This window comes from Streptomyces actinomycinicus (genome assembly GCF_016741775.1).
Classification (GTDB): Bacteria; Actinomycetota; Actinomycetes; order Streptomycetales; family Streptomycetaceae; genus Streptomyces; species Streptomyces actinomycinicus.
The window spans coordinates 1-55,234 of the sequence record NZ_JAERRK010000011.1 but is presented as its reverse complement, the minus strand read 5'-3'; the positions used below and the strand labels follow the sequence as shown (position 1 = coordinate 55,234).

The 55,234-nt window shown below is 73.7% G+C and carries 54 protein-coding genes and 3 pseudogenes (1 of these 57 cut by a window edge); 22 read left to right on the top strand and 35 right to left on the bottom strand.

Features of this window, described 5'->3' with window-relative positions; all coding sequences use genetic code 11:
* Positions 1–490: the 3' portion of a hypothetical protein gene (locus tag JK359_RS21710; RefSeq protein ID WP_201838092.1), read on the top strand. The gene continues 50 nt to the left of window position 1, outside the view; 490 of the gene's 540 nt are visible here — the last part of the coding sequence; the start codon falls outside the window, past its left edge; the stop codon is at positions 488–490.
* A 153-nt stretch (positions 491–643) separates the two neighbouring features.
* Here JK359_RS21710 and JK359_RS21705 read toward each other — a convergent pair whose 3' ends face one another.
* From JK359_RS21705 to JK359_RS21690, 4 genes are all read right to left on the bottom strand, one after another.
* Positions 644–1,195 (bottom strand): PadR family transcriptional regulator, encoded by a 552-nt coding sequence (locus JK359_RS21705; RefSeq protein WP_201838090.1) that lies wholly within the window; start codon positions 1,193–1,195, stop codon positions 644–646.
* Positions 1,196–1,241: 46 nt separating this feature from the next.
* Entirely contained in the window at positions 1,242–3,257 is a 2,016-nt protein-coding gene (locus tag JK359_RS21700) for an NADPH-dependent 2,4-dienoyl-CoA reductase (protein ID WP_201838088.1), read from the bottom strand.
* Positions 3,258–3,636: 379 nt separating this feature from the next.
* Positions 3,637–4,008 carry a hypothetical protein gene (locus tag JK359_RS21695; RefSeq protein ID WP_201838086.1) on the bottom strand — a complete coding sequence of 124 codons (372 nt, stop codon included), beginning with the start codon at positions 4,006–4,008 and terminating at the stop codon, positions 3,637–3,639.
* 95 nt (positions 4,009–4,103) lie between these two features.
* On the bottom strand, positions 4,104–4,982 hold the full coding sequence (locus JK359_RS21690; protein WP_201838084.1) for a hypothetical protein: 879 nt from the start codon (positions 4,980–4,982) through the stop codon (positions 4,104–4,106).
* A gap of 359 nt (positions 4,983–5,341) precedes the next feature.
* Here JK359_RS21690 and JK359_RS21685 point away from each other — a divergent pair, with 359 nt between their 5' ends.
* Positions 5,342–7,420, top strand: a complete 2,079-nt coding sequence (locus JK359_RS21685; RefSeq protein WP_201838082.1) for a SpoIIE family protein phosphatase — start codon at positions 5,342–5,344, stop codon at positions 7,418–7,420.
* A 10-nt stretch (positions 7,421–7,430) separates the two neighbouring features.
* On the opposite strand, the gene JK359_RS21680 is transcribed toward JK359_RS21685, so the two are convergent.
* Positions 7,431–8,546, bottom strand: coding sequence for an ABC-2 transporter permease (locus JK359_RS21680; RefSeq protein ID WP_201838080.1), 1,116 nt, complete (start codon positions 8,544–8,546; stop codon positions 7,431–7,433).
* 125 nt (positions 8,547–8,671) lie between these two features.
* On the opposite strand from JK359_RS21680, the gene JK359_RS21675 reads away from it, so the two are divergent.
* Positions 8,672–9,067 (top strand): MarR family winged helix-turn-helix transcriptional regulator, encoded by a 396-nt coding sequence (locus JK359_RS21675; protein ID WP_236678248.1) that lies wholly within the window; start codon positions 8,672–8,674, stop codon positions 9,065–9,067.
* Between the two features lie 66 nt (positions 9,068–9,133).
* On the opposite strand, the gene JK359_RS21670 is transcribed toward JK359_RS21675, so the two are convergent.
* Positions 9,134–9,895 (bottom strand): GNAT family N-acetyltransferase, encoded by a 762-nt coding sequence (locus JK359_RS21670; RefSeq protein ID WP_201838077.1) that lies wholly within the window; start codon positions 9,893–9,895, stop codon positions 9,134–9,136.
* Positions 9,896–10,136: 241 nt separating this feature from the next.
* Here JK359_RS21670 and JK359_RS21665 point away from each other — a divergent pair, with 241 nt between their 5' ends.
* From JK359_RS21665 to JK359_RS21645, 6 genes and pseudogenes are all read left to right on the top strand, one after another.
* Positions 10,137–10,742, top strand: a complete 606-nt coding sequence (locus tag JK359_RS21665; protein ID WP_201838075.1) for a sulfite oxidase-like oxidoreductase — start codon at positions 10,137–10,139, stop codon at positions 10,740–10,742.
* Entirely contained in the window at positions 10,735–11,490 is a 756-nt protein-coding gene (locus tag JK359_RS21660) for a ferredoxin reductase (protein WP_201838073.1), read from the top strand. Before JK359_RS21665 ends, JK359_RS21660 begins: the two co-directional genes overlap by 8 nt.
* Before the next feature lie 237 nt (positions 11,491–11,727).
* Positions 11,728–12,312: an Rv1733c family protein gene (locus tag JK359_RS21655; protein ID WP_201838071.1), complete on the top strand. Its 585-nt coding sequence runs from the start codon at positions 11,728–11,730 to the stop codon at positions 12,310–12,312.
* Positions 12,313–12,529: 217 nt separating this feature from the next.
* Positions 12,530–13,498, top strand: a complete 969-nt coding sequence (locus tag JK359_RS21650) for an acetylxylan esterase (protein ID WP_201838069.1) — start codon at positions 12,530–12,532, stop codon at positions 13,496–13,498.
* 104 nt (positions 13,499–13,602) lie between these two features.
* Positions 13,603–13,779 (top strand): annotated as a pseudogene (locus JK359_RS39275) (EstA family serine hydrolase); the annotation flags it as partial.
* 151 nt (positions 13,780–13,930) lie between these two features.
* On the top strand, positions 13,931–14,674 hold the full coding sequence (locus JK359_RS21645; RefSeq protein WP_201838067.1) for a GntR family transcriptional regulator: 744 nt from the start codon (positions 13,931–13,933) through the stop codon (positions 14,672–14,674).
* On the opposite strand, the gene JK359_RS21640 is transcribed toward JK359_RS21645, so the two are convergent.
* The 3 genes from JK359_RS21640 to JK359_RS21630 form a co-directional block, all read right to left on the bottom strand.
* Positions 14,644–15,417 (bottom strand): class I SAM-dependent methyltransferase, encoded by a 774-nt coding sequence (locus JK359_RS21640; RefSeq protein ID WP_201838065.1) that lies wholly within the window; start codon positions 15,415–15,417, stop codon positions 14,644–14,646. The two genes, JK359_RS21645 and JK359_RS21640, sit on opposite strands and share 31 nt — an antisense overlap.
* A 22-nt stretch (positions 15,418–15,439) precedes the next feature.
* Positions 15,440–15,919, bottom strand: a complete 480-nt coding sequence (locus JK359_RS21635) for a hypothetical protein (RefSeq protein ID WP_307788223.1) — start codon at positions 15,917–15,919, stop codon at positions 15,440–15,442.
* Positions 15,920–16,029: 110 nt separating this feature from the next.
* On the bottom strand, positions 16,030–16,620 hold the full coding sequence (locus JK359_RS21630; RefSeq protein WP_201838063.1) for a PadR family transcriptional regulator: 591 nt from the start codon (positions 16,618–16,620) through the stop codon (positions 16,030–16,032).
* 73 nt (positions 16,621–16,693) lie between these two features.
* Between JK359_RS21630 and JK359_RS21625 the strand changes: the two genes are divergently transcribed.
* Positions 16,694–17,092, top strand: coding sequence for a nuclear transport factor 2 family protein (locus tag JK359_RS21625; protein ID WP_201838061.1), 399 nt, complete (start codon positions 16,694–16,696; stop codon positions 17,090–17,092).
* 30 nt (positions 17,093–17,122) lie between these two features.
* Here JK359_RS21625 and JK359_RS21620 read toward each other — a convergent pair whose 3' ends face one another.
* A complete protein-coding gene (locus JK359_RS21620; protein ID WP_236678233.1) occupies positions 17,123–18,007 on the bottom strand; it encodes a hypothetical protein in 885 nt (294 codons plus the stop codon).
* 511 nt (positions 18,008–18,518) lie between these two features.
* Here JK359_RS21620 and rho point away from each other — a divergent pair.
* Entirely contained in the window at positions 18,519–19,667 is a 1,149-nt protein-coding gene (rho, locus tag JK359_RS21615; RefSeq protein WP_201838059.1) for a transcription termination factor Rho, read from the top strand.
* Between the two features lie 68 nt (positions 19,668–19,735).
* Positions 19,736–20,602 (top strand): annotated as a pseudogene (locus JK359_RS39270) (D-alanyl-D-alanine carboxypeptidase family protein); the annotation flags it as partial.
* A gap of 59 nt (positions 20,603–20,661) precedes the next feature.
* Here JK359_RS39270 and JK359_RS40195 read toward each other — a convergent pair.
* The 12 genes from JK359_RS40195 to JK359_RS21555 all read right to left on the bottom strand — a co-directional run bounded on the left by JK359_RS40195 (position 20,662) and on the right by JK359_RS21555 (position 32,019).
* Positions 20,662–22,080 carry a glycosyltransferase 87 family protein gene (locus JK359_RS40195; RefSeq protein ID WP_201838057.1) on the bottom strand — a complete coding sequence of 473 codons (1,419 nt, stop codon included), beginning with the start codon at positions 22,078–22,080 and terminating at the stop codon, positions 20,662–20,664.
* Positions 22,077–23,477, bottom strand: a complete 1,401-nt coding sequence (mptB, locus tag JK359_RS21605; protein ID WP_201838055.1) for a polyprenol phosphomannose-dependent alpha 1,6 mannosyltransferase MptB — start codon at positions 23,475–23,477, stop codon at positions 22,077–22,079. Before mptB ends, JK359_RS40195 begins: the two co-directional genes overlap by 4 nt.
* A 215-nt stretch (positions 23,478–23,692) precedes the next feature.
* Positions 23,693–24,631, bottom strand: a complete 939-nt coding sequence (locus JK359_RS21600) for a glutaminase (protein ID WP_201838053.1) — start codon at positions 24,629–24,631, stop codon at positions 23,693–23,695.
* A gap of 50 nt (positions 24,632–24,681) precedes the next feature.
* Positions 24,682–26,091 carry an aspartate ammonia-lyase gene (aspA, locus tag JK359_RS21595; protein WP_201838051.1) on the bottom strand — a complete coding sequence of 470 codons (1,410 nt, stop codon included), beginning with the start codon at positions 26,089–26,091 and terminating at the stop codon, positions 24,682–24,684.
* A gap of 155 nt (positions 26,092–26,246) precedes the next feature.
* Positions 26,247–27,263 (bottom strand): asparaginase, encoded by a 1,017-nt coding sequence (locus tag JK359_RS21590; RefSeq protein WP_201838439.1) that lies wholly within the window; start codon positions 27,261–27,263, stop codon positions 26,247–26,249.
* Between the two features lie 163 nt (positions 27,264–27,426).
* Positions 27,427–28,104 carry a FadR/GntR family transcriptional regulator gene (locus tag JK359_RS21585; RefSeq protein ID WP_201838437.1) on the bottom strand — a complete coding sequence of 226 codons (678 nt, stop codon included), beginning with the start codon at positions 28,102–28,104 and terminating at the stop codon, positions 27,427–27,429.
* A 170-nt stretch (positions 28,105–28,274) separates the two neighbouring features.
* Positions 28,275–29,111, bottom strand: coding sequence for an undecaprenyl-diphosphate phosphatase (locus tag JK359_RS21580; RefSeq protein WP_201838049.1), 837 nt, complete (start codon positions 29,109–29,111; stop codon positions 28,275–28,277).
* 73 nt (positions 29,112–29,184) lie between these two features.
* Positions 29,185–29,559 (bottom strand): fluoride efflux transporter CrcB, encoded by a 375-nt coding sequence (gene crcB, locus JK359_RS21575; RefSeq protein ID WP_201838047.1) that lies wholly within the window; start codon positions 29,557–29,559, stop codon positions 29,185–29,187.
* Positions 29,556–29,936, bottom strand: coding sequence for a DUF190 domain-containing protein (locus tag JK359_RS21570; protein ID WP_201838045.1), 381 nt, complete (start codon positions 29,934–29,936; stop codon positions 29,556–29,558). Before JK359_RS21570 ends, crcB begins: the two co-directional genes overlap by 4 nt.
* A complete protein-coding gene (locus JK359_RS21565; protein WP_201838043.1) occupies positions 29,933–30,394 on the bottom strand; it encodes a fluoride efflux transporter FluC in 462 nt (153 codons plus the stop codon). The genes JK359_RS21570 and JK359_RS21565 overlap by 4 nt, the downstream gene beginning before the upstream one ends.
* A gap of 201 nt (positions 30,395–30,595) precedes the next feature.
* Positions 30,596–31,555 (bottom strand): SMP-30/gluconolactonase/LRE family protein, encoded by a 960-nt coding sequence (locus JK359_RS21560; protein ID WP_201838041.1) that lies wholly within the window; start codon positions 31,553–31,555, stop codon positions 30,596–30,598.
* 176 nt (positions 31,556–31,731) lie between these two features.
* A complete protein-coding gene (locus tag JK359_RS21555) occupies positions 31,732–32,019 on the bottom strand; it encodes a helix-turn-helix domain-containing protein (protein ID WP_201838039.1) in 288 nt (95 codons plus the stop codon).
* 358 nt (positions 32,020–32,377) lie between these two features.
* Between JK359_RS21555 and JK359_RS21550 the strand changes: the two genes are divergently transcribed.
* Together JK359_RS21550 and JK359_RS21545 are read left to right on the top strand one after the other, a co-directional pair.
* Positions 32,378–32,728, top strand: a complete 351-nt coding sequence (locus tag JK359_RS21550; protein ID WP_201838037.1) for a VOC family protein — start codon at positions 32,378–32,380, stop codon at positions 32,726–32,728.
* Positions 32,729–32,803: 75 nt separating this feature from the next.
* The gene (locus JK359_RS21545; RefSeq protein WP_201838035.1) at positions 32,804–33,202 is read left to right on the top strand and encodes a MarR family winged helix-turn-helix transcriptional regulator; all 399 of its coding nucleotides are present in this window, start codon (positions 32,804–32,806) and stop codon (positions 33,200–33,202) included.
* Here the strand turns inward: JK359_RS21545 and pqqB are convergent.
* The 7 genes from pqqB to JK359_RS21510 form a co-directional block, all read right to left on the bottom strand.
* Positions 33,199–34,095, bottom strand: a complete 897-nt coding sequence (pqqB, locus tag JK359_RS21540; protein WP_236678231.1) for a pyrroloquinoline quinone biosynthesis protein PqqB — start codon at positions 34,093–34,095, stop codon at positions 33,199–33,201. The two genes, JK359_RS21545 and pqqB, sit on opposite strands and share 4 nt — an antisense overlap.
* A gap of 63 nt (positions 34,096–34,158) precedes the next feature.
* A complete protein-coding gene (locus JK359_RS21535) occupies positions 34,159–35,271 on the bottom strand; it encodes a hypothetical protein (protein WP_201838031.1) in 1,113 nt (370 codons plus the stop codon).
* 133 nt (positions 35,272–35,404) lie between these two features.
* On the bottom strand, positions 35,405–35,803 hold the full coding sequence (locus JK359_RS21530) for an SseB family protein (protein WP_201838029.1): 399 nt from the start codon (positions 35,801–35,803) through the stop codon (positions 35,405–35,407).
* A 183-nt stretch (positions 35,804–35,986) separates the two neighbouring features.
* A complete protein-coding gene (locus JK359_RS21525) occupies positions 35,987–36,538 on the bottom strand; it encodes a cysteine hydrolase family protein (RefSeq protein ID WP_201838028.1) in 552 nt (183 codons plus the stop codon).
* Complete coding sequence (locus tag JK359_RS21520) at positions 36,535–38,196, bottom strand: purine-cytosine permease family protein (protein ID WP_236678230.1); 1,662 nt, start codon at positions 38,194–38,196, stop codon at positions 36,535–36,537. Before JK359_RS21520 ends, JK359_RS21525 begins: the two co-directional genes overlap by 4 nt.
* 103 nt (positions 38,197–38,299) lie before the next feature.
* Complete coding sequence (locus JK359_RS21515) at positions 38,300–38,620, bottom strand: DUF2795 domain-containing protein (RefSeq protein WP_307788218.1); 321 nt, start codon at positions 38,618–38,620, stop codon at positions 38,300–38,302.
* A gap of 152 nt (positions 38,621–38,772) precedes the next feature.
* Positions 38,773–39,981 carry an MFS transporter gene (locus JK359_RS21510; protein WP_201838022.1) on the bottom strand — a complete coding sequence of 403 codons (1,209 nt, stop codon included), beginning with the start codon at positions 39,979–39,981 and terminating at the stop codon, positions 38,773–38,775.
* A gap of 54 nt (positions 39,982–40,035) precedes the next feature.
* Here JK359_RS21510 and JK359_RS21505 point away from each other — a divergent pair, with 54 nt between their 5' ends.
* Complete coding sequence (locus JK359_RS21505; RefSeq protein WP_201838020.1) at positions 40,036–40,788, top strand: AraC family transcriptional regulator; 753 nt, start codon at positions 40,036–40,038, stop codon at positions 40,786–40,788.
* Between the two features lie 158 nt (positions 40,789–40,946).
* Here the strand turns inward: JK359_RS21505 and JK359_RS21500 are convergent, their stop codons facing one another.
* Both JK359_RS21500 and JK359_RS21495 read right to left on the bottom strand, forming a co-directional pair.
* Positions 40,947–42,839 (bottom strand): sigma-70 family RNA polymerase sigma factor, encoded by a 1,893-nt coding sequence (locus JK359_RS21500; protein WP_201838018.1) that lies wholly within the window; start codon positions 42,837–42,839, stop codon positions 40,947–40,949.
* Positions 42,840–43,036: 197 nt separating this feature from the next.
* Positions 43,037–43,756: a DUF4232 domain-containing protein gene (locus JK359_RS21495; RefSeq protein WP_201838016.1), complete on the bottom strand. Its 720-nt coding sequence runs from the start codon at positions 43,754–43,756 to the stop codon at positions 43,037–43,039.
* Positions 43,757–44,090: 334 nt separating this feature from the next.
* Between JK359_RS21495 and JK359_RS21490 the strand changes: the two genes are divergently transcribed.
* Positions 44,091–45,164, top strand: coding sequence for an NAD(+)/NADH kinase (locus JK359_RS21490; protein WP_201838014.1), 1,074 nt, complete (start codon positions 44,091–44,093; stop codon positions 45,162–45,164).
* 6 nt (positions 45,165–45,170) lie between these two features.
* Here JK359_RS21490 and JK359_RS21485 read toward each other — a convergent pair whose 3' ends face one another.
* Complete coding sequence (locus JK359_RS21485) at positions 45,171–45,788, bottom strand: chloramphenicol phosphotransferase CPT family protein (RefSeq protein WP_201838012.1); 618 nt, start codon at positions 45,786–45,788, stop codon at positions 45,171–45,173.
* A gap of 400 nt (positions 45,789–46,188) precedes the next feature.
* On the opposite strand from JK359_RS21485, the gene JK359_RS21480 reads away from it, so the two are divergent.
* Complete coding sequence (locus JK359_RS21480) at positions 46,189–46,689, top strand: peptidylprolyl isomerase (protein ID WP_201838010.1); 501 nt, start codon at positions 46,189–46,191, stop codon at positions 46,687–46,689.
* 118 nt (positions 46,690–46,807) lie between these two features.
* Here JK359_RS21480 and JK359_RS21475 read toward each other — a convergent pair whose 3' ends face one another.
* Positions 46,808–47,587, bottom strand: coding sequence for a thioesterase II family protein (locus JK359_RS21475; protein WP_201838008.1), 780 nt, complete (start codon positions 47,585–47,587; stop codon positions 46,808–46,810).
* Between the two features lie 202 nt (positions 47,588–47,789).
* Between JK359_RS21475 and JK359_RS21470 the strand changes: the two genes are divergently transcribed.
* The 4 genes from JK359_RS21470 to JK359_RS21455 all read left to right on the top strand — a co-directional run bounded on the left by JK359_RS21470 (position 47,790) and on the right by JK359_RS21455 (position 51,812).
* Complete coding sequence (locus tag JK359_RS21470; RefSeq protein WP_307788216.1) at positions 47,790–48,449, top strand: helix-turn-helix transcriptional regulator; 660 nt, start codon at positions 47,790–47,792, stop codon at positions 48,447–48,449.
* A 14-nt stretch (positions 48,450–48,463) separates the two neighbouring features.
* Complete coding sequence (locus JK359_RS21465) at positions 48,464–49,630, top strand: DSD1 family PLP-dependent enzyme (protein WP_201838006.1); 1,167 nt, start codon at positions 48,464–48,466, stop codon at positions 49,628–49,630.
* 56 nt (positions 49,631–49,686) lie between these two features.
* On the top strand, positions 49,687–50,655 hold the full coding sequence (locus JK359_RS21460; protein ID WP_201838004.1) for a threo-3-hydroxy-L-aspartate ammonia-lyase: 969 nt from the start codon (positions 49,687–49,689) through the stop codon (positions 50,653–50,655).
* 173 nt (positions 50,656–50,828) lie between these two features.
* Positions 50,829–51,812 (top strand): trypsin-like serine peptidase, encoded by a 984-nt coding sequence (locus tag JK359_RS21455; protein ID WP_201838002.1) that lies wholly within the window; start codon positions 50,829–50,831, stop codon positions 51,810–51,812.
* An 89-nt stretch (positions 51,813–51,901) separates the two neighbouring features.
* On the opposite strand, the gene JK359_RS21450 is transcribed toward JK359_RS21455, so the two are convergent.
* Positions 51,902–54,178 (bottom strand): FUSC family protein, encoded by a 2,277-nt coding sequence (locus JK359_RS21450; RefSeq protein WP_236678229.1) that lies wholly within the window; start codon positions 54,176–54,178, stop codon positions 51,902–51,904.
* A gap of 272 nt (positions 54,179–54,450) precedes the next feature.
* Between JK359_RS21450 and JK359_RS21445 the strand changes: the two genes are divergently transcribed.
* The gene (locus tag JK359_RS21445) at positions 54,451–55,035 is read left to right on the top strand and encodes a histidine phosphatase family protein (protein WP_201837999.1); all 585 of its coding nucleotides are present in this window, start codon (positions 54,451–54,453) and stop codon (positions 55,033–55,035) included.
* A 52-nt stretch (positions 55,036–55,087) separates the two neighbouring features.
* Here JK359_RS21445 and JK359_RS21440 read toward each other — a convergent pair.
* Positions 55,088–55,234: pseudogene (locus JK359_RS21440) on the bottom strand (CbtA family protein); the annotation flags it as partial.

Below are 55,234 nucleotides of genomic sequence, written 5' to 3'. Positions count from 1 at the left end.
CACTCTCCCGGCCGTGCTCGCCGGGCCGTCCGCGGCGGCCTCGGGCATCTCGGTCAGCACCACCGGCTCCACGGTCTCGGTGGTCACCAGCGCGTGCACCCAGATCAACGGCAGCTGGGGCACCGCGGCCCTGCTGACCAGCAGTCAGGCGAGTTTCGCCCAGGGCAGGCAGGTGAGCCTGTCCGGCACGTCCGTCAGCCAGTCCGCGGCCTGGTCGTCGGTGAGCCCGGGAACGTACACCGTGGTCGTGGTCTGCTCCAGCGGCAGCACCGCGGGCAGCCAGTCGGTGATCGTCTCCGCCGCCTCCGCGAAGCCGACGATCTCGGCCACGTCCAAGGCGGCGCCCTCGCGGGGCGTGATGGGCGGCCTCGGCGGCGCGGCACGTGACTACGGCGCGCTGACCCTGGGCGTCGGCGCGGCCCTGGTCGGCGCCGGTGTCGTCGCCACCGGCTGGGTGCTGCGCCGCCGCTCGAAGCCGTACCGGCTCTGAAGCGGACCCCGTACCGGCTGCGGAGCGCGCCCCGAACCGGCTCCGCAGCGCACACGTACCGGCCCCGGACCGCGCCCTGTACCGGCCTCCGGGGCACACCCCGGCCCTGTTCCGGGGCGTGCCCCGGCCCGTCGCGGGAGCGCGCCCGGGGCGTCAGTCCCGGCCCTCCGTGGGCAGTTCGGCGACCTCGGCGACGGCCCGGGCGAGCCACTGGGTCCAGAAGGTCTCCAGGTCGATGCCCGCCCGCAGGACCAGGTGCCGCAGCCGGTCCTGCGGGGCGCCCCGGTCCGGCGGGAAGTCGCGCCTCTCGATCTCCTGGTACTTCGCCAGCTGCCGCCGGTGCAGCTCCAGATGGCGGCGCAGATCGTCCTCCAGGCCGGCCGTGCCGACCACGGCCGCCGCACGAAGCCGCAGCAGCAGTACGTCCCGCTGCGGCTTGGGGTCCTGCGCGGCGGCGGTCCAGCGGGCCAGCTCGGCGCGGCCGGCGGGCAGCACCTCGTAGTTCTTCTTCTGCCCGCGGGCCGACTGCTCCGCCGGCAGCGTGCGGATGAAGCCCTCGGTCTCCAGCTTCCCCAGTTCGCGGTAGATCTGCTGATGCGTCGCGGACCAGAAGTAGCCGATCGACTTGTCGAACCGGCGGGTCAGCTCCAGCCCCGACGACGGCTTTTCCAGCAGGGCGGTGAGGATCGCGTGCGGCAGGGACATGTGTTCATCCTAGGGACGGGCCGGCCCGGGGAGGCGGGCCCGGCGGCTACAGCGCCGCCGCCAGTTCCGTACCCTGCTTGATCGCCCGCTTGGCGTCCAGCTCGGCCGCGACGTCCGCACCGCCGATCAGGTGCGCGCTGCGTCCGGCGGCGACCAGTTCCTCGTACAGGCCGCGGCGCGGCTCCTGGCCGGTGCAGAGCACCACCGTGTCGACCTCCAGGACCGTGCTCTCCTCGCCCACGGTGATGTGCAGGCCGGCGTCGTCGATCCGGTCGTAGCGCACGCCCGGCACCATGGTGACACCGCGGTGCTTCAGCTCGGTGCGGTGAATCCAGCCGGTGGTCTTGCCGAGTCCGGCGCCGACCTTGGTGGTCTTGCGCTGGAGCAGGTGCACCTGGCGGGGCGGGGCGGGGCGCTCGGGGGCGGCGAGGCCGCCCGGCGCCCGGTAGTCCATGTCGACGCCCCAGTTCCGGAAGTACGTCCGCGGGTCCTCGCTCGCCTTGTCGCCGCCGTCGGTGAGGAACTCGGCGACGTCGAAGCCGATGCCGCCGGCGCCGAGGACGGCGACGCGGTCGCCGACGGGGGCGCCGTCGCGCAGGACGTCCAGGTAGCCGAGGACGCGGGGGTGGTCGACGCCGGGGATGTCGGGGGTGCGCGGGGTGACACCGGTGGCGACGACGACCTCGTCGTAGCCGTCCAGGTCACCGGCGGCGACCCAGGTGTCGAGGCGTACGTCGACGCCGTGGGCGTCGAGCTGGTGGCGGAAGTAGCGCAGGGTCTCGTCGAACTCCTGCTTGCCGGGGACCTTGCGGGCGATGTTGAGCTGTCCGCCGATCTCGCTCGCCGCGTCGAACAGGGTGACGCTGTGGCCGCGTTCGGCGGCCGAGACCGCGCAGGCGAGGCCGGCCGGCCCGGCGCCGACGACGGCCACGCGCTTCTTCAGCCGGGTCGGGGCGAGCACCAGCTCGGTCTCGTGGCAGGCGCGCGGATTGACCAGGCAGGAGGTGATCCGGCCGCTGAAGGTGTGGTCGAGGCAGGCCTGGTTGCAGCCGATGCAGGTGTTGATGGCCTCCGGGGTGCCGGCGGCGGCCTTGGCGACGAAGTCGGCGTCGGCGAGCATCGGCCGGGCCATGGAGACCATGTCGGCGCAGCCGCCGGCCAGCAACTCCTCGGCCAGTTCGGGGGTGTTGATGCGGTTGGTGGTCACCAGGGGAACCGAGACCTCGCCCATGAGCTTCTTGGTGACCCAGGTGTAGGCGCCGCGCGGTACGGAGGTGGCGATGGTGGGGATGCGGGCCTCGTGCCAGCCGATGCCGGTGTTGATGATCGTGGCACCGGCGGCCTCGACGGCCTTGGCGAGGGTGATCACCTCGTCCAGGGACGAGCCGCCGGGGACGAGGTCCAGCATGGAGAGCCGGTAGATGATGATGAAGTCCTCGCCGACGGCCTCGCGCACCCGCTTGACGATCTCGACGGGGAAGCGCATCCGGTTCTCGTAGGAGCCGCCCCAGCGGTCGGTGCGCCGGTTGGTCTGCGCGGCGATGAACTCGTTGATGAGGTAGCCCTCGGAGCCCATGATCTCCACGCCGTCGTAGCCGGCCTGCCGGGCGAGGCGGGCGGCACGGGCGTAGTCGTCGATGGTGCGCTCGACGTCGGCGTCGCTCAGCTCACGGGGCACGAAGGGGCTGATCGGCGCCTGCAGCGGGCTGGGCGCGACCAGGTCCTGGTGGTAGGCGTACCGGCCGAAGTGGAGGATCTGCATGGCGATCCGGCCGCCCTCGCGGTGCACGGCCTCGGTGATCTCCCGGTGCTGTGCGGCCTCCGCCTCGGTGGTGAGCCTGGCCCCGCCCTCGTAGGGGCGCCCCTCGTCGTTGGGGGCGATGCCGCCGGTGACGATCAGTCCCACTCCCCCGCGCGCGCGGGCCGCGTAGAACGCCGCCATCCGCTCGAAGCCGCGGTCGGCCTCCTCCAGGCCGACGTGCATGGAGCCCATGAGCACGCGGTTGGGCAGGGTGGTGAAGCCCAGGTCGAGCGGGGTCATCAGGTGCGGGTAACGGCTCATCGGGCCCTCCGTGCGCGGTGTCGTCACCCCTTGTTGTAGAGGAAGTCCGAGCGCTTATGCAACTAGTTGCACAACCACCGAGGGGTGAGCCCGGCCACTCTGTACCTACTAGTATGTACATTCATGCCCGTCCGACCCGCTCTCCGAAAGGACGCCCTCACCATGCCCTTCGCCCGGCCGCAGGGCGGGCGCGACGCGGACCGCAACCGGGCGGTGTACCGCCGGATCGCCGGGCTGATGCACGGACGCACCGGCACCGAGCCGCGCAACGTGCTCCGTCACCCTGACCGAGAACACCTCTCCCGACTGGTCCTTCGGACACGGCCTGGCGCAGTACGCCCCGGCCGACGACTAGCCGGCCGGGGCGTACCGCGCGGGGTCAGCGGCTCTCCAGGCGCAGGTGCAGGTCCCGCTCCTGGTCGCCGGAGGCCGCGCAGGTCTCCTGCACGGTGAACATCGAGTCCAGGGTGGTGCGGAACCGGTCCACGGCCCAGTAGCCGCCCTGGATGTCCGCCTGGACGGACGCGCCGAGGTGGACCGGCGGGCAACCGCCTCCGCGGGCGTCCGCGACGTCGTACGTGCCGAGCCACACCATCGGGCGGGTCTCATGGAGCTGCTGCGGGTCCTCGTCCGCGCCGCGGTCGGAGGCGAAGCAGGACCTCAGTGCGTCGAAGACGAGGCGGGCGTCCTCCTTGGAGCCGCTGATCTCCACCGTGACGGTTTCCGGATGCGACCGCTCCGTGTGTGCCATTGATCGCTCCTTTCGTGGCCGCGCTGCGGTGGAACGGGGTACCCCGCCGAACCGCGTCCATCCTCAGGAAAGCACCACCCGTCGCCGCGCACACCTCAGCTGCGCGCGAACTTGTACGTCTTGCTGTCGGTCAGCACGCAGAAGCCGGGCGAGATCACGATCACGCGCAGGATGCCGCTGCGGCGGTCGTAGTCGATGCCCTCCGTCTCGAAGGTGCCCGAGCAGGAGCTGCGCGTCGGCAGCCGGCGCAGGGCCGTCACGTGGCCGGAGACGTCCGACCGGCCCGGGGCGGCCGACAGGTCGATCCGGAGCAGCGGCTTGGTCATGCCGAAGAGGCTGCCCTCGGGGTCGTCCGAGGAGCACAGCAGGGTCGTCGGGTCGGAGAAGTCGCAGCCCTGGACGTCCCGGACGGCGTGGTCCAGGCGGACGGAGGAGACCTGCGGGAGGTCGGCCGAGGGCGAGGTGGACGAGTTGACGCCCGGGGTCGGGAAGACCAGCAGGCGGGTCATCGTGCCCCACTCGCCGGACAGCATCCACTGGCCGTCGGGCGAGACCGCGTCCCAGGAGTTGTTCAGCGCCTCGCCCGCGCTCAGCGTGTGGACGTACTCCGACCAGGCGCCTCCGGGCGCCTGCACGCGGAACATCTTCGAGTTGCCGGAGTCCCGCTGGTAGGGCTCGATGTAGTAGCCGTTGTACGAGGCGTCGGGATCGCCGACGTGGTTCCAGCCGCGGCTGGAGACGCCGAGGGGGATGGTGCCGATGCCGGTGTACCGGTTGGGGCTGTTCGCGGGGACCTCCACCGAGGCCAGCCCCTGGCTCTCGGTCAGCGGGTCGGCGCGGTCGGAACCGGTCTCGGTCCAGGTGTCGGCCGCGGCGGCGGGGGTGGGGGCGGCGAGGGACACGACGGCGGCGGTGGCGAGGGTGACGAGTCCGGCGAGGACTGCGTGACAACGTTGCCGGGCGGGCGCGGGCATGGCCGACTCCTCGGGAGCGTGGGCGGGGCGCGGGGCGTGCGGGGCGATGGCGCAGGACGTGTGGGCGGGGGCACTCGATCGGCGGACAGTCTGGCGTGGCGCCGCAGTCATGTACAGGCCAATGCAGCAACATGGGCGTGAACTCTCACGGGCGGCCGGACCGCGCTGTACGGTCGGCAGGAGGCCCCGCACCGCGGCCACGGCCCGGCACGGCGAGGACGGCGGACCCCCGCCGTGTGCTGAGAGAGGGTGGAGGTACACGGCGGAGGCGTCGGAGAGTCGGGTGTGAGCGCGGTGGAACAAGGGGAGTCGGCACGGGGGACGACGTGCCGTGCGGACGGGCGAAGGCGGTGCGTGGCATGAGTGCAGCCGAGGCTCCGGCGACGGAGAGCAGCGACCCGGCGCGCGGTCCCGTGCGTCCGGGCGGGCTGCTGGACGTGCTGGGCGTGGCATCGGTGGTGCTGGACACCGAAGGCCACATCGTGCTGTGGAGCCCGCAGGCCGAGGAACTGTTCGGGTACACAGCGGACGAGGCCCTCGGCCAGTCCGCCGCCCGGCTGATGGTGCACGAACAGCACCTCGACCTGGTCAGCGACCTCTTCGCCGACGTCATGCGCACCGGGCAGAGCTGGGCCGGCGGCTTCCCGGTCCGGCACAAGGACGGCAGCACCCGTCTGGTGGAGTTCCGCAACATGCGGCTCCTGGACGACCGGGGGGACGTGTACGCGCTCGGGCTCGCCGCCGACCAGTCGACCGTCCGGCGGCTGGAGCAGGACGTGGCGCTGTCCGAGCGGATGGTGGAGCAGTCGCCGATCGGATACGCCGTTCTCGACACCGGGCTGCGGTTCGTCTCCGTCAACCCGGCCCTGGAGAGGATCCACGGGGTGCCGGCCGCCGAGCACGTGGGGCGGACACTGCGCGAGGTGCTGCCGGGCCTGGACTCGACCGCCTTGGAGACCGGTGCCCGGCGGGTGCTGGAGACCGGCACGCCGGTGATCGACAGTACGCTGGCCGGCCGTACCCCCGCCGACCCGGACGAGGACCACACCTGGGCGCACTCGCTGTACCGGCTCGAGGACGCGATGGGCAACGTGCTGGGCGTGGCGGTCTCGGTCGTCGACATCACCGAGCAGCACCGGGCCTTCCTGGAGGCGGAGGCGGCACGGCGCCGGCTGGCGGTCATCGCCGACGCCTCCGCCCGGATCGGCACGACGCTCGAACTGGAGCGGACCGCCTGCGAGCTGGCCGAGGTCGCCGTACCGGAACTGGCCGACGTCGCCGCCGTGGACCTGCTGGACGCGGTGGTCGGGGGCAGGCCCAGCACGCTCGGTCCTGCGGAGGGCGCGGTGATCCGGGCCCTCGCCGTGCGCCCGGCGGACGATTCGGACGCGGTACGGGCCGCCGACCCGCCCGGCCGGATCGCCCGGTACGCTCCCGACCGGCTGGTCACCGAATGCGTCCGCACGGGTGAGGCGGTCCTGGTACCACAGGTGAAGGACGAGGACCTGCCGCGCATCGCCCGCTCCCCCGAGACGGCCGTCCTGCTGGGCCGGGCCGGACTGCACTCGTACCTCGCGGTGCCGCTGATCGCGCGGGGCGAGGTGCTGGGCGCGCTCGACCTCAAACGCACCCGGAATCCGGTCCCGTTCGACGAGGACGACGTGCTGCTCGCGAGGGAACTGGCGGCCCGTGCGGCCGTGCAGATCGACAACGCACGCTGGTACCAGAACGCCCGCAACACCGCGCTCACCCTCCAGCGCAGCCTGCTGCCGAGCCATCCGCCGGTCACCACCGGCCTGGAGGTGGCCTCCCGCTACCAGCCCGCCGGGGCCACCAGCGAGGTCGGCGGCGACTGGTTCGACGTCATCCCGCTGGAGGAGGGCAAGACCGCGCTCGTCGTGGGCGACGTGATGGGCAGCGGCATCAACGCGGCCACCACCATGGGCCGGCTGCGCACCGCGACCACCACGCTGGCCTCGCTGGACCTGGATCCAGCGGTGCTGCTGGAGCACCTGGACAAGACGACGTCGGCCCTGGACCACTCCATCGCGACCTGCGTGTACGCCGTCCACGACCCGCATCGGCGCCAGTGCCGGATCGCCAACGCCGGCCACCTGCCCCCGGCCCGGGTGCGGCCCGGCCGCACGCCGGAACTGCTCGACCTGCCCACGGGCGTGCCGCTGGGCGTGGGCGGGATCGCGTTCTCCACGGTCACCTTCGACTTCGAACCCGGCGACGAGCTGGTGTTCTACACCGACGGACTGGTGGAGACCCGCTGCCACTCGCTGGACGAGCGCCTGGCCGCCCTGCTGTCGCTGCTCGACGACCCGGCCCGCCCCCTGGAGGAGGCCTGCGACCGCCTGCTGCGCGCGCTGCACCACCCCGCCAACCACGACGACGTGGCGCTGCTCATCGCCCGGGCGCAGGACCTGCCGTAGCCGCGCCGGCTCAGACGCCGACCGTCTCCTCGATCTCCTCCTCGGCCTCCTGCCCGGCCGCCGGCTCCGCCGGCCCGGCGGACACCCGGTGGGGCTCCGCCGTGACGCCGGGCGCGGTGCCCGGCGCGGTGCCCGGCGCGGGCTCGGGGCGGGCGGCCTCCTGCCCGGTCCTGCGGGTGCGCTCGTACAGGGCGGCGACGGCAGTCACCGCGAGGCCGGCCAGCAGCCAGACGGTGAGTGTCCCGGCGTCGCGCGCGAGGCCGTCGTCGGCGAAGTACAGCAGGCTGCGCACGCCCTCGACGAAGCCGGCGCCGTTCCAGAAGGCGTGCAGGGTGCCGAAGAAGCCGTTCTGCAGCTCGGGCCGGAAGAGCCCGCCGGAACTGGTGAAGTTCAGCATCACGAACAGCACCATCATGGTCAGCGTGGTCCAGCGCTTCAGGAAGGTGTGCAGGCCGACGCCGATGAAGAGGATGCCCGCCGAGTACAGCCAGGCCATGCCCCACACGCCGGCGAGGTCGTGGTGGGCAAGGTGGAACACCGGCCCGGCGAGCAGCGCGCCGATGCCGCCGACCACGGCGGAGACGCCGAGCGCGAGCAGCGCCCGTACCCGCATCGGCAGGGCGGCCCCCGCGGCACCGAGCGCGGCGACGGAGGCGTAGGAGCCGATGCTGACCGCGATCAGCAGGAAGAACAGACCCTGGCCGGTGGGGTCGTCGGCGACGGGCCGGGCCACGTCGGTGACCTTCAGCGGGGCGCCCTGCCCGGCGGCGACCGGGGTGAAGACCTTCTCGACGGCGGTGGCACCCATGTCGGAGGCGGCGCTGGCCACCAGCAGCTCGGGCGCCTTGGCGCTCGGCACATAGGCGCCGGTCACGGCCCGGGACTTGAGCAGGTGGATGGCGTCGCCACGAGTGGCCACCGTGCGGACGTCGAGTTCCTCCCCCGCCGCGTCCTTGACGGTCTGCGCGAAGACCTTGGCCTCGGGGGCGCTGCCGACGACGGCGACCGGCAGGTGGTGCGGCTCCGGGGTGACGAAGGCACCCATGTACGCGAGCCCCATGCCCAGGCACATCAGCAGCGGGGTGATCAGGTGCGTGAGCACGTGGCGCAGTGCCGGGGACCTCATCGCGGGCGACCTCCAATGGTTGGCTTATACAACTTTCGGCTCAAGTTGTACTATACAACTAGAATCCCGGAGGAGGTATTCCCGTGAGCGCAGCGGAGTCGGCCGTCGAGACGATCCAGCGCGAGATGACCATCTTCGCGCGCCGGGCCCGGGCCTCGGCGGGCCGGATGCACCCCGAGCTGTCGCTGGTCTCGTACACCCTGCTCGGCCACCTGGAGGAGAGCGGCGGCTGCCGGTCGACGGACCTGGCGGCGCACTACGCCCTCGACAAGTCCACGGTGAGCCGCCAGGTGGCCGCGCTGGAGCGGGCCGGGCTGATCGAGCGCCGGCTGGACCCGGAGGACCACCGGGTCCAGGTGCTGCACCTGACGGAGGCAGGCCAGGAGATCCTCGCCCAGGTCACGCACAGCCGCCGGGCCGCGTTCCGGGAGCGGCTCACGGACTGGCCGGAGGAGGACCTGGTACGGTTCGCGGCCTACCTGGAGCGGTACAACGCCGGGCCGGGCGACGCCTCGGACTGAGCACCGCCGGGCGACGCCTCGGACTGAGCACCGCCGGGCGACGCCTCGGACCCGCCCCCGCCCCCGCTACGCCACCGGCACCGCCGCGCGGCCGTCCGTCAGTCGCTCCGGGGCCCGGGCGGCGAGGAACACCGTACGCCGCCGCAGCCGGAAGCCGAGGGACTCGTACAGCCGGACGGCGCCGGTGTTCTGCGCGCCCGTGTGCAGGAACGGCGTCTCCCCGCGTTCCCGGATGCCATGGGCGACCGCGAGGATCAGCCGGGTGGCCAGGCCCTCGCCGCGGAACGCCGGGTCGGTGCAGACCGCGCTGATCTCGGTGAAGCCGGGCGGGTGCAACCGCTCCCCGGCCATGGCCACGAGCGCACCCTCGCGGCGGACGCCGAGGTAGGTGCCGAGTTCGACGGTGCGCCGCAGGAACGGCCCGGGCCGGGTGCGCGCCACGAGGTCCAGCATCTCGGGGACGTCCGCCGGACCGAGCCGGACCGCCTCCGCGTCCGGGGCGGCGGCGAGCCCGTCGTCCACCAGCTGGACGCCGTCCATCCGGAAGGTGGTCTCCCAGCCGTCCGGAAGCTCCCCGCGGAAGCCGGGCAGCAGGATCTCGGCCCCCGGTCCGGCCAGCGCGGCGAGGTCCGCCCAGTCCTGCGCGTCCGGCTCGCCGGGCAAGGACAGCCAGGGCGAGACATCGGCCGGGTAGCGCAGCACCCGGCCGCGCCGCTCGGCGAAGTGGGCGTGCGGCCCGGTCAGGGAGGAGCGGGCCGGATCGTCCAGGACGTGCCGGACACCGGCGGCGCTCCGGCCGGGACCACCTTGGCCCTTCACCCCGCTCATGCGCGCACCTCGGTCTCCTCGGTCACGGTCGTGCGGACGTACGCCTCGGGCATCCTCGTTCCTCGCACTTCTCTCGCGCCGCCGCCGGCGCATCGGGGCCGGCAGCGGCGCCGCGCCGGCACTGAGCGCCAAGGAGCGGCGGCGGGCGGGTATTCCCGGCCCCGGAAGTGTTCATACGCTCGCAACGCGGCGGTCGGTGACCTGGGACGGAGCACCCGGAGCGACAGCGTACGGTTTAAGGATGAACGTCACGCGAGGCTTCACGGGCCGCCCGCGCGTCCACGACCCGGGACTGCCGCCAGGGCAGTACGACGCGCGCGAGGACTGGCCCGTCCTGTCCGCCGAGGTCACCCCGGACCTCCGGCCGGCCGACTGGACCTTCCGCATCGACGGCCTGGTGGAGAGTCCGCACACCTGGGACTGGGACAGCGCGCACGCACTGCCGGCCTCCGCCTACGACGGCGACATCCACTGTGTGACCGGGTGGTCGAAGTTCGGCGTGCGGTTCGGCGGCGTCTCACTGGACGCCTTTTTCAATGTGGTGCGGCCACATGAGTCCGCGACCCATGCGATCGCCACGTCCCACACGGGCTACACCGCCAACCTGCCCCTCGCCGACCTCACCGGCGGACGGGCCTGGATCGCCTGGGAGTACGACGGGCGCCCGCTGCCCCCCGAACACGGCGGCCCGGCCCGGCTGCTGGTGCCCCACCTCTACTTCTGGAAGAGCGCCAAGTGGATCGCGGGCATCACGGTGCTCGACCACGACGAGCCGGGATTCTGGGAACGCAACGGCTACCACGCGCGCGGCAACCCCTGGGAGGAGCAGCGGTACTCCGGTGACTGAGACGACGACTTCCGTGCCGCGGTTCGCCGTGCCCGGGCGCATCGCCGTGAACGGCCGGGCCGCGGCCACGTGGCAGACCGCCACGCTGACCGAGATCCGCCGCGAGACGCCGCACGCGGCCACCTTCCGCCTGGCCGTCCCGCGGTGGGCGGGGCACCTGCCGGGCCAGCACCTGCAGCTGCGGCTGACCGCCGAGGACGGCTACACGGCACAGCGCCACTACTCGATCGCCTCGGCGCCGGACGGCTCCGGGCACATCGAACTGACCCTGGACCACGTACCGGACGGCGAGGTCTCCGGCTGGTTCCACACCGTGGCCAGGCTCGGGGACACCATCGAGGTGCGCGGCCCGCTGAGCGGCTTCTTCGCCTGGGCGGGCGACCGGCCCGCGCTGCTGCTCGGGGCCGGCTCCGGGGTCGTACCGCTGATGTCCATGGTCCGCCACCACCGGGCCGCCGGCCTCACCGTCCCGCTGCGGATGGTGGTGTCCGCACGCAGTCCGGAGGAGCTGATCTACGCGTCCGAGCTGGGCGCCGAGACGACGGCGGTGTTCACGCGCAGCGCCCCGCCCGGGGTGCCGGTGGGACGTATGGCGCCCGCACATGTGGCTCCGCTCATGGCCGAGCAGCCCGATGGTGGGTGGGAGGCCTATGTGTGCGGGTCCAACGGGTTCGCCGAGCATGCCTCCCGGCTGCTGGTGGCCGCGGGCCAGCCGGTGGAACGCATCCGCATCGAGCGCTTCGGCTGACCCTTGGACCACCGTCGGCGCCCGGGTCGCGCGACCGGCCAGGGCGCGCGATCGTGGGGCGCATGGCTCGTGCCGTGCTCCATGTGGGCTGGAACTCGCGGTTCGTGGTAGGCGCGAGGTGCGCCGTACGGGGTACGAGACGGATGTGGGCGCTCGCGTGCGTGAGCGGCGGGGGCGGGGGTCCGGGAACACCGGTTCCTCCGGCTCTCCGGCTCCGGCGGTGGCGAGGAGGTGGACATGCGTACCCGGATGCGTGGCTGGCGCTGGCGGCGCAACCCTCTGCGGCGCAGGTCGGATCTCGTGGAGGCATGGACGGTGCTCGTGGTCGCCGTCCTGTTGTTCGTGGTCGCCCCGCTGGTCGGGATCGCCGCGGGCCTGCACGCCCACCACGCGGCGGATGCGCTCGCGGTGGCGCAGCGGGCCGCACGCCACCGGGTGCACGCCGTGGTGACCGGCGAACCGTCCGAGCGGCCGGCCACGGTGCAGGGCGACCGCGCCCATCCCTATCGCGCGCAGGTCCGCTGGACCGAGCCGGGCGGGGGCACCCGTACCGCGTGGACCCGCGTCCCGGCCGGTACGCGGACCGGTGACCCGGTCACCGTGTGGTTCGACGCCCGGGGCCGCGGCGTCGCCCCGCCGCCGGACGACGCGGCGGTGTGGCAGCACGCGGTCACCATCGGGATCTGCGCGGCGGCCGGCACGGCGACCGTCGTCCTCCTCGGCCATGCCGTCGAGCGCCGGATCGCGCTGCGCCACCGGCTCACCGAGTGGGAGCGGGAGTGGGCCCGGACCGGACCGCGCTGGACCCAGCCACGGACCTGACCGCCGCAGTGACCCGAGCACTCGGAAGGCGACGTTCCGCCGGCGTGCGCCGGGGAGCCGGGGTTCATCCGCCGTGGACCGGCCGGCCCCGCCCCTCCCACACCTGACCGGGCCGGCTCCTCCGCACGAGTGTGGCGAGCCGTCCGGCCACCCCTCTACGGTGAGACCGGCAGCCCCTTCGGGATCAGACGGTCCCCTTCGGCAAAGGCGGTTGGTGATGGCCCTGTTCGACCTGCCCCTGGACGAACTCCGCGTGTACCGCGGCGAGTCGACCGCACCCGAGGACTTCGACGCCTTCTGGGGCAAGACGCTCCAGCAGGCCCGCGAGCACGAACTGGGGGCCCGCTTCGAGCCGGTGGAGACCGGGCTGGCCACGGTCGAGGTGTACGACGTCACGTTCGCCGGTTTCGGTGGTCACCCGGTCAAGGGCTGGCTGCGGCTTCCCGCCGGGGCGGCCGAACCGCTGCCGCTGGTCGTGGAGTTCCTCGGGTACGGCGGCGGGCGCGGACTGCCCCACGAGGGCCTGCTCTGGGCGTCGACGGGCCGGGCGCACTTCCTGATGGACACCCGCGGACAGGGCAGCGCGTGGGGCGGTGGTGGCGGCACCGCGGACCCGGTGGGCGCGGCGCCCGCGTACCCGGGGTTCATGACGCGGGGCATCGACGCGCCCGAGAACTACTACTACCGCCGTGTGTTCACCGATGCCGTGCGTGCGGTCGAGGCGGCCCGCTCCCACCCGCTGGCCGACCCCGCGCGGACCGTGGCGATCGGCTCCAGCCAGGGCGGCGGCATCGCGCTCGCGGTCGGCGGGCTGGTCCCGGACCTGGCCGCGGTCGCCCCGGACGTGCCGTTCCTGTGCGACTTCCCGCGGGCGACGACGCTGACGGACCGTCACCCGTACCGGGAGATCGCGCTGTTCCTCAAGACGCACCGCGGCCGCTCGTCGGACGTGCTGCGCACGCTCTCCTACTTCGACGGGGTGCACTTCGCGGCCCGCGGCCGGGCCCCTGCCCTGTTCGCGGCGGCCCTGGAGGACCAGACGTGCCCGCCGTCGACCGTGTTCGCGGCGTTCAACGCGTGGGCCCACCAGGACAAGACCATCGAGGTGTACGAGTTCAACGACCACGAGGGCGGCGGCCCCTTCCACGAGGCGGAGAAGCTGCGCTGGCTGCGGTCGTACGCCTGAGGACACGCAGCCGGCGCCGGCGGCGGGGCCGGAGAACCACGGGCACTGCGCGCCACGGTTCGCCGGGGCCGGCGGGTCGGCTTCGCCGTCGGCCTGCCGGAGCGGGAGTCCACGGGCCGGCTCCGCGGGCTTTCGGCCATGACGGATCCGGCGGTTCCTGTGGGTTCGCCGCCCCGGACGCGGGCGTGCCGCTGGGCCGTGTGATGAACCGGACGGGGCCGCGCATCGCCGGTGATCCACGGAAGACAGCTCTGGCAGACGCCCTGGACCGGGGCGTGTGAACCGGCGCGGCGCCGCCCGGTGACCCGTTCGTGCGGGTGGGTTTCGGCCGAACCGCCGGACCGCTCTTCCCCCGTGGTTTAGACCAATGCTAATTGTGGTCGCACACCGAACCCGCATGACTACGTCTTGTCACCGACAGGAGGGCGCGGCATGGCCCGCACCACCCCGCACGATCCCCCGCCCAGCGACGACCGGCCCCTGTACGGGCGGATCGCCGCGCTGCTGCTCGACGAACTGCGCGACGGCACCATACCGCCCGGTGAACGGCTCCCGGGCGAGCGGCACCTGGCCGCACACTTCGGGGTCAGCCGGGAGACCGTCCGACAGGCGCTGGAGGTGCTGCGCCGGGGTGGTCTGGTCGCCACCGACCGGCGGGGCAGTCACGCCACGCTGCCGGGCCGGCCGGTCGAGACGCCGGAGTCGCTCACCTTCCCGGTGGGCGCCCGGCCTGCGGACCCGTGCGCGGTCGACCGGGCCACGGTGACCTGGGAGGCGCCGCCGCCGGACCACGCCCAGGCGCTGGGTCTGGCCCCGCACCGGCCGACGCTGGTGCACCGCTACCTGTCGGTCACGCCGGACGGCCGGTCCCTGCGGACGGCGGTGACCTCGTTCTCGGCGGTGGCGCTGGCCGAGGTGGCGGAGCTGGCCCGTTACCGGGACCGGGCCGACGGTGCCACGCCCGCGCAGCTGCGGCTGGCCTACGACTGGATGCGCAAGGCCGGGCTGGCACTGCACCACCGGGACGCCATCACCCAGGTCGGCGACGCCTCCTCGGTGCGGGTGACCCGGCGGGTGCACGATCAGTACGCGCGTCCGCTGGAGATCACCGATCTGGTGGTGAACGCCGAACGGGACGCCCTGGTCTACGAGTTCACCCTGCCTGCGGCGGGCTGACCGCCGGCGGGCCGGGGGCCGGCCCGGCGGGCCGTCACCAGGCGGGCGCGCGGGCTGCCGTCGGCCCGTCGGCCGAACTCGGGCAGGGCCCGCAGTTCGACGGTGAAGCCGGTGCGCGCCAACTCCCGCTGCACGGTGCTGAGCGGGAAGGTCCGGTAGTACATGACGAAGGGTGGCCGCCACAGCGCGTTGCGCACCCGCATCACCGCGTCGAAGCCGAGCAGCGTCCAGTAGCCGGGGTGGGCCGGCCGGGGCGGCGCGAACACCGGGAACGCGAAGCGGCCCCCGGGCCGCAGCACCGAGTGGACCTGGCCGAAGAGCCCGGGCAGCTCCCGGGGCAGGAAGTGCCCGAAGGCCCCGAAGGACACCACGAGATCGAAGGCGGCCGTGAACGGCAGGGCCCGGGCGTCACCCCGCACCCAGGCGACCCCGGGCGCCCCGGCGGACCGCCCGCCGTCCCGGGCGACGTCGAGCATGCCGGCGCTGAAGTCGACGCCGGTGACGCTGCGGCGGCACAGTGCGGTCAGGACCTGCGTCCCGGCACCGGTGCCGCAGCACAGGTCCAGTCCGTCCTCGAACGGGCCGAGCGGGGCCAGCGCCTTCGCCACCGACTCCAGTACGTGGTCGGGTGTCCGGAACGGGGTGTGGTCGAATTTCCGGGCCAGCAGGTCGTAGCCGTGCTCGACGGACGACAGCGCCTGCACGGCGAGTTCGCGGAACGTGGGACCCCCGGGACCGAACATGGCGTCAGCCTACGACGCCCGCTCAGCCGAAGGTGTCGTGGCAGAGCCGCACGATGTCCGGCGCCGCCACTCCGTCCGCCCGGCGGCACAGGTCCCGCATCCCGGTGGCGGGCGTGCGCGGGGCGGGGCGGGGCCGGGGGGCCGGCCGGCGTCCGTGCGGGCGTGAGGGCGGGTGCGGGTGCCGCGCCGCACGGGCGGATGCGGCGGGTGCGGAGGCCCGGGGAGGTGCCGCGGGCGCGGCCCGGTGTCCGGGCTCCACGCCGCGTCCCGGCACGGCCCCCGGGCGGCGCTCCTCGGGGTGCCCGGCTCCCGTGCGCACGAGCACCGCGGTCCCGGAGGGCACGGCGGCCGGCGCCGGGACGACCGGTGCCGTCACCTCCGGGACCGGTGCGGACGAGCGGTGTGCGGGGTCGGGGTCCGGCACGGGCCCGGAGGGGACGGTGGTGCAGCCGGCGACGCTCACCAGCGCCGCCACGAGCAGGGGAAGAAGTCGGCGAGGCACCTGCCCACTGTGCTGCACGAGGGGCGGTCAGGGGCGGCTCAGGGCGGTACGACCACTCCGACGAGCGACCGGCGGGCGCGGCCCTGACCGGGCGGGCGGCGCGGCCGCGCTCACCGCTTCGAGGAGGGCGCCGCAGCCGGCGGCGTGACGCCACGGCGTTCCAGGACCGCGAGGGTCCGCTCGCACCAGCGCAGGTTCGCCTCCTCGAAGGCGATGCCGCCCATGAGGGTCAGGTAGGGCCCGATGCGCTCGGCGGTACGCAGGAACTCCTCCTCCGTACGGCCGTCGAGCAGGCGGTCACGCATCCGGAGGTAACGGTCGAGCTTGCCCCGCGCCCAGCTCGTCCGCTCCTCGATCAGCGCCCGGGTGGCGTCGGGATCGCCGCCGTCCATGGCCTGGACCTTGACGAGGAGTTCGTCGCGGAGGGCGGTCGGCCGTTTCGGCGGCTCCGCGGCGAACGCGCCCAGCTCTGCCCGGCCGGCTTCGGTGAGCGTGAACATCCGCTTGTTGGGCCGGCGTTCCTGCTCCACCGTACGGGCCCGGACCAGCCCGTCCTGCGCGAGGCGCTCCAGTTCCCGGTAGAGCTGCTGCGCGGTGGCGGGCCAGAAGTTGGCGAGCGAGACGTCGAACGCCTTCGACAGCTCGTAGCCCGAGGCCTCGCCCTCCAGCAGGGCGGCGAGAACGGCGTACCTGAGCGACATGTGGACAGGCTAACAGCCGTTGATTAATCTCATCCGCACCTATTCAACAAATTGACTATGCGAGGTGGTCCGCATGCGCGCGTTCCGTGAGGCGGTCGAGGCCCGGGATCTGGACGCCGTCGAGGCGCTGCTCGCCGAGGACGTCGTCTTCACCAGCCCGGTCGTCTTCAAGCCGTACCCCGGCAAGGCGATCACCGCGGCGATCCTGCGCGCGGTGATCGAGGTCTTCGAGGACTTCCGGTACGTGAGGGAGATCGGCGGCCCGGACGCCCGGGATCACGCGCTGGTCTTCCGGGCGAGGGTCGGCGACCGGGAGCTGACCGGCTGTGACTTCCTGCACGTGAACGAGGACGGCCTGATCGACGACTTCACGGTGATGGTCCGTCCGCTGTCGGGCGCGCAGGCCCTGGCGGAGGCTATGGGCGCGCGGTTCGGCCAGATCGTGAAGGAGGCGGAGGCGCGGCCGGCCTGAGCGACCGCGCCGCGTCCGGCGGGACGGACCTCAGCTGCGCAGCTCCCGCAGTGTGGCCTTGGTGTCGGTCTTCAGCCAGTCGGTGACGTCGGTGAGTGCGGGCGGGTCCTTGTCGTCGTCGTACGAGCTGAGATAGGTGCTGTAGCTCATCAGGTACGTCACCCAGCCGTCCCGGACGGCGAGGGTGGCGTACCGGGAGCCGCTGGAGGAGCCGTTCGTGGTGTCCTGGCTGACCAGGTAGGCCTCGTCGCCGATGCCCTCGACCGGGTCGACGTCGTAACCCTTGTGGCTGTCCCCGTACTTCTTCCAGGTGGCCGTGAACTCGGGCCCCGGGTCGGTCTTCTTGTGCAGGTCCAGCTGGACGGTCAGGTAGGCGTCGGCGTACGAGGAGCCGGGTTTCTTCAGGCTCAGGCTGCAGTAACCCTCGTCCAGCGCGGCGTCCTTGAGGGAGGTGCGCGTCGGCGAGGAGTCCTCCTCGGTGTACTCGTCCTTGAAGGACGAGTAGTCGGCGCTGGAGCACATGTTGGAGGGCGCCGAGTAGCCGCGCAGCTCCGCGCTGTCGCCCGCGCCGCCGACGAGGAAGACACCGGCCGCCCACGCGGCGGAGGCCACGACCGCGCCGACGGCGGCCCACAGCACCGCCCGGCCTGCTCCGCCACCGGCGGCGGGCGCGGGCGGCAGCGGTCCGAACGGGGTCGCCTGCGCATAGGGGTTCCCGGGCTGCGGACCCCCCGGACCCGGCTGTCCGACCAGCGTGGGCTGTGCGTAGAAGGCGCCCGCCGGGGGTGACTGCGGGTTCGGGTAGGGGTAGGCCGTCGGCTGCGACGGGACGCCCGCCTGGGCGGCGGGCTGCTGGTACGGGGGCTGCTGCGCAGGCTGGTCGGCAGGCTGCGGGGGCTGCGGTGGCGTGGACATGCCGCGAAGATAATACAGGGTTGACGGCCAAGTCCCCCGACGTCCGGCATAGTTATGATCTGCGGACATCTGTGCCCGGTCCGTGACGTTCGGCACCGCGTCCAGCTCCTGGGCGGTGCGAGTCGTGCCTGCGGACCCCGCCCGCCGTGACCGACGGGCCCGGCCCCATCCCGGACCGGCTCTGCCGCCACCGGGAACATCCCGCAGCCGCGGCCTGTTGAGGATGTCGCGGACAGGGTACCCCCACGAGTGGTACGGTGCCGTCAGCACTCGTGCACGCCCCTCGCGGGCGCCGGTGCCAGTTCTCCGTTTCTCCGGCTGATCCGTTCGCCGTCTCCCGGTCTCCCCGGCTCCCGGCGCGTCAGCTTCTCGGCACCACCTCGCCACGGACTTTCCGCGCCGTGCCCGAGGTGCCGTTCCCGCCGCCCGGAGGCAGCCCTGCGCGCCTCCCGTTCCGCGGCCTTCTCCCTCTTTCCCCTGCCTCATCCGGTCCGCGAAAGGACTTCCGGCCATGACCACCACACTCGAACACCCCACCGAGGCCCCGCAGGCCACGGGCGCCCCGCTCGTCACCGGTGTCCTCGACATCGACGCGCACGGAAAGGGGCACCTGAGGGCCGCGGGCCTCCTCCCCTCGCCCGCCGATCCGCAGGCCGCACCGGCGCTGATCCGCCGGCACGGGCTGCGCAGGGGCGACCTGGTCGAGGGCGTCCGGGGCGCGCAGCGCGCGCTCACCGAGGTCGCTCGCGTCAACGGGCGCGCCCTCGGGGACCTCCGCTCCCGGCGGCACTTCCGCGACCTCACCCCGCTCCACCCGCAGCGCCGCATCCGCCTCGAGCACCCCGCCTCCGGCCTGGCCGGGCGCGTCATGGATCTGCTCGCGCCCGTCGGCAAGGGCCAGCGCGGGCTCATCGTGGCCCCGCCGAAGAGCGGCAAGACCGCACTGCTCCGGCAGCTGGCCGCCGCCGTGGCCGGCAACCACCCCGAATGCCGCCTGATGGTCCTGCTGCTGGACGAGCGGCCCGAGGAGGTCACCGAGATGCGCCGCTCGGTGCGCGGCGAGGTGTACGCCTCCACCTTCGACCGGTCGCCCAAGGACCACATCGCTCTCGCCGACCTCGTCGTGGAGCGGGCCAAGCGCCTGGTCGAGGCCGGTGAGGACGTCGTCGTCCTGCTGGACTCGCTCACCCGGCTGTGCCGGGCCCACAACAACGCCTCCGCGGCCGGCGGCCGCACCCTGAGCGGCGGTGTGGACGCCGGGGCGCTGATCGGCCCGAAGCGGTTCTTCGGTGCCGCGCGGCAGGCCGAGGAGGGCGGCTCGCTCACCATCCTCGCCACCGCCCTGGTGGACACGGGCTCCCGTGCCGACGGCTACTTCTTCGAGGAACTGAAGAGCACGGGCAACATGGAGCTGCGCCTGGACCGCGAGCCCGCCGCCCGCCGCGTCTTCCCCGCCGTGGACATCGACGCCACCGGCACCCGTCGCGAGGAACTCCTTGTCCCCGCACCCGAGTTGACGGCGGTCCACGGTCTGCGCCGCGCCCTGCGCTCGCGCGAGTCCGGGCCGGCCGCCCTGGAGACACTCCTGGACCGGATGCGGGCCACCCCCGACAACGCCGCGTTCCTGCGGCAGATCCGGCCCACGCTGCCGGCCGGCTGACGCCGGGCCGCCGACGGGCCCGGCTGCGGCATCCGGGTTGCTCCGGTGGGCCGAACGGCCCGGCCGGCATGGCCTCCGGGGAACCTCGTTCGTACGTTGATCGTATGATCACCGGATTCTCTTATCGGGCAGCCGTGTCGGCCTGCTCCCTGTGCGTGGCCGGCCTGCTGGTGCTCACACCGGCAGCCGCCGCCGGAGCCCGCGGCGGGGAGCCCGCACCGCCGCGGCCACGGGCGTCGACGCCCGGGCCCTCCCTGCTCTACCACTCCGGCGTCCAGGTCCGGCCGCACCGGGGCGCGCCCGGCCTGCCGGACGTCTCGGCGCTGTCCTGGATCGTCGCCGACGCGGGCAGCGGCGAGGTCCTGGCGGCGAACGACGCCCACCGCGGGCTGCCGCCCGCGAGCACCCTGAAGACCCTGTTCGCGCTGACCGTGCTGCCGGCCCTGCCCAGCGGCATGCAGCACACCGTGCGCTACGAGGAACTCGCGGACGTCGGCGAGGGCAGCAGCCTGGTCGGCGTCGAGGAGGGGCACACCTACCAGGTGGCCGACCTGTGGCGCGGGGTCTTCCTCAGCTCCGGCAACGACGCCGTGCACGTCCTCGCCTCCCTCAACGGCGGCTGGGACACCACGGTCACCCGCATGCAGCAGGAGGCGCGCGCCCTGGGCGCCCTGGACACCCACGTCGTCTCCCCGGACGGCTACGACGCCCCCGGCCAGGTGTCCTCGGCCTACGACCTGGCGGTCTTCGGCCGGGCGGGTCTGGCCAACCCCGACTTCGCCCGCTACTGCGGCACCGCCGTCGCGGACTTCCCCGGTGACGGTTCGCCGTACGCGATCGAGAACACCAACCGGCTGCTGACCGGCGAGGACGGCGTGGCGCCGTACCCCGGGCTCATCGGCATCAAGAACGGCTACACCAGCAACGCGGGCAACACCCTGGTGGCCGCGGCACGCCGGGACGGACGCACCCTCGTGGTGAGCGTGCTGAACCCTCAGGCGGGCGGCGGGCTCACCGTGTACGAGGAGGCGCGCGCCCTGCTCGACTGGGGCTTCGGCGCGGCCGGGCGGGTGGACGCCGTCGGCTCGCTGGACGGGCTGCGCCCGTCCCCGCCGCCGGCGTCCGCCACACCGGTCGCGGCGGCCTCGGCCACCGAAGGAGAGTCGGACTGGTCCGGCACCGCCGTCGTCGCGGGTCTGTCCGGGCTCGGCGCGGGAGCCGTGGCGCTGGCGTTGCGCTCCAAGGGCGCGCGGTCCGCGCGGGACTGACCCACCGGCAGGGCGAGCAGCAGGCCGAGCGCGATCCAGGTGTAGAGGTTGCTGCCGAGGAAGCCGTCGAGGCCGGAGGCGTCGTCGAACCACAGCCACACCACACTGGTGCACAGCACCGCGTACAGGGCCCCCGCGATCCGCCGGTGCCCGGCGCGCAGCAGCACCGCGAAGGACGGCAGCAGCCAGACCAGATGGTGCACCCAGGTGATCGGGCTGACCAGGCAGGCCGTCGCGCCGGTGAGCGCGAACGCCGCCGTCCAGTCGCCGGCCAGGACCGCCCGGCGGCTGCGCCACGCCCACACGGACAGGGTGAGCAGCACCGCCGTCGCCCACAGGGGGCGGCCGGTCTCGCCGAGCCGTGCCAGCACGCCCTGCAGCGACTGGTTCGACACGTAGTCGAGGCGGCCGACCCGGCTGGTGTCCCAGAGGGCCTCGGTCCAGTAGAAGCGGGAGGCCGTGGGGTCCGCCCAGACGGCCAGCGCGGTCGCGGCGGCGGCGACCAGCGTGGCGGTGCCGGCCGCGCGCCGGCGCCCGGCGAGCAGCAGCAGACCGATGAACAGGGCGGGCGTCAGCTTCACGGCGGCGGCGAGCCCGATCCCGGCTCCCGCCCAGCGGCCCCGGCCGGTCGCCAGCAGCAGGCAGTCGCCGAGGACCAGGGCGAGCAGTACGAGGTTCACCTGGCCGAAGCTGAAGGTGTCCCGCAGCGGTTCGAACAGGGCCAGCAGGCACAGCAGCAGCACCCACCGGTACCAGCCGTGGCGCCGCCAGTCCGGCCCGGCCAGGATCCGCAGCACCGCGGCGAGCGCGGCCAGGTTCACCAGCAGGGACGCCGTGATCGCGGTGGTCCGGCCGAGCAGGGCCAGCGGCAGCATGCCCACCGCGGCGAACGGCGGGTAGGTGAAGCCGTACGCGGTGCCCGGCACCCGGTAGTCGTAGATCAGGCCGCCGTGGCGCACCCAGGTGTGCACCGTGCCGTAGTACACCCGCAGGTCGAAGAAGCCGCGCAGCAGCGGCACCGTCGCCGTGAACACGGTCACCGCGGCCACGAGCAGCAGGACCAGCAGCAGCCGGCCCCGGTCCGTGCGCGGCCCCAGCGGCGCCAGGCGCCCGGGCAGTCCCGGTCCTCCCCGCGGCGCCGTCATGCCGTCTGTCCCGGTGCCGCGGTCTGGGCCTGGGCCGCCTGGTGGGCCTGCCACAGGACGATCACACCGAGCACCCCGCCGGAGACCGCGAGGACCAGCTGGCCGGCGTCGGCCGGGCCGCCGCTGGGCAGGACGGCGAGGGCGAGCACCCCGGCCAGGGCGGCCACCCGGTGCCGTACCGAGGTGCTGGGCGCGGCCGCGGCGATGAGGAACAGCCCCCACAGCACGTACCAGGGCCGGATCGCCGGGCCCAGGACGGCCACCGCTAGCAGGCTCAGGCCCAGCGCGTACACCGGCCAGGGACGCAGCCGCAGCCATATCAGCAGCACGGCCACGGCGGTCGCCCCGAGCCCGAACAGATGCCAGGCCGGTACGGCGAACGGGGCCAGTCCGCTGCCGAGGTGGGTGAGGAGGGCGCCGGTGGCGCGGCCGGCCAGGCTGGTCAGCGCCCAGTTGTGGGACGAGACCGGGGTGTCCAGGGCACCGATCCAGCCGTATCCGGTGCCGGCGGCGGCCGTCGCGGCGACCGTCGTCGCGGCGGAGGCGGCGGCGGTGGTCAGCACCGCGGGCAGCGGCCGTCGGCCGGAGCGGACCTGCAGGGCGACGACGGCCAGGAGACCGAGCGCCGCAGGGGCCTTGACCAGGGCGGCGAGCGTGACGAGGACCGCTCCGACGCCGGGCCGGCGGCCGCGTGCGGCGACCAGGCCGAGTCCCAGCAGACCCAGCATGAGGGCGTCGTTGTGCGCGCCCGCGACCAGGTGCAGCAGCACGAGCGGGTTGAGGGCACCGAGCCAGAGCGCGGCGGCCGGGTCGGCGCCGCTGTGCCGGGCGAGCCGGGGCAGCGCCACCGCCATGAGGGCCACGCCGAGCAGGGCGACCAGCCGCATGCCGAGCAGGCCGGCGGGCAGTTCGCCGCGGGTCAGCCCGGACAGCGCGGAGGCCAGAGCCATGAAGGCCGGCCCGTACGGGGCGCCGGTCTGCCGCCACATCGGGGCGACCTCGTCGGCGAGCGGCCCGCCGAGCTGGGCCGGTCCGTGGGCGTAGACGTCCATGTGGGCGTCGACCATGGCGCCCTGCGCGAGGTAGCTGTACACGTCCCTGCTGAACAGCGGCGGGGCGAGCAGCAGCGGGGCCGTCCACACGGCCAGTACGAGCAGCAGGGCGCGGGGGCTGGGCGGCTCGGGTCCGCGCACCAGGCGGCCGAGGAGCACCCAGGCCGCTGTCAGCAGGACGACCCCGAAGTACACCCCGACCAGGCCGAGTGCCGCCTGCACCGACGCGGGTGCCAGGAGGTCCCGGACGGGAAGGGCACCGGCCGTCTCCCCGCCGAGCGCGAGGAAGGCGGTGCCTGCCAGCCCCAGCACCTGGCAGGAGCGGAGATCGACGGGGAATGCCATGGCCAACACTGGCTCAGCGTGTCAACGCCGGGTGGCCGGAAGACGACCGCAGCCCTGCCGGGCGGGGGCCGACGTGTGACCGGCGCGTGGTGCGATCCGGCCGGGCGCCGTCGTGCGGGCCGTCGTGGCTGGTCGCGCCCGCGCGGCGGAGCCGCCACCGGCAGGTCCCGCGCTCCCGGGCCGGCTCCCCGGGCCGTGCCGGAAAGTGACGGCCCTCAGAACACCGAGAGGCCGGTGAGGGTGGTGAAGCGGTCCAGGGCCGCCACGCCGGCGACCGAGTTGCCGCGCTCGTCGAGGCCCGGGCTCCACACGCACAGGGTGCACCGGCCGGGTACGACCGCGATGATGCCGCCGCCGACGCCGCTCTTGCCGGGCAGGCCGACTCGGTAGGCGAAGTCGCCGGCCGCGTCGTACGTGCCGCACGTGAGCATGACCGCGTTGACCTGCTTGGCCTGGCTGCGGGTGAGCAGCCGGCTGCCGTCGGCGCGGATGCCGTGCCGGGCGAGGAAGCCGGTGGCGAGGGCCAGGTCGGCGCAGGAGGCCGCGATGGAGCACTGCCGGAAGTACTGGTCGAGCAGGACCGGCACGTCGTTGTCGATGTTGCCGTACGACGCCATGAAGTGGGCGAGGGCGGCGTTGCGGTCACCGAAGGCGTTCTCGGAAGCGGCGACCTCCTTGTCGAAGTCGAGGGCGGTGTTGCCGCTCTCGGCGCGCAGGAAGGCCAGCAGCTCACCGGCCGCGTCGCCGGTGCGCGTCTGCAGGCGGTCGGTGACGACGAGGGCGCCCGCGTTGATGAAGGGATTCCGCGGGATGCCGTTCTCGTACTCCAGCTGCACCAGGGAGTTGAACGGGTTGCCGGAGGGCTCGCGGCCCACGTGCTCCCAGAGTTCGTCGCCCTCGCGGGCCAGGTCCAGGGCGAGCGTGAAGACCTTGGTGACGGACTGCGTGGAGAACGGCTGCCGCCACTCCCCCACCCCGTACACCGTGCCGTCCAGCTCGGCGACGGCCATGCCGAAGCTGCGCGGATCGCAGGCCGCGAGGGCCGGGATGTAGTCGGCGGGGCGGCCGCGTCCGGGCGTGCGGCTGATCTCCTCGGCGATGCGCTCCAGGACCGGCAGGAAGGTGAAGGACGACGTCGTTGTCATGATCACCATTGTGCCTCCCGGCCGGTCCCGAAGCGTAGTCGTGTCGGTGTTGTCGCAGGTCAGGCGGCTGGTGCGCCGCTGCCGGCGATGATCTCCGGGCGCAGCAGTCCGGCGAGCCTCTCGGCGGGGAGCAGGCCCTTCTCCAGCACCAGTTCGGCCACGCCCCGGCCGGTGGCGAGTGCCTCCTTGGCGATGTCGGTCGCGGCCGTGTAGCCGATGTGCGGGTTGAGCGCGGTGACCAGGCCGATGGAGTTCTCGACGGTCGCGCGCAGCCGCTCGGTGTTGGCGGTGATGCCGGACACGCAGCGCTCGGCCAGGGTGAGGCAGGCGCTCTGCAGATGCGTGACGGACTCCGACAGGGAGTGCAGGATGATCGGCTCGAAGGCGTTGAGCTGGAGCTGTCCGGCCTCGGCGGCCATCGTGATGGCGACGTCGTTGCCGATCACCTCGAAGGCGACCTGGTTGACGACCTCGGGGATGACCGGGTTGACCTTGCCCGGCATGATCGACGAACCGGCCTGGACGGGCGGCAGGTTGATCTCGCCGAGGCCCGCGCGCGGACCGGAGGACAGCAGGCGCAGGTCGTTGCAGCTCTTGGAGAGCTTGACCGCGATCCGCTTGAGCACGCCGGACATCTGGACGAAGGCACCGCAGTCCTGGGTGGCCTCGACCAGGTTGGCGGCCGTGACGAGGTGCAGGCCGGTGATGGCGGACAGCCGGCGGCGGGCGGCCTCGGCGTAGCCGCGGGGCGCGTTGAGGCCGGTGCCGATGGCGGTGGCACCGAGGTTGATCTCATGGATCAGCTCGACGGCCTCGGCGAGGCGGCTGCGGTCCTCCTCGATCATGACGGCGAATGCGGAGAACTCCTGACCGAGCGTCATGGGTACCGCGTCCTGCAGCTGTGTGCGGCCCATCTTGAGCACGTCACGGAACTCGACGGCCTTGCGGGCGAAGGCGTCCTGCAGCACGGCCATCGCCTTGAGCAGTCCACGTACCGCGAACACCGTCGCCACCTTGACGGCGGTCGGGTACACGTCATTGGTCGACTGGCCGAGGTTGACGTCCTCGTTGGGGTGCAGCCGGGCGTAGTCGCCCTTGGCGTGGCCGAGCAGTTCCAGTGCGCGGTTGGCCACGACCTCGTTGGCGTTCATGTTCGTGGACGTGCCGGCGCCGCCCTGGATCACGTCCACGACGAACTGGTCGTGCAGCTTGCCGTCGCGGATCTCCCGGCAGGCGGCGACGATCGCGGCTGCCTTCTCCGGCTCCAGCAGCCCGAGTTCCTCGTTGGCGAGGGCGGCGGCCTCCTTGACGGCGGCCAGGGCGTCGATCAGGTGCGGGTAGGCGGAGATCGGGGTGCCGGTGATGGGGAAGTTCTCGGTCGCGCGCAGGGTGTGGATGCCCCAGTACGCGTCGGCGGGGACGTCTCGGTCGCCGAGCAGATCGTGTTCGCTGCGGGTGGCGGCGGTCATGGAGGTGCGGTCCTCTTTCTGAGGTACGGAGGTGACGGCGCCCCTGCCAGGGGGCGCGGGATCTGCGCGGTCCGGCACGAACGGCCCGCGGGCCGGTTCAGCCCGAACGGCCCGCGGGCGGGCGGCGGTGCGGGGCCCCTTCGGGGCCCGGCGGCCTAGCCGCAGGCAGTGAGCGGCACGGGGTCCAGCGCCCGCACGGGCCGCACGCATCCCACCGGCTCCCCGCCCCCGAGCAGCGGCTCTCCCGCGAACTCGGTCAGCAGGGCGGGGTCGACGCCGGCGCGTGCGAGCGCCGCCGCGGCGACCGGGACCCGTGCCCGGTCGGCACCGTCGGCGATCTTGACGGCGACGGCCCGGCCGTCGGGCAGCGCGGCCACCTGCACACCCTCGAAGCCGTCCTTGGCGAGCAGCCCGGGTACGGCCCGCATCAGCGCGGCGACGTCCCGGCCGGAGCCGGAGGCCATCTCGGCGTGCTCGCGCATGGCGCCGGCGACGCGGGCCTCGGGGGTGCCGGGCTCGGCGGAGGTGATCCGGGCGAGGGCGCGGGCGAGACCGTGCAGCGAGACGGAGAACAGCGGTGCGCCGCAGCCGTCCACGGTGACCCGGGCGACGCGCTGGCCCGTCAGGTCCTCGACGGTTGCCGCGACGGCCTGCTGCAGCGGGTGCGCCGGGTCGAGGTAGTCCTTCAGGGTCCAGCCGTTGAGAGCGGCGGTCCACAGCATGGCCGCGTGCTTGCCGGAGCAGTTCTGGGCGAGGCGGGAGGGCAGCCGGCCCGCGCGGATCCAGGAGTCACGGACGGCCGCGCCGAACGGCATGTCGGGCACGTTGCGCAGGTCGTCCTCGGCGAGGCCGGCGAGTTCCAGGATGCGGCGGGTGCCGGCGATGTGGCGCTCCTCACCGGAGTGGCTCGCGGCGGCCAGCGAGAGCAGTTCGCCCTCGAGGGGCAGTCCGGCCCGCAGCATGGCGACGGCCTGGACGGGCTTCAGGGCGGAGCGCGGGTAGAAGGCTGCTTCGATGTCGCCGAGCTGGAACCGCACCCGGCCGTCGGCGTCGAGGACGACGACGGAGCCGTAGTGGATGCCCTCGATGATCCCCCCGCGGACGAGGTGGGCGACGGGAGCGTGGAGGGGTTCGCGGACGAGGGGTGCGTCGGCGACGGGACTGCTGTGCATCATTGCCTGAATCATCGGGTCGGGGGCGGCCGGGACGCGGGTCACGCGTCGGCGCCGGTGGACGTGCGGGATATGGAGCGGTGGGCGGGGGCGGGGGAAGCCTGGGCCGGGGCGGGGAGCGCCGGTGCCACGGTCCGTGTCGCGTCTTCGAGGTGCCGTTCGCTCACGCCTCTGTCCCGTCTTCCGCGGGGGTGTCCGTCCGCTGGGGACGCACGATGTCGGTGAGGGTCGTCTCGACGCGGTCCAGGTGGTGGCTCATGGCATCCACCGCGTCGTGTTCGCAGCCGTCGACCAGTGCCTCGACGATCGCCCGGTGCTCGCGGTTGGACTGCTCGCGGCGCCCGCCCAGCTCGTTGAGGAAGGCCGACTGACGTGCCAGTGCGTCCCGGATCTCCTCGATGACCCGGCGGAAGACCGGGTTCTGCGCGGCCTCGGCCACGGCGAGGTGGAAGAGGGTGTCCATGGCGACCCAGGCGGTGGTGTCCGTCTCCCGCTCCATGCGGTCGAGCAGATGGGCCAGGTGGTCCAGGTTCTCCTGGGTGCGGCGCACGGCCGCGTAGCCGGCGACGGGGATCTCGATGTGCCGACGCACCTCGAGCAGGTCGCTGGCCGCGTAGTCGCCGAAGGTGGGGTCCTCGACGGCGTTCGCGACGACGAAGGTGCCCTTGCCGGTCCGGGAGACGGTCAGGCCCATCGTCTGCAGCGCGCGCAGCGCCTCGCGCAGCACGGGCCGGGACACCTCGAGGGTGCGGCACAGCTCGGCCTCGGAAGGGAGCTTGTCGCCCATGGCGTACTCGCCGCGTTCGATGGCACCGCGGAGGTGGGCGAGGACCGCTTCCATGGCGCTCACGCGCCGGGGGCCCCGACCACCTGTCTGGCTGTCTGACAGGTTCACGGGTGCGATCCTGCGGGTCACGGGCGGGAGCTGTCAAGCCGTGAGCGGTGAGACGCCGACGGGGTGCGGCGCCCGTAAACGGGCGTCCGCACCCCGTGGGTGAACGGTGTGTTCGCTCAGCTGCTGAGCGTGCCGGTGCCGAGCAGGCCGAGGAGCAGGAGGCCGATGACGATCCGGTAGATCACGAAGGCGTTGAAGGAGTGCTTGGCGACGAACTTCAGCAGCCAGGCGATCGAGGCGTAGGCGACCACGAACGACACGATCGTGCCCACGGCCAGCGGAGCCGCGCCCACGCCGGCCCCGAGGGCGTCCTTCAGCTCGTACAGGCCGGCGCCGGTCAGGGCCGGAATGCCGAGGAAGAAGGACAGGCGGGTGGCGGCGACCCGGTCCAGGTCGAGGATGAGGGCGGTGGACATGGTGGCGCCGGAGCGGGAGAACCCGGGGAAGAGCAGCGCGAGGATCTGCGAGCAGCCGACCCACATGGCGTCCTTGAACGACGTGTCGTCCTCACCGCGCTTGTGCCGGCCCATCTGGTCGGCGGCCCACATCACGCCCGAGCCGGCGATCAGTGAGCCCGCGACCACCCACAGGGAGGCGAGCGGCCCGTCGATCAGCGGCTTCGCGGCCAGTCCCACCACCACGATCGGGACGGTGGCGGCGATCACCCACCAGGCGAACTTGTAGTCGTGGTGGTAGCGCTCCTCGCGGTCGGTCAGACCGCGGAACCAGGCGGAGACGATCCGCTTGATGTCCTTGAAGAAGTACACGAGCACGGCGGCGATGGCGCCGACCTGGATGACGGCGGAGAACCCGACGACGGACTTGTCGTCGACGGGGATGTCCATGAGCCCCTCGGCGATCTTGAGGTGGCCCGTGGAGGACACCGGGAGGAACTCGGTCACCCCCTCGACTACCCCGAGGACGACGGCCTGACCGACGGAGATGGCGCTCATGGGATCCAGTTCTGAGGAGTTGGTCGACAGTGCTGTAGACAGTACTTGTTGTGCCCGGCCGGGTGGTAAGCGCCTAGGCCCACAGGGCGCCCGCGAGTGTGACCCCGGTGAAGGCCGCCGCCAGCCCCGCCGCCACGCTTGCCCCGACGTTCACGGCAGCGTAGAGGCCGGAGCCCGCCTCGGTCAGCCGCAGGGTCTCGTACGAGAAGGTCGAGTACGTCGTCAGCGCCCCGCACAGACCGGTGCCCAGCAGGAGCTGGAGGTGAGGCCCGGCGGCCCCGGCGGAGACGGCGCCCGTGAGCAGGCCGAGGACCAGACAGCCGGCCACGTTCACGACGAAGGTGCCCCAGGGGAACAGCGAGTCGTGGCGGGCCTGCACGGCGCGGTCGGTGAGATAGCGCACGGGGGCGCCGACCACAGCCCCCGCGACGACCAGCAGCCAGTTCACAACGATTTCTTACCTTCCGGTTCGCTGCCGTCCGGGCCGGACGTGCGGCCCACGTACCGGACGACCTCGCACTCCTCCAGGGTCACGAGCCCCTCGCCGACCAGTTCGTCGAGCTGCGGCAGGAACGCCCGGACCCGCTGCTCGGTGTCCACGACGACCACCGCGACGGGCAGGTCCTCGCTCAGGGAGAGCAGGCGGGAGGTGTGGATGCGGGAAGAGGCGCCGAAGCCCTCGATGCCCCGGAAGACGCTGGCCCCGGCGAGCCCGGCCGCGTGCGCGCGGTGCACGATCTCGGAGTAGAGCGGCTTGTGGTGCCAGGTGTCGTCCTCGCCGATGTAGACGGTCAGCCGGAGGGCGCGGCCGGTGAGTGACGTCATCGCTGCCTCCTGATCAGTACCCGGCGGGTGGCGGCCGAGGCCAGCCACACCGCGGCGAGGGCCGCGCACGGCGTCGCGGCGAGATAGGCCAGGCCCGGCCCGGGGTGGCCGGCGCCGACGAGGTCGCGGATGTCGACCGCGTAGGCCGAGAAGGTGGTGAAGCCGCCGAGGACGCCGGTGCCGAGGAACGGCCGCAGGAGGCGGTGGGCCGCCCACACCTCCGTGACGAGGACCATGAGGACGCCCATGGCGGCGCACCCGGAGACGTTGGTCCAGAAGGTCGCCCAGGGGAAGCCTCCGGCCGGCGTGGGCAGGGCGAGGGCGAGCGCGTAGCGGGCGAGTGCACCGACCGCGCCGCCGAGGGCCACGACCGCGACGACGGGTGCCTGCGTGCGCCACTCGGACCGCCGCCCCGGGACGCGGCGGACGCTGAGGTTCTCCGTTTCCGGGGCTGTCATGGTGGTCTACGTCTCCTGTTCGGCCCTGCCCCGACGGGTGATCACGGCCGGAACCAGATTACCGCCGCACCGGTGAGCGGCAGGCCCGGCGCAGGGCGTCACCACGGGCCCGCGTCAGAGGGCGGCCGGCCGGGCGCACAGCGTCGCCCCGGTCCGTCGCGGCGGACGGCGAGCCGGGCGCGGTCGTCTTCCCGGCCGGCGTCAGTGGGCGGCCGGCCGGGCGCAGACCGCCACGCCGGGTTCCCGGAGGCTGCCGAGCACCAGGTGGCCGCCGGCCGTGCACACGCTGGTGACCATGCGGAAGCCGGAGCGGCGGCGGCTGAGGTGGTGAACCGTGCGGCCCTCGTCGTCGAGCGCCATGACGCCGGTGGTTCCACTGGGGCGGTAGGGCACGTGCACGGCGGCACGGGCCGCTGCGTGGCGGACGGCAGGCGGCGTGCGGTGCAACAGGCCGAGCGGTGGGACGCGCGGGGCGGCCAGGGCGACCCACAGGGGGCCGTCGGGGCCCTCGCGCCAGAGGTTGTCCGGCATGCCGGGGAGGTCGGCGAAGGGCTCGGCGTGTCCGGCGCGGGGGCCGGTGAGCCGGTAGCGGGTGAGGCGGCAGGATCCGGTCTCGGCGACCACCAGGAAGGAGCCGTCGGCGCTCGGGGCGAGTCCGTTGGCGAACTGGAGCCCGTCCAGCAGGACTTCGGGTTCCCGGTCGCCGGGGGCGAGGCGCAGGAGGCGCCCGGTGCCGGTGTGCTCGACGATGTCGCCGATCCACTGGGCGAGGGGGTAGCGGCGGCTGGAGACGGTGAAGTACACGGTGCCGTCGGCCGTCGCGACGGCGTTGCTGCAGAAGCGGAGCCGCTCCCCCGCCACCGAGTCCGCGAGGACGCGCACGGTGCCGTCGTCCAGGGCGACCCGCAGCAGTCCGCGTTCCGCGTCGCACACCAACAGGTCGCCGTCCGGGAGGAGTTCGAGCCCCAGCGGACGTCCGCCGGTCTCGGCCAGCACTTCCGCACGGGCCGTGCGCGGGTCGCCCGGGTGGTGGACGCGGAGGATCCGGCCGTCCTCCACCCCGGTGAGCACGCGCCCGTGCGGATCGGCCACCACGTCCTCGGGGCCACGGGCACCGAGGGGGAGGTAGTGGAGCGGGACGAGCGCCGTGGGTCGGTCCATCTGCGGTTCCTTCGCCGTCGGGTGGGGCCATGGTGTCAGCCGGCCGGGTCCCCGTCTGCCCTTCGCACGGTCGTCCTCCGTCCCGCCCCGGCGGCGTGCGGCGATGCACACGGTCGCCGAGCGCCCGGAGCGCCTCGGCGGTCGCGGAGTCCGGCCCAGCCCGACAGCCGTCTTCCTCACCAGCCCTTCTCGAACATCCGGGCCACTTCGGCGATACGGACCTCGTCGCGCCGGTAGTAGGTGCGGCAGCGGACCCGGCGGGTGCGCAGGAGGCCCAGGCGGGTGAGCAGGTCGAGGTGCGCGAGGGCGGTCCGCCGGGGGACGCCGAGCTTTGCGGCGAGGGCGCGTGCGGTCACACCGGTCTCGGCGGGATCGCGGCGGGGCGGGGCGGGGAAGTGGGCCGCCGGGTCCTTGAGCCAGTCCAGGATGGTCCGCCGCATCCGGCCCGAGGGAGTTCCCGTCATCCGTCCGCCCTCCGTCCCGGCCTTCGTACGCAGTGTTCCCACTGTGGCGCGGCCGACTCCGCCGCGTCCGGCTGTCGGCACCCGTTGTCCGGTACCGAACGGCCGTACGACCGAGGGGCGTTGTCCCCGGCCCCGGAAACGCGGCGTGGGCCCGGTCGTCGCGGGCGACCGGGCCCTGCCGCAGCGGGGTCAGCGGTGGCCGAACCACGTCATGGAAGTGCGTGGCTGCTCGTCGTGGCCGGACAGAGGGTGCCCGCAGACGGTCAGGATCGGAGAAGCCGCCACGGGCTCCCCGGCTCTAGCGTGAGAGCACCGACGAGGAACCCGTCGGTCCCGAGCCTCAGGAGGAGTGGGTCCCATGACCACCGGCGTGCAGACGATCATCTACCCCGTGAAGGACCTGGCGAAGGCCAAGCCGCTGTTCAGCGCCCTGCTGGGCGTCGAGCCGTACGCGGACCAGCCGTACTACGTCGGCTTCAAGGCCGCCGGGCAGGACGTCGGCCTGGACCCGAACGGGCACGCCAAGGGCATGACCGGCCCGGTGCCGTACTGGCACGTGACGGACCTGCGGGCGCGGCTCGCGGCCCTTTTGGAGGCGGGGGCCGAACTGCTCCAGGACGCGCAGGACGTCGGTGGCGGCAGGCTCATCGCCTCCGTGAAGGACCCGGACGGCAACCTGGTGGGACTGCTCCAGGACGCGTCGGCCTGAGGGGCGGCCCGGGCCCCGCACGCTCCCACTAGTTGCACACTCAACTATTGGCCGGATCGGTGCTACGGTGCGGGTATGGCAGTCACGACGGCCGAGGCCCGGCTCGAAGAACGCTGGCGGGGCATCCTCGCGGTGCACGCGCGCACGATGTGCGAGATCGACCGCGTCCTGCATCCGCACGGGCTCGGCGCCAGCGACTTCGAGGTGCTGGACCTGCTGGTCACGGAGCGACCCGAGAAGGGCGAGCAGTGCCGGGTGCAGAACCTGGTCGGCCGGGTCCACCTCAGCCAGAGCGCGCTGTCCCGGCTGATCGGCCGGCTCGAGAAGGACGGACTGGTGGAGCGCTCGGTGTGCGCGGAGGACCGGCGCGGCGTCTGGGTCGCCCTCACCGCGAAGGGCCGCGCCCTGCACTCCGAGGTACTGCCGCTCCAGCGGGCCGTGCTGCGGCGGATGCTGGCCGAGCAGGAGAGCTAGACCACCAGCTCTGCTCCGTCCGTCAGGACCTCGACCCCGTGCGCGGCGACCCGCGCGCGTGCCGGGGAGGCGGGGTCGAGCAGCGGGTTCGTGTGGCTGAGGTGGGTGTAGATCCGGCGCACGCCGAGATGGCGGGCCAGCTCCGCGAGTGACCCGTCCGGCCCGGTGACCGGCAGATGGCCCGAGGCGGCCCGCGTGGTGCCCGACGGCACCGCCGCGCCCGCCTCGCCGGCCGTGAAGAACGTGCCGTCCAGCAGCACGCAGTCCGCCTCGGCGCACAGTTCGTCCAGGGCCGGACTCCATGCGCCCACGCAGGGCGCGTACACCAGGACTCCCCCGCTCGCCAGGTCCTCGATGCGGTACGCCGTCGCCCAGGGGCCGGCGGGTGCCGGGGGCCGCGCCGGTACGTACTCCGGGATCTTCGTGCCCACCGGGTGGGCGGTCACGACCAGCCCGCCGGCCAGCACGAAGCCGCCGTCGGCCAGGCTGTCGGCCCACTCCCAGGGCGCGTGACGGTCCAGTGCTGTGCGGGCCGGAGCGAGCACGGCCCGCACCGGTGCGGCGGCGTAGACCTTCAGCCCGGCGGCGCCCCGCAGCCCGGACAGTCCACAGGCGTGGTCGGTCTCGGCGTCGGTGAGCAGCACCCCCCGCAGCGGGGTCTCCCGGAGTCCGGGTCCCGGCCACAGGGCGGGCGTGGCGCCGAGCTGGGTCCGCAGGTCGGGGGAGGCGTTCAGCAGCCACCAGTCGCGGCCGTTGCCCGTGACGGCGGCGCACTCCTGCGTGCGGGAGGGCAGCTTGCCGTCCCGGGCGGCGGTACACGGCGCGCAGGCGCAGTTCCACTGCGGGAAGCCACCTCCGGCGGCGGTGCCCAGCAGGACGACCCTCACGACCATCGGCTCCTTCGCGCTCGCCGGACCTTTCCCCCGCTGGGATCTTCCCTTCCGGAGGGCCGGTGATTACCCGGCCGCGGGGGGCAGTTCCGGCCGTCCTCCGCCGGGCTGCCGGTCCACCGGGCGCCGCGGCGGGATGGGGTCGCCGGGGAAGTCGCGCGGGCCGGTCCACAGGGCGGGCACGGCGTCGCAGCGGCGGCACAGTTCATAGGCGATCGCCTCGTAGTTGACGCGCCAGCCGCGGAAGTGCGGCCAGGCGTCCTTCGCGGTCCGCTCGGACCGGAAACCGGCCGTCGCCATCATGCCCACCGCGGCGTCGAACTCGGCGAAGCCGAGCCGGACGGGCGCCCCGGGCGACGGGTCGGCGTCGAAGGGGATGTGCAGGGCGCGGGCGATGTCCCGCAGCGCCGTGAATCCGGCGCGCAGCACGAGCCGGGCCTCCGGCGGGGCGAGCCGTGGGTCCAGGGCGAGCTGGAGGGCCGCCGCGTCCATCACGGCGACCAGCCCGACGAGCCAGCTGCGGTGCGGGCGCGGTGAGCGGAAGGCCAGCAGGACCGGGTAGGTGGAGTGGCTCTCGCCCATGTCCGAGGCGAGCCGCTCCCACGCCCGGTACAGCTCGGGCAGCGCGGTCTCGGTCTCCACCAGCCACTGCCGGGCGAGGATCTCCGGCCCCCAGGCGGGTTCGCCGGCCCGCGCCTGGAGCAGGGTGACCTCCAGCTCACGGCGGTTGTACGCGGAGTACAGGGTGGGCAGGTAGGCGATCTGGAGGGCGATCAGGACGGGTCCGGTGGCCGCGGCCAGGAAGTCCAGCACCGACAGTTTCAGCCGGGCGCCGCCGGCGAATCCGAGCGTGAACAGGCTCGAGCCGGCCTCCCGGAACGCGGTGGTCCAGGACAGCGGGGAGAGTGCGTACAGCAGGAGCCCGTACCCGAGGAGGGCGCCGGCCAGCCAGGTGGCGAGCATGCCGACCAGCATCAGCGGGGCGAGCCAGGTCTGGGCGCGGTCGATGGCGTCGTAGCCGCCGCGGAGCGCGGTGAGCCGCAGCAGCCGGCGCAGCAGCCACCACAGCCGGAACACCAGTACGGAGTACAGGCCACGGGGTACCACGAGCGTGCGCAGGACGCTGCCGAGCACCAGGCCCAGGACCAGGACCCCGGCCACGCCCGCGATGTATCCCATGGGCTCATTCTGGCGCCCCGGGGCCTCCGGGACCGGTTGCGCGGGCGGGCCCGGGCGGTGGCGCGTGCGGGCACCAGCCAGCGGGTTGCGCGTGCGGGTCCGGACGGGTTGCGCGAGCGGGTGGTCGCGCTGGTCAGCGGGCCAGGAGGGTACGCACCCCCTGCGACGTCAGCGTCAGCCCGTGGGAGGAGCTGCCGTCGATGGCGAGGGAGAGGTCCTCCTCGGGCCACTGCGAGGCGAGCGCGCCGAGCGGGATCAGACGGTAGCGCGAGACGAAAGGCAGCAGCTCGGCCATCTCGCCCTCCGAGGTGAACACCGGGACGACGGGGTCGCCTCCCGGCTGCTCGAGGATGGGCAGGGCCACGGTCGTGGCGTCGGCGCCCTCCCCGTCGATGGCGTCGTCCGGAACCGGCACGAGCACATCGCTGTGGGCGAGGGTGTCCAGGGCGGCCTGGTCCTCTGCGTTCACGGCCAGCGCGTCCAGTGCCTGCTGGGCGGGCGTCGGCAGGTCGTCGTGTGCGGGTGTCTCCATGGCAGGTCCCCAGGTAGCGGTGGTCGTCCGGGCCGCCCGGGCGGGCTGGTGCCCGGGCGGGCTCCCGCCTCGCGTACCCGGTGGGGTCGGGGGCATGCGTGAGGAACGGCGGCAGGACCGGTGACGGGCTGGAAACGGGAGAGGACCGTGCCGCCGGCCGCCGGCGCCCGGTGTGGGCCCCGGTCAGGGACCGGTCTCCGCGAGCAGGTCGGTGATGGTGGTGACCCGGACCAGTGGCCGGTACAGCTCCATGAGCTGCAGCGCCTTCACGTGCGAGTCGTCGTCCACGCCGGCACAGGCGTCGGCCACGACGAGCACCTCGGCACCGGCGTCGGCGGCGGCCAGGGCGGTGGACAGCACACAGCAGTCGGTGCTGACACCGGCCAGGACCAGGCGGCCGTCCGGGCCGACGCGGGCGGCGAGTTCGGGTGTCCACTTGCCGAACGTGGTGGTGTCCAGGACGTGCTCCGCGAGGTCGGCGAAACCGTCGGTCAGCTCCCAGAGTTCGTCGTCCGGGGCGCGGCGGGCGAAGGGCCACGCGTCGTAGTACGCGCGCCAGGCGCCGGCCGGGCGTCCGGGGGCCAGGAAGCGGGTGAACGTGACCCGTCCGGCGAAGGCGGGCAGCAGGCTCTGCACGCCCGCTGCCGCGTCGGCGTACCGGGGAGTGGCCCAGGGGCTCAGCGGGTCGGCGAAGACGCGCTGCATGTCGATGACGGCGAGGTGTCCGGCGCTCATGCGTCCAGCACCCCCTCGTCCGTCGCCGGGCTCGGCGCCCGGGCCTCCTGCTCCCGTACCCGGCCCCGCGCCGTCAGCAGGGTGCCGAGGAATCCCAGCGCGAGGGCGACGAGGACGCCCAGGTTGGCGTAGGCCCAGGCGCCGCTCCTGCCGCCGAGGCCGAACGGCTCCAGGAGATAGCCCTGCCAGGTCAGCCAGCTCGCGGCGCTGTTGGTGACCAGTCCCCAGCCGGCCGCCGTGGCGAGAAGCGTCAGGACGAGGGGCGGCAGGGGGACGTCGCCGTAGCGGCCCCGCGGCCGGTACAGGTCGCCCTCGTCGTAGTCGCGGCGGCGCAGGGCCAGATCGGCGAGCATGACGCCGGCCCAGGCGGCGATGGGTACGCCGAGTGTGGTGAGGAAGCCCATGAACTGGCCGAGGAAGTCGTCGGCGAAGAACACGATGTAGACCGCGCCCGCGATCATCAGAACGCCGTCGAACAGCGCGGCCAGGTAGCGCGGGACCCGGACACCGGCCGAGAGCAGGGCCAGGCCCGAGGAGTAGATGTCGAGAACGGCGCCGCCGACCAGGCCGAGGACGGCGACCACGGCGAACGGCACCAGGAACCAGGTCGGCAGGATCGTCGTCAGCGCGCCGATGGGGTCGGCCGCGATCGCCGTGCTCAGCTCCTCGGAGGAACCGGCCAGCAGCAGACCGAAGACCAGCAGGAGCAGCGGGGCCAGTGAGGCGCCGAAGGCGGTCCAGCCGATCACGCCCCGGCTGGAGGAACTCCGGGGCAGATAGCGGGAGTAGTCGGCGGCGGCGTTGACCCAGCCGAGACCGAATCCGGTCATCATGAACACCAGCGCTCCGATGAACTCCTGCGCCGAACCCGCCGGGACGGCGTCGACCGTGCTCCAGTCGACGTGGTCGGCGACGAGAGCGACGTAGACGATCGTGAGGACGCCCGTGATCAGGGTGATCCAGGTCTGCAGCCGCATGATCAGGTCGAATCCCATGACCCCGCCGACGACCGTCAGCGCGGCGACCACCAGCAGGGCGGCCACCTTGGTCCCGGTGCCGCCGCCCCGGCCGAGGCTGCCGAGGACGGTTGCCGTGGCCAGCGTGGCGAGCGCGATGAGGACGGTCTCCCAGCCGACGGTGAGCATCCACGAGACGACGGACGGCAGCCGGTTGCCGCGCACTCCGTAGGCGGCCCGGCTGAGCACCATGGTCGGCGCGGAGCCGCGCTTTCCGGCGACCGCGACGAAGCCGCACAGCAGGAAGGAGACCACGATGCCGAGCACTCCGGCCGTGAGCGCCTGCCAGAAGGAGATGCCGAAGCCGAACGCGAAGGCGCCGTAGCTGAGGCCGAGGACGGAGACGTTCGCGCCGAACCAGGGCCAGAAGAGGGTGCGCGGGGTGCCCTTGCGCTCCACGTCCGCGATCACGTCGAGTCCGTGCGCCTCGACGTGGGTGGCGCGGCCGGCGGACCTGCCGTCCTGGGAGTGGCCGGTAGGTCCGCCGTGGCGGTCGCGGGGGCGGCCGCTGGGTCCGCCGTGGCGGTCGCGGGAGTGGCCGCTGGGTCCGCCGTGGCGGTCGCGGGAGTGGCCGGTGGGTCCGCCGTCGCGGTCGCGGGAGTGGCCGGTGGGGCTCCCGAGGGGGTCCCGCGGATCGGTCATCGCCGAGCACCTGCCCTACCAGTCCAGACGTGTTCGATCACGCTAGGTCGGGGCCTCAGGGGCGTCAAGGCGAGCGGCCCGGCGCCGCTGCGGGCCGGGGTGCTCAGCGGTCGAACTCCTCGTGGATCGGGGTCTTCGGCTCTTCCCACAGGTGCTGGGAGATCCCCGGCTTGCCGCCGTGCCGGGCCCGTTCGGCGGGCCGCCGACCGGCGTCGGGGCCCGGGTCCGAGGCGGGCTCCACGCGGACCGACCGTGCCACCTCGTCACGGCCGGCGTACTCGTCGGCGGGGATGCCGCGCAGGGCGTCGACGACCGCCTCCGGGGCGCCCGCCTCGCGCGCGGCCGAGACCAGCCGGTCCCTGTCGGCCGGGTACGACACGTCCTTCAGCGCGTTCAGCACCTCCGGGACGCTGGTGTGTGCCATGCCCATGTCGTCTCCTCCGGTGTCGTGGGGTCTTCGCACCGTCCGTCCGGCGCGGTACGCACCGCCGGACAGTCACGGAGTACCCGCCTCACGGCGTACCTGCATACCGGCGTACCCGCGTCACGGCGTACCCGCGTCACGGCGTACCCGCGTCACGGCGTACCGGCGTCGTGACTCACCGGCGTATCGGTGTCGTGACTCACCGGCGTATCGGTGTCCTGCCGTCGCGGGGCGGCGGGCTCCGGCAGTCCGCGGAACAGGAGCCAGCTCAGGGCCGGCATCAGGATCAGCGGGGTGAGTGCGGTCCGCAGCGAGGTCGCGTCGGCGAGCCGGCCGATGACGGGGGCTGCCAGACCGCCGATGCTGACGGTCAGACCGAGGGTGATGCCGCCGGCGGTGCCGACACGGGTCGGCAGATAGTCCTGGCCGAGCGTGACCTGGAGGGAGAACGGGACGTACAGACCGGCGGAGGTCAGGGCCACGCACAGGTACAGGGCGGGGCCGGGGACGAGGACGACGCCCGCGACCGCGCCGACCGAGAGCAGATACGACCACCGGCACACCGTGACCCGGTCCCGGCGGCCCGCCAGGGCGCCGCCCAGCACGGAGCCGGCCGCGCCCCCGAGGTAGAGCACGAACAGCGCGGCCGTGCCGGCTGCCGCGCTGCCGCCCAGGCGCTGCGTGGCGTACAGGGACAGGAAGCCGCTCAGGCCGGTGAACACGACCGAACGGCACACGACGGCCAGCGACAGCTTCAGGAACGAGGCTCTGTCGTCGGTGCCGGCCGCCGGTTGCGTGGCGAGCGGACGCGCCCGCCGCGCCGGGGTGCGCAGGGCGGCCAGGCTGAGCGCCGCGCCGGCGAGTGCCGGCAGCAGCAGGAGCGGGGTCCGGTGCAGGCCGCCCGTGCCCACGACCGCCGCGACCAGGAGCGGGGCCAGCGCGAAGCCCACGTTGCCGCCCAGGGCGAACCAGCCCATGGCGCTGTGGCTGCCCCCGCCGGCCAGCCGGGCGACGCGGGCCGACTCGGGGTGGTACGCGGCGACACCGGCCCCGGACACCGCCACGCACAGGAGTGTCAGGCTGTACGAGGCACTGCTTCCGCTCAGCGCGATGCCCAGGCCGGCCAGCACCGTGCCGGCCGGCAGCAGCCAGGGGGCCGGCCGGCGGTCGGTGAGCGCACCGAACAGCGGCTGTGCCACGGACGACAGCAGGGAGGCGGCCAGGACCACGCCCGAGGCGGCGGCATAGCCGTAGGCCCGCTCCGCGACGAGGAACGGGATCAGGGCGGCGACGGACCCCTGGTAGACGTCGACGCAGGCGTGCCCGGCGGAGAGGAGGGCGATCGATGTTTTCCTTCGCACCCGGTCATGCTCCGGCCCGGCGGGTCTGTCGTGCTTTCGATAATCTGCCAGGTGATGACGGAGATCCGCCACGAGCCGGTGGCCCCCACCCGCACCCAGTGGCTGGCGTCCGGCGCGACGGTGGACGCCCACCGGCATGACGACCACCAGATCGTCTACGCGGGCCGGGGCGTGCTGGCCGTCACGACGGACGCGGGTTCGTGGATCGCCCCTGCCACGCGTGCCATCTGGGTGCCGGCCGGCACGGTGCACGCCCACCAGGCGCACGGGGCGCTCGAACTGCATCTGGTGGGGTTGCCGGCGACCGAGAACCCGCTCGGTCTGGACGCGCCGACCGTGCTCGCCGTGGGCCCGCTGCTGCGCGAGCTGATCGTCGCCCACACCGGTGCGCCGGAGGACGACAGCCCCGAACGGGCCCGGTTGCGCGCGGTGTTGCTGGATCAGCTGCGGGCCTCGCCCCAGCAGCCGCTGCACCTGCCGATGCCGGCCTCACCCCTGCTGCGTGCGCTGTGCGGGATCCTGACCGCCGACCCGGCCGACGGGCGCACGCTGGCGGAGCTGGGCCGGGAGGTGGGGGCGAGCGACCGTACGCTCTCCCGGCTGTTCCGCGGTGACCTCGGCATGACGTTCCCGCAGTGGCGCACCCAGTTGCGGCTGCACCACGCGCTGGTGCTGCTGGCCGGGAACACGCCGGTGACCACGGTGGCGCACCGCTGCGGCTGGTCCTCGGCCAGCGCGTTCATCGACGTCTTCCGCCGCACCTTCGGACACACCCCGGGCAGCTGTTCCGGCACGGGACGACCGTAGGAGACGGCGACCGACGGATACCTACGGCCGCACGACGCCGGGCCGGCGGGCCCCCGCGGTCGTACGGCGCCCCACCCGGGACGCGCACGGCCGCACGACACCCTGGCCCCGGCGGAGGCGCGTGGCCGTGCCGGGGGCTGGGCGGCGGCCGGAGTGACTCAGGACTTCGCGCCGAAGTCCTGGGTCCACCACGGGCCGCCCGAGCCGTTGTGGACGCCCACGCCGAGGTTCTTGAACGAGCAGTTGAGGATGTTGGCACGGTGGCCGGGGCTGTTCATCCAGGAGTCCATCACCGCCTGCGGGGTCTGCTGCCCCCGGGCGATGTTCTCGCCGTAGGTGGACCAGCGGTAGCCCGCCGCGGTGATGCGCTCGCCGGGGCCGTCGCCGTCCGGGTCCGTGTGGTCGAAGAAGCCGCGGGCGGCCATGTCGTCGGAGAGTCCCTGGGCGGCCCTGTCCAGCTGGGCGTCCTCGGTGACCGGGCCGCATCCGGCCGCCGCCCGCTCCTTGTTCACCAGCGCGATCACCTGGGCCACCGTCCCGGTGGGAGCCGACTGCGCCTGCACGGTGGGGGTGGCGCGCGGAGTCGTGGGCGCCGCCCGCTCGGGCTTGGGCGCGGTGCTCTTCCGGGTGGGGCTGGGGCTCTTGGAGGGGCTCGCCTTCTTCGAGTGCGACGGGGACGGCGACTTGGTGGGCGAGGGCGACGACGAGGTCGCGGAGGCGCTGGGTTCCGCGAGGTCCACGGCGGGGGCGCCGGCGGTCCGGCCGGCGGTCACCTTCGTGGTCTGCGGGCCGGAGTCGGTTCCGAACCACCAGAAGCCGCCGCCCGCCACACAGGCCGCCACCACGGCACCGCCGACGGCACGGCGCCGGTTCCGCCGCTGCCGCCGGGCCTCGTCCCGGGCCGTGACCCGCCGGCGGGAGGCGCGGAGGCCGACCGGCGCGTCGGAGCCGAGGCCGTCGCCGTCCGCCCCGAACCGGCCCGCATCCGCCTCGAAGCGGCCCGTGTCCGCCCCGGAGTTCCCCGTTTCCGTGCTGCCGTGGCCCATGTCCGCTCCCCCGTGGCCCATGTCCGCTCCCCCGTGCCCCATGTCCGTTCCGCCGTGGCCCAAGTCCGCTCCCCCGTGCCCCATGTCGGCTCCCGCGTGGCCGGTGTCCGCTCCCCCGTGGCCCGCTCCGGAACGGCCGCCGGTCAGGTGGGTGGCCGTCGGGTCGTACGCCGGGAGGGGGGCGGTGGAGCCGGCCGCGGTCATGCCGGTCACGGCGGACCGACTCGAAGCGAGCAGCGCCGACGACACCCCGATCAGGGCCAGTCCGGCCAACAGGCCTTCCGCGGGCAGCAGACCGCTCCACAGCCCGCTGCAGCGCGCGCAGTCGCGGGCGTGCCGGGCTATTCGCTTGCGCCAGAGCGCGGAGGGGCGGCCGTCCCAGGAGGCCAGCACACCGCGCAGTTCCTCGCAGGCCGGCCGGGCGTCGAGCGCCCGTACGACCACGCGGGCCGCCTCCAGCCGCGCCTTCATCCGCTGCACCCGTACCGCGGTGTGCTGCGGCGACACGCCGAGGGCCGCGGCTACCTCGGCCCGGGTCAGCTCACCGGCGCACTCCAGCCACCACAGCGACAGCACCTCCCGGTCCTCCGGCTCGAGCCAGCGGGTGGCGCGTGCGGTCTCCTGGCGCTGTCCGGACAGCTGGAGCCGGACGATGGTCAGGTCCACGAAGTCGGCGCCCGGATCGGCGAGGTCGCCGGTCTCCTCCTCGACGGCGCCGGGGGCGAGCTGCCGGTCCTGCCAGTGCGCACGGACCCGGTTCATCGCGATGGCCACGAGCCAGGAGCGGAAGCTCTCGGGGGTCCTGAGGTCGCCGAGCGAGCCGAGGGCCCGGAGCATGGTCTCCTGAACCACGTCGTCGACGTCGACCGAACCGTTCAGCGCCCGCCCCACGATGTTGTACACCAGCGGGAGGTAGGCGCTGACCAGGGCGTCCTGGGCCGCGGGGTCCCCCGCTCTGGCGGCGTTCACCAGTGCCGCCGTGTCCACCGTGTGCTGTGTACTCATCAGAACTTCCCTGTCCTCGACGCCCGACGATGCTGTCCGTTACCTGGGAGACCGCTCGGTGCGGTGCCGATAACAGTTCTTCGGAAAATCGTTCGACGGGAGATTCACAGGGACGGCGGACGACCGCAATGGAGGAGATCACACGGCCCCGGCCCCGTGGCCCCCGCCCGGGGGCCACGGCCAGGCATCCGTGCGGGTCAGGACGGCTTCGCCGCCGTCACCGCGGTCATGGTGACTTTGTTGTCGCACTCGGCGAACTGGCCGTCCGGCATGGCGACTTGGTGCGCACCGGCGCCGGGCAGTCCGACCACCAGCGTCGGGTACACGGTGGGCGTCGCGCCGGACACGCAGTACCCGTCCGCCTCTCCCTGCACCTGTACGAAGGTGAGCTTCACCCATGCCTTGCCGCCCGGCCCGACCCGCACGGCCGGGGCGGCGCCCGTGCGGGTCACCTTCAGCGGAGCGGAGTGCTGGGGCGAGCCGTTGCCGGCCCCGGCCACCGTCGGGTGGCCCTGCAGCACGCACGCGCTCGCGGAGACGTTGGTGAACTCGACGATCGCGGCTCCGACGCCGGTGCCCGAGGGGCGGTCGGCGGCCTGGTACGCCGTCGCCTCCAGCGCCTTGGCCGTACAGGCCTTTGCGCTGCCGCCCGACGTGTCGGAGGCCGGGGAGGCGGAGGCGGGGGACGCGGCGGCGGGTGAGGCGGGGCCGGGCGAGGCCGACCGGGTGCCGTCGGCGGGGCGGGGGCTCGCGGTGGCCGGGGCCGGGGTGCCGGAGGCGCTGGACGAAGGGGCCCGGGTGGCCGACGGCCCGGCCTGCGACGTGCCGTCGCCTGACTGACAGGCCGTCAGCGACAGGGCGGCGGCGATCGTGGCCAGGGCCGCCGCGGTGACGCGGCCGGTGTGACGGAGCTGCATGGGGTCCCCCGATGTGTGTGCTGGAGTGGTCCTGACGACCGGCGCCGAGCCGGTGTTCACCGGCACAGACAGAGCGACGGCCCACGGCGTTCCACCGGCCGGACGCTGTGACACCGCGGTGACATGCCCATGGCCGATTCGGCACGGGGCCCGGGCCGAGGAGGACGAAGAACCGCCCCGTGCCCTCGCGGTCGATCCGGCGCTGCGGCCCGGCGGCGGGCCGGTGGCGAGGGGACCGGGCCCTGCCCCTCGGCGGCGTGGCGCGCGCCGTGGCGGAGCGGTGGGCGGCGAGGATGGCTTCCGGACGGAGCCGGCTGGGAGGCGGTGTGCGGGTATGACGGTGAACCAGGTAGGCCTGGTCGTGCACAGTGGGCGTGCCGAGGCCGTGGCCGCCGCGCGGACCGTGCGCGCGTGGTGCGCCGAGCACGCGGTGGGGTGTACCGACATCGACGTGTGGCACCAGGGCTCGCGGCACAGCGCCCGCGAAGAGGTCGACGCCGCGCACGATCCCGACCTCATCGTCACCCTGGGCGGCGACGGCACGTTCCTGCGCGGTGCCCGGCTGGCGGCCGAGAACGACGCACTGGTGCTCGGCGTCGACCTGGGGCGCGTCGGCTTCCTGACGGAGGTCCCGGCCGCGGTGGTGCGGGAGGCGCTGGACGCCGTACAGGAGGAGCGGATCCGGGTGGAGAACCGGATGCTCCTCACCCTGCGCGCGTCCTGCCGGCTGGAGGTGCCCGCGCACATGGAGGCGCTGCTGCGGTACGGCCGCGGACCGATGCTGCCCCCGCCCCGGGTGCGCACCGAGTGCCAGGCGGGCGGGGACTGGGGGGTCGCACTGAACGTCACCGCCCTGAACGACGTGGTGCTGGAGAAGCTGGCCCGGGACCGGCAGGTGTCGGTCGCGGTGTATCTGTCGGGACAGCTGCTGGCCTCCTACTCGGCCGACGCGCTGCTGGTGGCGACGCCCACGGGGTCCACCGCGTACAGCTTCGCCGCGGGCGGCCCGGTGGTCTCGCCCCGCGCGGAGGGCCTCGTCTTCACGCCGGTCGCGCCGCACATGGTGTTCAACCGCTCGGTCGTGGCCGCGCCGGACGAACCCGTCGCGCTGCGGGTGCTGGAACGGTCGGGGCAGGCCGCGGTCAGTATCGACGGCCAGCTGCGCGGCGTACTGAGCCCGGGGGACTGGATCGGGGTGTACGCCGCTCCGCGCCGGCTCAAGGCGGTGCGCCTCGGTCCGACGGGCTTCTACGGCCGGCTGCGCGAGCGCATGAACCTCACCGACGCGCCGGCCGCGCTCGCCGACGGGGGCGCCGCTCCGCTGTGGCCGGTGAGCACTCCCCCGCCGGGCGACCTGGCCCACCTGGCGATGCCCGCGGCGCCGGGTGGCGTACCCGAACTGCCCTGAGGGAGTTCAGCCGGTAACGGGCGCGGTCCGCCGGAACCGTTCGAAGGCGGTGGGGCTCGGGCGCCGGCGCAGCAGGTCGCGGATGCGCAGGGCGCACTCCTGCGGGGACAGCACGCTGGTGTCGACGTCCAGGTCGTGGGTGCCGTGCGCATGGACCTGCCCGTACTGCAGGGCGGCCAGCCCCGGCTGCCGGTCGCCGCGTGCCTTCTCCCGGCGTTCCAGCTCGGGCAGCGGGCAGCGGACCGCGACCAGGAACGTGTTCCGGGGCTCCAGCAGGCCGAGGAGGTCCAGCAGTCGCCAGCGGCGGGTCAGCGAATGGTCCACGACGAGGTTGTTGCCCGCGGCGGCCATGCCGGCGACGGCACGGTGGAAGCCCTTGGCCGTGCGGTCGATCTCGGCCTGGAGGTCCTCGTCGGCGATGGGCGTGCCGCCGCGCATGGAGTGGAAGGCGTCGACCGGCACGTGGAACCAGGTGCCGTCGAGGGTGTCGAGCAGGGCCCGGGCGATGCTGGACTTGCCCGAGCTGGAGGTGCCGTTGAGCAGGATGACCGTGCCCTTGGCGGGCGTGTCGGGGATGCGCGCGTACTCCGGGTCGTCCGGCACCGCCGCCGCTGCGGCCGTCATCTCGTCGTCGTTCCTTCCCGTTGGGCGCCCGGGGCCGCCCGGGGGGCCGGGGTGCCCGTCGGGGCCGGTTCCTCCGCACGAGCGGCCCGTTGAAGTATGACCGACCGTCATGCGCCGGGGAGTGCCCCCTCCCGCCGCGGGAAGCCGTTCCCGCGGCGGGTCACCCCGGATGACGAATGGCCGGCGAAAAGCCCCCGTGGTCCGTCGGGCGGCACCCGCGGTGACCCGGATGGCCGTTCGACGACCGGGGCGCTGCCGCACCGCGCGTGCCCCCTGTGGTCCTATATTCCCTGGTGCGCACGAGCGGCCGGTCCTCGCGGCCCTCGATCGCACCGGAGAACGGCCGCCAGGTCCGTATACCGTAGGCGTGGGCAAGCCCCACCGGAATAAGGAGATTTTGATGTCGACAGTCGAGCTGAACACCAACTTCGGCCGCATCGTGCTGGAACTCAACGACGCCGAGGCGCCCAAGACCGTCGAGAACTTCCTGACGTACGTGGGCAACGGCCACTACGACGGCACGATTTTCCATCGGGTAATTAACGGCTTTATGATCCAGGGCGGCGGTTTCACCCCGGACATGCTCCAGAAGCCCACCCAGGGCCCGATCCAGAATGAGGCCGACAACGGGCTGAAGAACAACGCCTACACCGTGGCGATGGCGCGGACGAGCGACCCGCACTCCGCAACGGCCCAGTTCTTCATCAACGTTTCGGACAACGCCTTCCTCAACTACTCGTCGAAGACCCCGAACGGCTGGGGCTACGCCGTGTTCGGCCGGGTCACCGAGGGTCAGGACGTCGTCGACTCCATCAAGGGCGTCAAGACCGGCAACCGGCAGGGCCACGGGGACGTCCCCACCGAGCCCGTGGTCATCGAGTCCGCCAAGGTGCTCGGCTGACACACCCGCAAGGGCGGCACCGACTACCGGTGCCGCCCTGCGCCATGCCGCCCGGCGCCATGATCTGCGCCGGGGCGCCCGAGGGCGACACCGCCCCGGGCCAAGCCGCCTTGGCGTCTCAGACCACCGCTCCCGCGCCGGAGCCCAGCTCCCGCAGCGTGGCCTCGATTCGCGCCACCACGGCCTCCTGCTGCGCCACCAGGAAGAAGTGGCCGCCGGGGTAGACCTCCAGCTCGAACGCGCCCTCGGTCTCCTCGGCCCAGATCCGGGCCTCGTCCGGCGTCACCCGGGGGTCCGCGTCCCCCGTCATCACGACGAAGGGGCAGCTCAGCCGCGGTCCGGGCGTGCGCTGGTAGGTCTCGATCGCATAGTAGTCCGCCCGCAGCACGGGCAGGATGATCTGCTGTATCTCCTCGTCCTCGAGCAGCTGCGAGTCGGTGCCGCCGAGCTTGGTGACCTCCGCGATCACCGACGCGTCGTCCCCCTTGTGGACGGTGTCGACCCGTTCGATCGCCGGACCGCGCCGGCCGGAGACGATCAGCACCGCGGGAGGCCGCCCGGCGTTCTCCAGGAGACGCGCCAGCTCGAACCCGACCACGGCCCCCATGCTGTGCCCGAACAGCACCAGCGGCGTGTCCTCCTCGTGGTCCAGCGCGTCGAACACGCCCTGCGCGAGTTCCTGGATGGAGCGGGCCGGTGTCTCGTGCTGGCGGTCCTGGCGGCCGGGGTACTGCACCCCGCGTACGTCCACCGCCGGCGACAGCGCCTTGGAGACGGAGAAGAAGAAGCTCGCGGAGCCGCCGGCGTGCGGCAGACAGAGCAGCCGGGGCGCTCCCGGTGTCGACTGATGGAAGCTGCGCAGCCACGGCTTGGGCTCTGCACTGGACCGGTCGGCCATGTGTCCCCCTCGGCGGAACGTTCTGGATCGCGCTGTGTGCGATACGTGCTCGTACGCACGGTACTTGGCTGATCGGCGCCGGTCGCGGGGCACCCGGGAACAAGGCCGGCAGGTGCACCGCGAACCGCGGGCGCTGGACAGCGGGCCGACGACTTCCTAGCCTTGCTGTCCAGAGATGGACAGAGAGTCTAAGCTGGGGACGGTGAGGGCGCCCGTGGACCACCGCGCGGACGGCACGGAGAGCGGCGACGAGCACCTCGTCCGGGAGGCCGAGAAGATCGCCGTCGCGCTGGGCCGTATGTTCCCGGGACTGTGCGAGGTGGTGCTGCACGACCTGCGTGACCCGGAGCATGCGATCCGCGCCATCGAGAACAACCTGTCCGGTCGTCAGGTGGGCGACTCGGCGACGGAGTTGGGCCTGGCCCGGATCGCCGACCCGGACTACCCGAGCGTCATCCAGAACTACCCCAACCGATTTCCCGACGGCCGCCCGGCGAAGAGCACGTCCATCGGCATCAAGAACGCCGCGGGCGAGTACGTCGCGGCACTGTGCCTGAACCTGGACGTGTCCGTCCTGTCACCGGTGACCCTCACGCTGTCCAACCTCGTGGCGACGGACACGAAGCACCGCGACCAGCCCCTGGAGACCCTGCGGGACCGCACCGCGCGCGAGCTGCGCCGGGCCGTGGAGACCCGCGCCGCCGAGCGCGCCACGACGCCCAGGTCGCTGAGCCGGGAGGACAAGAAGGCCCTGGTACGGCAGTTGCAGCGCGACGGCTACTTCGACTCGCGCGACGCCGCGCAGACCATCGCGGACCTGCTCGGCGTGTCCCGGGCGACGGTCTACAACTACGCGAAGTGAAGGGCCGCTCGCTCATGAACACCTGCTCCTCCGCCACCTCCCCCGCCCTGACCGGGCCGGACACCCCGTTCGCCGTGGTCGACGTACACCGGACGCGGCGCAACATCGCGCGCCTGCGGGCCAGGGCCGAGCGGCTCGGGGTCACGCTGCGCCCCCACGTGAAGACGGCCAAGAGTCTCGACGCCGCCGCTCTGCTGCACGGCGGCACCCCCGGTCCCGTCACCGTCTCCACCCTCGCCGAGGCCGAGGCGTTCGCCGACGCAGGCCACACCGACATCACCTACGCCGTCGGCATCGCCCCGCACAGACTCCCGCGTGTCATCGCCCTGTTGCGGCGCGGCGTCACCCTGCGCGTGCTGCTCGACAGCACCGAGCAGGCCACGTTCATCGCCGCGGCCGCGCGCGAGGCCCGTACCGGCCTCCCGGCCCTGATCGAGATCGACTGCGACGGCCACCGCGGCGGACTGCGGCCCGACGCGCCCGGGCTCCCCGGGATCGGCCGCATCCTGCACGAGGCGGGCTGCCTGGACGGCGTGCTGACCCACGCGGGCGAGTCGTACTCCGCCCGCACCGCCGGCGAACGGCGCCTGGCGGCGGACGAGGAACGGGACGCCGCGGTGTCCGCGGCCGAACGGCTCCGCGCGGCCGGGCTGCCGGTGCGGACCGTGAGCGTCGGCTCCACGCCGACCGCCCATGCCGCCGAGGACCTCACCGGCGTCACCGAACTCCGTGCCGGTAACTACGTCTTCTTCGACCTGGTGATGGCCGGTCTCGGGGTCTGCGCACTCGACGACCTCGCGCTGTCGGTCGTCGTCACCGTCATCGGCCACCGCCCCGAATACGGGTGGATCGTCACCGACGGCGGCTGGATGGCGATGTCCCGCGACCGGGGCACCGCCGCCCAGGCGCAGGACCAGGGGTACGGCCTGGTCACCGATCTGCAGGGCACCCTGATCCCCGGCCTGGTCATGACGGCCGCGAGCCAGGAGCACGGCACCCTGACCGCCCGCGACGGCGGCGCCCTGCCGGACCTGCCCATCGGTACCCGCCTGCGCATCCTCCCCAACCATGCCTGCGCCACCGCCGCCCAGCACCACGGCTACCACGTCGTCGACGGCTCCCGGGACACCGGCACGCCGCCGGCGATCGAGGCCTTCTGGCCCCGCGTCACCGGCTGGTGAGCCGCCCCCGCCGCCTCTTCACCCCCCTCCTCTGCCGACCACCTCGAGGACCTCTCATGGCTGCCGTACCGCCCGTATCCTTCGACGACGTACGCGAGGCCGCCGCACGCCTCGAGGGCGTCGCCCACCGCACCCCCGTCCTCACCTCGCGCACCCTGAACTCCCTCGTCGGAGCCGAGGTGTTCATCAAGGCCGAGAACTTCCAGCGGATCGGGGCCTTCAAGTTCCGCGGCGCGTACAACGCCGCCGCCCAGCTGTCGCCCGAGCAGCTGACCAAGGGCATCGCGGCGTACTCCTCCGGCAATCACGCGCAGGCCACCGCCCTGGCCGCCCGCGAACTCGGCACCACGGCCGTCATCCTGATGCCCGAGGACGCGCCCCGCTCCAAGCTGGCGGCGACCGCCGGGTACGGGGCGGAGATCGTGACGTACGACCGCTACACCGAGGACCGCACCTCGCTCGGCCACGCGCTGGCCGAGGACCGCGGGCTGGTCCTCATCCCGCCGTACGACCACCCGCACGTCATCGCGGGCCAGGGCACGGCCGCTCTCGAACTCCTCGAGGAGACCGGCCCGTTGGACGCCCTGGTGGTGCCGGTGGGGGGTGGTGGTCTCATCGCCGGCAGCGCGACCGCCGCCACGGCCCTGCACCCCGGCATCCGTGTCATCGGCGTCGAGCCCGAGGCCGGCGACGACACCAAGCGCTCCCTGGAGAGCGGCGCGCGCGTGACGATCCCGGTGCCCCGGACGATCGCCGACGGACAGGCCCTGTCCACCCCGGGTGAGATCACCTTCCCCGTCAATCAGCGCCTGGTCGACGGGATCGCCCTGGTCAGCGACGCGGAGATCGTCGATGCCCTGCGGTTCGCGTTCGAGCGGCTGAAGATCGTCCTCGAGCCCAGCGGCGCCACGCCGCTGGCCGCGCTCCTCGCCGGCCGGGTCGACAACCCGCCGCGGCGGATCGGCGTCATCGCGTCCGGCGGCAACATCGACGCCCGCCGCTTCGCGGAACTCGTCGCCGGCTGACCGTCCGCGGCCCGCGCCGGTGGTCGCCGTACGCGCCGCAAAACGTCTTTACGTGGCCCTGACAATTCAGGGGTTCCGTGGCACGCTGCCTCACGCACGTCTGTTCGCACCGCTCTTCGTTCCCCCACCCTGCCCGGACCCGACCAGTCCTGGCACGGCAGAAGGAGACCTGCGTGAGACGCCATCGCACTGCCGCGGGCATTCTGTTGACCGTCGGAGCCCTGTTCACCGGCGGCCTCGTCCACGCCGGCGCCGCCGAGGCGGCGCCGGACGCGGCGGACTCCGGGCCGTCGGCCGCCACCCACACCACCTCGACGGCCGCACAGCACAAGGCCCGCACATTCTGGACCGCCGAGCGCATGCGCGGCGCCACCCCCCTCGACCTGCTGCTCACCGAGCAGGCCGCCAGGACCCTCAAGGCCCCCGAGTCCCACGGCCGTTCCACCACCGTGGCACCGACCGCCGCCCTCGCCTCCTTCCCGCAGGCCGGTGGCGCGTGGACCGGCGGCGGTGCCGTCGCCGCGACCTCGGGACGGGTGTTCTTCACCTTCCAGGGCCGCACCGCCTCCTGCACCGGCAACGCCGTGACGAGCCAGAACGCCAGCACCGTCATCACGGCCGGCCATTGCGTGAAGTACCAGGGCAGCTGGCACACCAACTGGGTCTTCGTGCCGGGCTACGACAACGGCAAGGCGCCGTACGGCCAATGGGCCGCCGCCAAGACGCTCACGACCCCGCAGTGGGAGGCGAGCGAGGACATGAACAACGACGTCGGCGCCGCGGTCGTCAGCCCCCTGAACGGCAGGACGCTCACCTCGGTCGTCGGTGCTCAGGGCATCCAGTTCAACGGCGGCTACAACAAGCCCATGTACTCCTTCGGCTTCCCGGCCGCGTCGCCGTACGACGGCACGAAGCTGATCTACTGCAGCGGCAACAGCTCGAAGGACTTCCTGTTCACCCAGGATCACGGCCTCGCCTGCAACATGACGGGCGGATCCAGCGGCGGCCCCTGGTTCACCGGCTTCAACGAGGCGACGGGTACCGGTCTGCAGGTCTCCGTGAACAGCTTCGGCTACGTGTTCCTGCCGAACCGCATGTTCGGTCCCTACTTCGGAGACGTGGCCAAGGCCCTGTACGACAAGGCCCAGGCCTCCTAGCCCCCCGTCGACCGCCCTGCCCGCCGGGCTCCGTCACCGCGTCGCGCACCCGGGCGACGGGGCCCGGACGGGCTCGCCGGCGACGCGGGTCAGGTCCGGCCCACGGCTGTGCCGCCGTGCGCGGAGGCGCGGCTGCTGTGCGCGATACGGGTCAGGTCCGTCATGAGCGAGGCCAGCCAGGAGACGGTCGCGTAGTAGCGCCGCGGCGCGCCGGGCGGCTCGGCGGCGAAGCCCGCGAGGACCGGGTCCATCATCGGCACCGATGCCGGGGTGCCGTCCCCCGGGTCCAGCGCCGCCGAGACCAGCAGCATCCGCCCCGCCACCCGCTCGCCCAGCACCCCCGCCGACTCGGCCGACTCGGGACTCAGCTCGGTGCGCGGCGGCTCCAGCAGCCGAGCGGACCCCCACAGCGTGTGGTGCCCGGTGATCAGCGTGGCCTGCCAGTCCAGGTCGGGCAGGTCCACCTTCTGCCCCCGGGGCACGAGCCGCGGCGGCTCGCTCTGGTACTGCGCGTACGCCGACTCCGCGAGGATCACGGCGTGTTGCAGCGACCGCTGACCGGACCCGGTGACCTGCCCGCTCCCCGCCGCCCCTCCGGCCACCGAGGCACTGGTCGCCACCACGATCTCCGCGGCTCTGCGCATCAGCTCCGCCGCCGCGTGGCGCAGTTCGTCATGGGCGCCGCGGGGCCAGGCCAGTACTCCGAAGACGGCGCCGATCGCGCTGCCGATCAGCACGTCCAGCACCCGGACCTCGGCCAGCCGCCACGTCGACGGTGCGAGCTGGGCGAAGACCAGGGCCACGAGGACGGTGAACATGCCCTGCGCCCAGCCGACGCCCCGCACCGGCCCCACCGTGAAGGCGACCAGCATCCACAGCGGCAGCGTGACGGCGTAGACGACGGTGTCGGAACCCACGGCGATCAGTACCCCGGCGGTCACCAGAGCCCCGGCCAGGGTGCCGGCGAGCGCCACGCGGATGGTGCTCCACGTCTGGTCCACGGTGGTGCGGACGAGGGAGAGCGTCGCCAGCATGGCCCAGAACCCGTGGGGCAGCGTGTCCACCCCGGCCACCAGCCGGACCGCCGTCAGGGCGAGGGCGATACGCACCGCGTTCTGGAAGAACACCGACCGCCGTCCGGCATGGCCGCGCAGCCGGTGCCACCAGAGGACCGGCGCCGGGACGGTCGCGTACCAGAAGCGGCCCGGCGCCGTCTCCATGGAGCTGCGCCGGCCTCGTACCGCCAGATCGGCCGCCGTGGCCATGGCCAGCGCCGCGTCGGCGATCTCCAGGACGGCGGCGTGCCGGCGCAGCACGGCGGGCGTCAGACCGGCACCCGGACCGGACCCGGCGGGCCCGTGGGCGGTGCCGGCCCCGGCGGGCGGGCGGGCGACACCCGCCGCGGCGGACGGATGGCCGGCGTTCCTCGCCCCGGGCGGCGGACCGGCGTTCCTTCCCTCCGGCGGTCGGTCGGCGCTCGCCGGAGCAGGCGGTGGACCGGCGCTCGACCGCGCGGGAGGCGTGCCGGCGGAGCGGTCGGACAGGCGGCCGCGGGCCGCGACCAGGTCCGCGTACTCCGCCGTGGGGGGCGGTCCGGCCCGTAGGCAGGCCGCGGTCGCCGCGGCCAGTCGCGCCACGGCGTCCAGTACGGCGGTCACCTCGGGGTCCGGTTCCTCCCCCGGCGTGGCGGGCAGCTGCACCAGCCGGCTGAGCAGTGTCCGGATGACGAGCCCGGTGTGGGTGAGTGCGCGATCGCGCACCCCGGGCCCCGCCGGCCGCTCGGCCTCCGGCACATTGCGGTCCCGCAGCGCCTGGCTCGCCTCCCGCTCCGCCTGGATGTCCATGGCGGTCAGGGCGTGAGGAGGCCCGGTGAGCAGCGCCGCGCACCGTTCGGCGGTCAGGGCGCCGCGGGCCGCCCGCTCCCGGTACGTCGGCGGGGCCGGCTCGGGGAACAGGAGCGCCTCCGTGGCCACCAGCAGGACCGCCCCGGTCGTCGTGCCGATCAGCCGCTCGGCGAGCGAACCGGGATCGTACGGCGGGAACGACGGCAGGATGTACAGCAGTTGCAGTCCCGGCGCCGCCCCCGCCGGACGGGGTCCGCCCACGGCCGAGAAGGCCAGCGCGAAGCCGGTCACCAGCATGCCGGTGACCGCGCTCCAGGTGCGCACGGACAGATAGGTGCCGACGGTCACGAGCACCCAGCACACCGGCAGCAGGCGCAGGATCAGCGCGGAGCGCTGCCGGCCGGTGCCGGGGATCCTGGACAGGCCGCCCAGTGCGATGGCCGTGAACAGCGAGTAGGTCGCCGCCACGGGGAGGCCGAGGCCGTAGCGGAAGAAGTAGAACCCCGCCGCTGCGGCCGGCATCACGCGCAGGGCGTGACGAGCGGAGGCGGCGTAGGCCGCTGGCAGTCGGCTGGCTGGGACACCCCACATCCCTCCAGAATCGCCCACCGCCTTGTCCCCGGCACCTTCCCCGAGCGCCGCGGGCCGGCCTCCGGCATTCCCGCCCCTGCCGCTGACCTGCGGATCTGCGGGAGGCGTGTGGTCCACGGATGCTATGTTCGCCGCGAGGCCGACGGGACGGGGGGCGCGCTCCCGGCCCGGCGTACGGCCGGGAACCTTCTTCGAGGAGCCACGTGACCAGCCGAGTCGTCTTCGTGTCGCCCGCGACGAGCCCGTCGCTGCGGCAGGCCCGCTTCTACGACGGTGACTCGATCGACGGCATCGGCGCGGCGCACGCCCGCGCGGCGGCCGGATCGCTGCCCGCCGCCGCCCGTGCGGTCGTGTCCCCGAGCGTGCGCTGCCGGGAGACGGCGGAGACGCTCGGTCTGGACGGCACGGCGGTGCCGGAGTTGGGGGCTCTTGATGTGGGCCGGTGGCGGGGCCGCACCCTGGAGGAGGTGGGGGCCGCGGAACCGGAGGCGGTGGGCCGGTGGCTCACCGATCCCCGCTGGGCGGCACACGGCGGGGAGTCGGTGCAGGACGTGTGCGAGCGGGTCGGCCGCTGGCTGGACGGCGTACAGGACGGGGACGGCCGTACGCTCGCGGTGGTCGAGCCGGAGGTCGTACGCGCCGCGGTCGTCCATGCCCTGGGCCTGCCCGCGGCTGCCTTCTGGCGGCTCGACGTACCCCCGCTGACGGCCACGGCACTCAGCGGGCGGGCCGGGCGCTGGAATCTGGGCCTCGGACAGCCCTTGGCCGCGCCGGGCACCACTCCCTGAGCCCGGCCCCCGGCTCACTGGTCGCGAAGAGCCCTTTGTTGTCCGGAAGGGGTCAGTGCGCGGCCGGAACCGTCTGTCCGGGGGTGTCCGGCACCGGCTCGGGCCGCAGCAGGCGCTGTGCCGTCTCACCGAAGACGAGACCGAAGCCCGCCCACAGCACGGCCTGGACGGCCAGCGCGGACAGCCGGAACCGCCACAA

Coding starts and splice junctions, on each gene's coding strand:
- JK359_RS21705 (WP_201838090.1), bottom strand. CDS start 1,195: ATGTCCCTGCCGCACGCGATCCTCACCGCCCTGCTGGAAAAGCCGTCG.
- JK359_RS21700 (WP_201838088.1), bottom strand. CDS start 3,257: ATGAGCCGTTACCCGCACCTGATGACCCCGCTCGACCTGGGCTTCACC.
- JK359_RS21695 (WP_201838086.1), bottom strand. CDS start 4,008: ATGGCACACACGGAGCGGTCGCATCCGGAAACCGTCACGGTGGAGATC.
- JK359_RS21690 (WP_201838084.1), bottom strand. CDS start 4,982: ATGCCCGCGCCCGCCCGGCAACGTTGTCACGCAGTCCTCGCCGGACTC.
- JK359_RS21685 (WP_201838082.1), top strand. CDS start 5,342: ATGAGTGCAGCCGAGGCTCCGGCGACGGAGAGCAGCGACCCGGCGCGC.
- JK359_RS21680 (WP_201838080.1), bottom strand. CDS start 8,546: ATGAGGTCCCCGGCACTGCGCCACGTGCTCACGCACCTGATCACCCCG.
- JK359_RS21675 (WP_236678248.1), top strand. CDS start 8,672: ATGACCATCTTCGCGCGCCGGGCCCGGGCCTCGGCGGGCCGGATGCAC.
- JK359_RS21670 (WP_201838077.1), bottom strand. CDS start 9,895: ATGAGCGGGGTGAAGGGCCAAGGTGGTCCCGGCCGGAGCGCCGCCGGT.
- JK359_RS21665 (WP_201838075.1), top strand. CDS start 10,137: ATGAACGTCACGCGAGGCTTCACGGGCCGCCCGCGCGTCCACGACCCG.
- JK359_RS21655 (WP_201838071.1), top strand. CDS start 11,728: ATGCGTACCCGGATGCGTGGCTGGCGCTGGCGGCGCAACCCTCTGCGG.
- JK359_RS21650 (WP_201838069.1), top strand. CDS start 12,530: ATGGCCCTGTTCGACCTGCCCCTGGACGAACTCCGCGTGTACCGCGGC.
- JK359_RS21645 (WP_201838067.1), top strand. CDS start 13,931: ATGGCCCGCACCACCCCGCACGATCCCCCGCCCAGCGACGACCGGCCC.
- JK359_RS21640 (WP_201838065.1), bottom strand. CDS start 15,417: ATGTTCGGTCCCGGGGGTCCCACGTTCCGCGAACTCGCCGTGCAGGCG.
- JK359_RS21630 (WP_201838063.1), bottom strand. CDS start 16,620: ATGTCGCTCAGGTACGCCGTTCTCGCCGCCCTGCTGGAGGGCGAGGCC.
- JK359_RS21625 (WP_201838061.1), top strand. CDS start 16,694: ATGCGCGCGTTCCGTGAGGCGGTCGAGGCCCGGGATCTGGACGCCGTC.
- JK359_RS21620 (WP_236678233.1), bottom strand. CDS start 18,007: ATGTCCACGCCACCGCAGCCCCCGCAGCCTGCCGACCAGCCTGCGCAG.
- rho (WP_201838059.1), top strand. CDS start 18,519: ATGACCACCACACTCGAACACCCCACCGAGGCCCCGCAGGCCACGGGC.
- JK359_RS40195 (WP_201838057.1), bottom strand. CDS start 22,080: ATGACGGCGCCGCGGGGAGGACCGGGACTGCCCGGGCGCCTGGCGCCG.
- mptB (WP_201838055.1), bottom strand. CDS start 23,477: ATGGCATTCCCCGTCGATCTCCGCTCCTGCCAGGTGCTGGGGCTGGCA.
- JK359_RS21600 (WP_201838053.1), bottom strand. CDS start 24,631: ATGGTGATCATGACAACGACGTCGTCCTTCACCTTCCTGCCGGTCCTG.
- aspA (WP_201838051.1), bottom strand. CDS start 26,091: ATGACCGCCGCCACCCGCAGCGAACACGATCTGCTCGGCGACCGAGAC.
- JK359_RS21590 (WP_201838439.1), bottom strand. CDS start 27,263: ATGCACAGCAGTCCCGTCGCCGACGCACCCCTCGTCCGCGAACCCCTC.
- JK359_RS21585 (WP_201838437.1), bottom strand. CDS start 28,104: ATGGAAGCGGTCCTCGCCCACCTCCGCGGTGCCATCGAACGCGGCGAG.
- JK359_RS21580 (WP_201838049.1), bottom strand. CDS start 29,111: ATGAGCGCCATCTCCGTCGGTCAGGCCGTCGTCCTCGGGGTAGTCGAG.
- JK359_RS21570 (WP_201838045.1), bottom strand. CDS start 29,936: ATGACGTCACTCACCGGCCGCGCCCTCCGGCTGACCGTCTACATCGGC.
- JK359_RS21565 (WP_201838043.1), bottom strand. CDS start 30,394: ATGACAGCCCCGGAAACGGAGAACCTCAGCGTCCGCCGCGTCCCGGGG.
- JK359_RS21560 (WP_201838041.1), bottom strand. CDS start 31,555: ATGGACCGACCCACGGCGCTCGTCCCGCTCCACTACCTCCCCCTCGGT.
- JK359_RS21555 (WP_201838039.1), bottom strand. CDS start 32,019: ATGACGGGAACTCCCTCGGGCCGGATGCGGCGGACCATCCTGGACTGG.
- JK359_RS21550 (WP_201838037.1), top strand. CDS start 32,378: ATGACCACCGGCGTGCAGACGATCATCTACCCCGTGAAGGACCTGGCG.
- JK359_RS21545 (WP_201838035.1), top strand. CDS start 32,804: ATGGCAGTCACGACGGCCGAGGCCCGGCTCGAAGAACGCTGGCGGGGC.
- pqqB (WP_236678231.1), bottom strand. CDS start 34,095: ATGGTCGTGAGGGTCGTCCTGCTGGGCACCGCCGCCGGAGGTGGCTTC.
- JK359_RS21535 (WP_201838031.1), bottom strand. CDS start 35,271: ATGGGATACATCGCGGGCGTGGCCGGGGTCCTGGTCCTGGGCCTGGTG.
- JK359_RS21530 (WP_201838029.1), bottom strand. CDS start 35,803: ATGGAGACACCCGCACACGACGACCTGCCGACGCCCGCCCAGCAGGCA.
- JK359_RS21525 (WP_201838028.1), bottom strand. CDS start 36,538: ATGAGCGCCGGACACCTCGCCGTCATCGACATGCAGCGCGTCTTCGCC.
- JK359_RS21520 (WP_236678230.1), bottom strand. CDS start 38,196: ATGACCGATCCGCGGGACCCCCTCGGGAGCCCCACCGGCCACTCCCGC.
- JK359_RS21515 (WP_307788218.1), bottom strand. CDS start 38,620: ATGGCACACACCAGCGTCCCGGAGGTGCTGAACGCGCTGAAGGACGTG.
- JK359_RS21505 (WP_201838020.1), top strand. CDS start 40,036: ATGACGGAGATCCGCCACGAGCCGGTGGCCCCCACCCGCACCCAGTGG.
- JK359_RS21500 (WP_201838018.1), bottom strand. CDS start 42,839: ATGAGTACACAGCACACGGTGGACACGGCGGCACTGGTGAACGCCGCC.
- JK359_RS21495 (WP_201838016.1), bottom strand. CDS start 43,756: ATGCAGCTCCGTCACACCGGCCGCGTCACCGCGGCGGCCCTGGCCACG.
- JK359_RS21490 (WP_201838014.1), top strand. CDS start 44,091: ATGACGGTGAACCAGGTAGGCCTGGTCGTGCACAGTGGGCGTGCCGAG.
- JK359_RS21485 (WP_201838012.1), bottom strand. CDS start 45,788: ATGACGGCCGCAGCGGCGGCGGTGCCGGACGACCCGGAGTACGCGCGC.
- JK359_RS21480 (WP_201838010.1), top strand. CDS start 46,189: ATGTCGACAGTCGAGCTGAACACCAACTTCGGCCGCATCGTGCTGGAA.
- JK359_RS21475 (WP_201838008.1), bottom strand. CDS start 47,587: ATGGCCGACCGGTCCAGTGCAGAGCCCAAGCCGTGGCTGCGCAGCTTC.
- JK359_RS21465 (WP_201838006.1), top strand. CDS start 48,464: ATGAACACCTGCTCCTCCGCCACCTCCCCCGCCCTGACCGGGCCGGAC.
- JK359_RS21460 (WP_201838004.1), top strand. CDS start 49,687: ATGGCTGCCGTACCGCCCGTATCCTTCGACGACGTACGCGAGGCCGCC.
- JK359_RS21450 (WP_236678229.1), bottom strand. CDS start 54,178: ATGCCGGCCGCAGCGGCGGGGTTCTACTTCTTCCGCTACGGCCTCGGC.